Source organism: Caulobacter sp. CCUG 60055, assembly GCF_022750545.1.
GTDB lineage: Bacteria > Pseudomonadota > Alphaproteobacteria > Caulobacterales > Caulobacteraceae > PUIC01.
Genome location: NZ_PUIC01000012.1, coordinates 1 through 57,671, shown reverse-complemented (window position 1 = coordinate 57,671; position 57,671 = coordinate 1). Strand labels below are relative to the sequence as shown.

Here is a 57,671-nt window from a genome sequence, read left to right as displayed (position 1 = left end):
CCCTGATGGTCTCGCCGGCGGCCAAGGGCCTGTTCCACAAGGCCATCTCCCAGTCCGGCGGCGGTCGCGACAAGTGGCGGCCCCTGCGCGAGGACAAGCCGGACGCGCCGTCGGCCGAGGCCGTGGGCAAGGCCTTCGCGGTCAGGGCCGGCGTCGCCGGCGACGACGTCGCCGCCCTGCGCGCCATCCCCGCGTCCAAGGTGCTGGGCGGCCTCAACATGCTGGACAACGAGGCCAAGACCTATTCCGGCGCGATCATCGACGGCAAGATCGTGACGGCCGACATCGGCGCGGGCTTCGCCGCCGGCCGTCAGGCCAAGATTCCCTATATCGTCGGGGCCAACAGCGACGAGTTGGGCTTCATCCCCGGCTTCCTGCTCGGGCCGATGACCGCCAAGGTCGCCGCGGTGCTCGGGGCGGACAAGGACGCCGTCGTCGCCGCCTACGGCTCCAAGGCGGCCTACGAGGCCAAGCTGGCCAGCGACCTGAACTTCGTCGAACCGGCGCGCTTCATGGCCGGTTCGGCCGCCGCCGCCGGCCAGCCGGCCTGGCTCTACAATTTCGGCTACGTCGCCGAGGCCAAGCGCAAGTCGACCAAGGGCGCGTCGCACGCCTCGGAGCTGGCCTACGTCTTCGACAACCTTCAGGTCTCCGGCGATCCGGTCAGCGACGCCGACCGCGCCGCGGCCAAGCTGATCGGCGACTACTGGACCGAGTTCGCCAGGGGCGGCGATCCGAACGGCGCGGGACGGCCCGCCTGGCCGAAATACGTCAAGACCGAGGACCAGCAACTGGTCTTCACGCTCGACGGCGCCGCGCCGGCCAAGCGCGCGCGCTTCCTGCGCCTGGAGGCTGGCGACGCGGTCTACGCCGTCGGGAGCGGCGATTTCACCTTCAGATGCGGCGTGCGCCGATGACCAACCTGCAAAGGAGCGGGCGAATGGCCCTTTCGACGAGTTTGCGCTGGTTCGCCCCGTTGGCGGCGGGCGTGGGGCTGTTGCTGTCCCCGGTGATGACGGCGGCGCAGAGCGCCACGATCCCGCTCTGGCCGGCGGGGGGGCAGGGGGGCAAGGCCGACTATCCGGCCGAGGTCGTCGGCAAGGCGGCGCCCTTCAAGGGAACCATCGTGCGCAACGTGTCCCGGCCCGTCCTCGAAGTGTTTCCCGCCGATCCGGCCAAGGCCAACGGGATGGCGGTGATCGTCGCGCCCGGCGGCGGCTTCCACATGCTGTCCTACGAGAACGAGGGCGTCGAGGTGGCGCGGTGGCTCAACTCGCTGGGCGTCACCGCTTTCGTGCTCAAGTATCGCCTGCTGGCGACCGGCGGCGATTTCGTCCCGGTGTTCATGGCGCGGCTGATGAACATGGACGCCATGGTCGCGGCGACGGCGCCGTTGAAGCCGGACGTCACGGCCGACGGCGTCCAGGCGGTGAAATTGGTCCGCCAGCGCGCCGCCGAATGGAAGGTCTCGCCCGACCGCATCGGCATGATGGGCTTTTCCGCCGGCGGCGCGGTGACGGCGTGGGCGACCCTGAAGGCCGAGCCGGCCTCGCGGCCCGATTTCGTCGCCGCCATCTATCCCGGCCTGCTGGGGACGCTGTCGGTTCCTGGCGATGCGCCGCCGATGTTCATCTTGGCCGCGAACGACGACCCCATCGGCGCGCCGGACAGTCTCAAGCTGTACGCCGCGTGGCGGGCGGCCGAGCGGCCGGTCGAGCTGCACCTCTACGAGAAGGGCGGCCACGGCTTCGGCATGGCGCCCCAGAACCTGCCCGTCGACGGCTGGAAGGCCCTGTTCGAGGCGTGGCTGGCGCGGCGTTGACCGGGACGTTCCCGTCGCCGAGGGCGCTGGTCTCGCGACGATCCCCCGATCCGCGCAGGTAGGGTCGGGCGCGCGACGAGCGTCTCCAGAACCGGGCGCGCGACAAGACGACGCCCGTCGCCGGAGGAGCGTCGCCATGTGGATATCTCGTCACCTCGCCGTGGGGCGGCTGGGGCGTGCTGCTCTGGCCTTCGCCGCGCTCGCCGTTCTGGCGGCCGCGCCGGCCGTTTCCGCCGCCGAGCAGCGCAAGGCCGGCGAGGTCGTCAGCGAGACCAAGGTGCTGACCGCAGCCGACGGACGCCAGGTGCGCTACGAGATCGGCGCCGTCTTCGTGCCCGAGAACCGCGACGCCAAGACCAGCCGGATCATCGCCGTCGGCTTCGCCCGCCTGCGTCCGGCCGAGCCGACCGGGGCCCCGCCGATGTTCGTCCTGCCGGGCGGGCCGGGCGACAGCTATCTCGGCGCCTTCTCCGAGACCACCGACCGCGCCCGCCGCCAGCAGGCGCAACTGCTCCAGCTCAGCCGGGCCGGCGACGTCGTCGTCATCGACCAGCGCGGCTATTCGCGGCGGGGCGAGGTGCTGGGCTTCGTCGGCCGGCCCCGCGACCTGCCCCTGGACCGGCCGGCCTCCCTGGCCGCCGACACGGCCGAGAACCTGAAGATCTTCAAGGCCGCCGTCGCGGCCAACGCCGACAAGGACCTGTCGGGCTACACCGTGCTGCAATGCGTCGAGGACGTGAACGACCTCAGGCAGGCGCTGGGATACGGCCAGATCACACTGGTGGGCCAGAGCTTCGGCTCGCAATGGAGCTTCGCCGTCATGCGGCGGCGGCCGGAGATCGTCGCGCGGGCGCTGCTCTCGGGCGTGGAGCCGCTGGACTACGCCTACGACATGCCCTCGCACATCTACGCCGCGCTCCAGCGGATCGCTTGGGACGCCGACCATGATCCCGGCCTGCGGCCCTACCTGCCCAACGGCGGGGTGATGGCCGCCGTCGGCGCGGTCCAGCGCCGGCTGGCCAAGGCTCCGGTCAGGGTGCGGATCAAGGACGACAAGACCGGGCGGATGTCGACCGTGGCGCTCGGCCGCGAGGATTTCCAGCGCGCCATGCTGACCCCGGCCGCCGACTGGCCGGCCCTGGTGCTGTCGGCCTATCACGGCCGCTACGACGACTGGGCCCGCGCGGTGGCGGCCCAGCGCCGGGCCAGCGACGAGCGCGACGCGCTGATCGGGCCGCTGATCGACACCAGCCTGGGCGTGACCCCCGCGCGCGAGCACCTGCTGCGGACCGACGCCGGCGTGGCGGCGATGGGATGGTGGGACTTCGACGCCTACATCGCCTCGCGCAAGGCCGGCGTCTGGCCGAGCCCGGACGTCGGCGACGCCTTCCGCACGCCGGTCCTGAACCGGACGCCTGTGCTGTTCGTCAACGGCGACTGGGACACCTCGACCCCGGTCGAGAACACGCTGAACATGCTGCCCTATTTCCCCAACAGCCGGACGGTCCTGGTGCACCGGGGCGGCCATGGCGCGCGGGCGGCGCTGCTGGAGCAGCAGCCGGCCGTCACCGACGCCGTCGTCGCCTTCCTCAAGACCGGGGACGTCCAGGCGCTGCCGGTGAACGCCTCGCTGCCGGCGCCGGCGTTCAAGCGGCCGTCGTTTCCGCCGCCGCCGTCGTCGGGCCTATGAGAGTTCGGTCTGACTTGCGCCGATCTCAGCATTGGGCGCCTCCGCGCCGCCTGCGTAGGGTCGCCGCTTAGTCCGGAACCCGACAGCAAGAGTTCGCCGATGACCTGGAAGAGCTGGCCGTTTATCGCCCCGGCGACCATCGCCGCGGGTCCGCGGCCGGGACTGGTCTTGGCGGCCCGCCGGGCGTGTCGAGGTCCGTCCCGATGATGGGGCGGGGGCAGGCGCGCCAGCTCGCGCCGGCCGGGCTCGACCGGGAGACCCTCGGCGCCGACCGGGTCGGCGCGGACGACGAGCACGGCGCGGTTCGTCGCCACGCCCCGGCCGGGGAGCGCGGTTCGCTGTCGAGCCGGCTGGACGAGGTCTATCGCGACCGCAGGGAGAAGCTGCTCAAGTTGGCCGGCTGCGGCGGCGCCGACGAGGCCGCCGACCTGATGCACGACGCCGTGGTCAAGACCCTGCAGGCGGGGCTGAGGGTCGAGATCCTCGACCCGACCTGTTTCCTGCTTCAGGCGACGCGAAACACCCTGACCGACCGCTTCAGATCGAGAGCCCGCCGCAAGCGCGTTCTGGACTACGGCCTGGAGGACGCCGACGCGCCCGATCCGACGCCGGGCGCAGAGCGGGCTCTGATCGCCGCGCAGCAACTGCGGGCGGCCTTGGCGATCATCGCGCGGATGCCGCCGCGCCGGCGCGAGGCCCTCATGCTCTGCCGGTTCGAGAAGCTCTCCCACGCCGAAGCCGGCCGGCGCATGGGCGTGACGGTGCACGCCATCGAAAAGCACCTCGCGGCCGGCAAGGCGCAACTCGCCGCCGAGTTCGAGCATGGGCCCGGACAAGCCGCCGCGCCGCCGCGCCGCCGGCTCGCCAGACCCTGACCTTGGTCCCGATCCACAGGAGCAGCCCCTTTTGAGTGAGAATGTCAGGCGGCCTGTCCGCCTTGAGGTCGGGGTCGAGAACTGGCCGTTCACCAAGCCGTTCCGGATATCCGGCTACACCTTCGTCGACATCGACGTGGTCGTGGTCGCCCTGAGCGACGGCGCCCATGTGGGGCGCGGCGAGGCGGCCGGGGTCTATTACCGAGGGGACGACCCGGCGGCCATGGTCGCCCAGATCGAGGCCCTGCGCGAGCGGATCGAGGCGGGCCTCGACCGCGAGGACCTTCGCGGCCTGCTGCCGCCGGGCGGCGCCCGCAACGCCTTGGACTGCGCCCTGTGGGACCTGGAGGCCAAGCGCGTCGGTCGTCCGGTCTGGGCGCTCGCCGGCCTGGAGGCGTCCCGGCCGCTTCTGACCACCTACACCGTCGGCGCCGATGATCCGGAGGTGATGGCGGCCAAGGCGCGGCGTTTCGCCGGCGCGCGGGCCTTGAAGCTGAAGCTGACCGGCGACGCCGTCGACGGCGAACGCGTGCGGCGGGTGAGGGCGGCGCGCCCCGACGTCTGGCTCGGCGTCGACGCCAACCAGGGCCTGGATCGCGACAGCTTCGCGCGGCTGGCGCCCTGTCTGGTCGAAACCGGGGTCAAGCTGCTGGAGCAGCCGTTTCCCCTCGACCGCGACGACTGGCTCGACGGCCTGGCCTCGCCGATCCCGATCGCCGCCGACGAGAGCGTCCAGGACGGCGGCGACATCGCCGGCTTGGTCGGGCGGGTCGACGTCATCAACATCAAGCTCGACAAGTGCGGCGGGCTCACCGAGGCGCTGGACATGGTCCGCGAGTCCCGCCGCCTCGGCCTCAAGGTCATGGTCGGCAACATGTGCGGCACCGTGCTGGCCATGGCCCCGGCCTTCGTGGTCGGCCAGCTCTGCGACATCGTCGATCTCGACGGGCCGATGGAGCTGTCTTCGGACCGGACCCCGGCGACGATCTACGAGGACGGCTGCGTCCGCTGCCCGCCCGAGGCCTGGGGCGACCCGGCCGTCGCGGATCGCTGACCCGTGACCGGCCGCCCCTCGCGACGCGCCATGGTCGGCCTGGGCGTGGCCGGGGCCGCCGCGCTCGGCGCGTCTCCGGCGATCGCGGCCGGATCGGGACGGATCGGCCTGCCGCCGCCGCTCCGCCGCGCCGTCCAGGCTCGGATGGAGGCCGGCCGGCTGCCCGCCGTCGCTGTCGCCGTCGTCCGCAACGGGGTTCCAGCGGCGGTCGAGGGGCTGGGGCTCGCCTCGCCGCCGTTCGGCGTCGCCGCCACGCCGAGGACCCTGTTCCACCTGGGGTCGGCGTCGAAACACTTCACCGCCGCGCTGGTGCTGAGGCTGGCGGCGGCCGGGCGCATCCGGCTGGGCGACGCGGTCGGGGACTATGCGCGCGGCCTGCCGCCGTCGCTGGCCGGTCTGCCGATCAGCGCCCTGTTGTCCCATACCGCCGGCGCGCCGGAATACGAGGCGCTCGCGGGCTTCGAGGGCGACAAGCCGGTCTGCCGCGAGATGTTCCTGGCGCGGATGGGAGGCCTGGCGGTCGATTTCGCGCCGGGCGAGGCGTGGTCCTATTCCAACACCGGCTATGTCCTGCTCGGCTATCTGATCGCCGACGTCTGCGGGCGGCCCTATCGCGAGGTGGTCGCCCAGGAGTTGCTGGCGCCGGCCCGGCTGCGCGAGGCGCGCGTCGACGACGCCTCGGCGATCATACCGGGCCGGGCCGAACCGCATGTGCTGGCCGACGGCGTGCTGCGGCGGGCGATGACGATGGATTCCGATTTCTCGGGCTGGCCCGACGGCGGGATGCTGATCTCGGCCCGGGACGCGGCCCGCTGGGAGGCGGGCCTGCAGAGGGGCGAGGCGGCGCCGGCCGTTCCCCTGCGGACGATGACCACGCCGGTGCTGCTGAAGACCGGGCGCAACTGCGCCTACGGCTTCGGGTGGCGGCTCGATCGGGTGCGGGGGCGCGAGGTCCACTATCACGCCGGCAGCGTTCCAGGGTTCATGGCCTTCTATCTGCGCATCCCGTCCGAGCGCCTTGGGGTGGTGGTGACGGCCAATGTTCAGAGCGAGCGCGCCCGGGCGGCCGTGGCGCGGATCGCCCACGAGGCGGCCGAAGGCTTCGCGCCGGGCTCGACGGCGATCTCGCTGGTCCCCATGCGCGATCCGGACCCGGCGCTCGCCGCCGAGGCCAGGGCCATGCTGCTGCGCGGCGGCCGGCCGCTCGATCCCGGCCGGTTCGCGCCCGAGATCGCCTGCTTGCTGGGGCGGCCGGCGGGCGAAAAGGCGGCTCCGCCCGACCGGACCGCCGCCGGCCTGCTCGACCTGAACCTGGTGGAGGCGTTCGACGAGGACGGCGGCGGCCATGTCCGGCGCTATCGCTGCGTCTACGCCGACCGCGTGGAGCACATGGCCTTCGCCTATGCGCGGGACGGGAGGATTTATCGTGTCCGGGCGATCTGACCCCTCCCGGCGGGGCGCCCGCAAGGCCCGCCCGGGGGGCGAAGCGCCAGAATTGCGGCGCGGCGCGGGTAGGGGCGGGCCGTCGCGGATCGTCTCTAAGGGCTATGGCCCGACGGTTTCGTCCGCGGTTCCGGCCGGACCATTCCATCGCGACAAATCGACAGAAGTGAGCCTCGCCCGTGCGTGATCTGAGCAGCCTTCCCGTCACCTTCGCCGATATCGAAGCCGCCGCCGCGCGCATCGCGCCGTTCGTGCATCGCACCCCGGTGCTGACCTCGCACCGGCTGAACGCGATCCTGGGCTGCGAGGTGTTCTTCAAGTGCGAGAACCTGCAGCGCATCGGCGCCTTCAAGGCGCGGGGCGCGCACAACGCGGTGTTCTCGCTGAGCGACGAGGAGGCCGCGCGCGGGGTGGTCACGCATTCGTCGGGCAACCACGCCGCCGCCCTCAGCTTGGCCGCCGGCAACCGCGGCGCGCGCGCCTACATCGTCATGCCGTCCAACGCGCCCAAGGCCAAGGTGGAGTCCGTCCGTCGCCTGGGCGGCGAGATCGAGTTCTGCGCGCCGACCACCGCCGCGCGCGAGGCCGCCGCCGCCGCCATCGTGGCCGAGCGCGGCGCCACCCTGGTCCATCCCTATGACGACCTCAAGGTCATCGCCGGGCAGGGGACGGCGGCGCTGGAGCTGCTGGCCGAGGTCCCGGATCTCGACGCCGTCGTCGCGCCGGTCGGCGGCGGCGGGCTGATGTCGGGAACCTCGGTGGCGGTGCGGGGCTCGGGCGCCCAGGCTCGGCTCTGGGCCAGCGAGCCCGAGCAGGCCGACGACGCCTGGCGCTCCTGGCGCAGCGGCGTGCGCACGGCCGGCGACCCGCCGAACACCATCGCCGACGGGCTGCGCACCACGCTGGGCGAGAACGGCTTCGTCATCCTGAGGGCCCTGCTCGACGACTTCGCCACGGTTCCGGAGACCGCGATCGTGTCGGCGATGCGGCTGGTCTGGGAGGTGCTGAAGGTGGTCATCGAGCCCAGCAGCGCGGTGCCGGTCGCCGCCCTGCTCGAAGGCCGCTTCGAGGCCCGGGGCCGCAAGGTCGGGGTCATCCTCACCGGCGGCAACGTCGATCTCGACCAACTGCCCTGGCAGGACGCGGCGCGATGAGCCCGCGCGTCCCGGCCCAGCCCGGCCCCGGCGAGGGGCCTGTCCCGTCGAGAGTTCGTGGAGCGACGTCGTGAGCCTGGTCCTGCCGTATCCTTATCTGCTCTTCCTGGCCGACGCGCAGACGCCGTCGGACGCCAAGACGGCGTTCGGCCTGCGCGACTGGGCTGCGGACCGCGTGCTCGGCGAATTCGCCTTGCCCGACTGCAAGGTGACCCTGGGCCTGCCGGTCCTGTCGCCCGAAGAGGCCCAGGCCCAGGGCGCGCGCGCCCTGGTGATCGGCGTCGCCGTGGATGGCGGCGGTCTTTCGGACGCCTGGATTCCGGCGCTGGTCCAGGCGCTGGAGGCCGGGCTGGACATCGTCAGCGGCATGCACGCCGCCCTCGGCGACATTCCCGTGCTGCGCAGCGCGGCGGCCCGGCTCGGGCGCCGGCTGATCGACGTGCGCCGGCCGCCGGCGGGCCTGCCGGTCGGCACCGGCCGCAAGCGGTCCGGCAAGCGCCTGTTGACCGTCGGCACCGATTGCGCCCTCGGCAAGAAGTATACGGCCCTGGCCCTGGCGCGGGCCTTCGCCGCGCGCGGCCTCGACGCCGACTTCAGGGCGACGGGACAGACGGGCATACTGATCGCCGGCTCGGGCCTGCCGATGGACGCGGTGGTCGCCGATTTCGTCGCCGGCGCCGCCGAGAGCCTCTCGCCCGACGCCGCCGCCGACCATTGGGACGTCATCGAGGGGCAGGGGTCGCTTTTCCATCCGGCCTACGCCGGGGTGTCGCTGGGCCTGCTGCACGGCAGCCAGCCGGACGTCATCGTCGTCTGCCACAAGGTCGGCCGCGACCGGATGTCGGGCTATCCGGACTTCGCCGTCCCCAGCCTCGCCGAGGCGATCGAGACCCATCTGCTGATGGCGCGCCGCACCAATCCGGCGGTTCGCTGCGCGGGGATCAGCCTCAACACCGCCCGGCTGTCGCCGACCGAGGCCGCCGCCGTGCTTCATGACGAGGGCGTCCGCCTCGGCCTGCCCTGCGCCGACCCGATCCGCGGCGGGGCCGAGTTCGAGCGCCTGGTGGATGCATGTCTGAGCGCCTAGCCGCCCGGTCGGGCGATAGGGCCTGGTTCGGTCATCCGAAAGGACTGATGGTCCTTTTCCTGACCGAGATGTGGGAGATCTTCTCGTTCTACGGGATGCGGGCGCTGCTGGTCTATTACATGACCAAGCAGCTGCTGATGAGCCAGCAGCAAGCGTCCATGGTCTACGGCCTCTATACGGCGTTCGTCTATTTCACGCCCATCTTCGGCGGCGCGATTTCGGACCGCTGGCTGGGCCGGCGCAAGGCGGTGATCCTCGGCGGGTCGATCATGGCGGTCGGCCATTTCATGATGGCGTCCGAGGCGCTGCTCTATCCGGCGCTGGCGGTGATCGCGCTGGGCAACGGCTTCTTCCTGCCCAGCCTGCCGAGCCAGATCAAAGGGCTCTATCCGCCGGGCGATCCCCGCACCGGCTCGGCCTACAGCGTCTACTATGTCGGCATAAACCTGGGCGCGTTCCTGGCGCCGCTGATCTGCGGCACGCTCGGTGAGCTCTATGGCTGGCACTGGGGGTTCGGCGCGGCCGGGATCGGCATGATGATCGGCCTCGGCGTCTACATCCTGGGCCGCCGGCACCTTCCTCCCGAGCCGTCCAGGGCCGAGCGCCTGGGGGCCGGCGCCGGAGGCGACCGTCCGCCCGAGGGGCTGCTGCGCCGGTTCCTGCTGCTGGGCGGCATCGCGGCGGCGGTGGTGGTGTTCCGCATCCCCTACGGCCAGGGCGGCAACACCCTGGCCCTGTGGATCGACCAGGCGGTCGACCGCCGCGTCGGCCTGGGCGAGCTGGCCATTCCGGCGACCTGGTTCCAGTCGTTCGACCCGCTGCTGGTGCTGCTGCTGACGCCGATCCTGGTGACGTGGTGGACGCGCGCGGCCGCGCGCAAGCGCGACCTGTCGCCGTTGACGAAGATGGTGACCGGCGCCGCCCTGATGGCCGTGGCCTTCCTGCTGCTGGCCGGCATCTGCGCCCTGGCCGACGGCGCCCGCGTCAGCTGGATATGGGCGGCGCTGTTCATCCTGGTGTTCACCACGGCCGAGCTGTTCATCCTGCCGGTGGGGCTCGGCCTGTTCGGGCGGCTGGCGCCGGCCGGGATGGGGGCGACGACCATCGCCCTCTGGTTCTTCGCCTCCTTCCTCGGCAACCTGCTCGCCGGGGTCATCGGCACGCTGTGGGGCGTGATCGGCCACGAGCTGTTCTTCCTGCTGCTGGCCATCCTGGCCGGCGGGGCCTCGTCGATCCTGTTGCTGTTCGACCGGCCCGCGCGGCTGATCGACCATTCCTTCTGCCGGGACGCCGGTCCCGATCCCGTCACGATCCAACAAGAGGCGTCTGCATGATCCTGGCCGTCAGTGAAACCGTCGCCGCGCGGCTGGTCACGCTCAAGGACGCCATCGCCCTGATGGAATCCGCGTTCGCTTCGCTGGACCGCGGCGAGTCGCGTCTGTTTCCGTTCGTCGCCGGGCATGGCAGCGATCCCGCCACCCGGTTCGGCGCCAAGCTCGGCTATGACGGCGAGCGCCGGACGCCGGGACTGAAGGTCGGGTCCTACTGGCCCCGCAACGTCGAAAGGGGACTGGGCAACCACGCCTCGACGACCCTGCTGCTCGACGACGACACCGGCGCGCCGCGCGCCCTGGTCGCGGCGACGCACCTGACCGCTCTGCGCACGGCCGCCTCGGACGCGGTGGCGGTGAAGCATCTGGCCCGGAAGGACGCCTCCGTCCTGGCGGTGGTCGGCGCTGGGCATCAGGCCTATTGGGACGCCCTGGCCGTCGCCGAAGTGCGCAAGCTGGAGCAGGTGCTGGTCTGGGCGCGCGAGGCGAGCGCGGCCGAGGCTCTGGCCGCCCGCCTGCGGACGGCGGGACTGCCCGCCCAGGCGTCGGACCTGCGGCCGGCCCTGGCCCGCGCCGACATCGTCTCGACAGCGACCGCTTCGCGGAGCGCCCTGTTCGCGGCCGGGGACGTGCGTCCCGGGACGCACCTCTCGGCGATGGGCGCCGACGGCGTCGGCAAGCAGGAACTCGACCCGGCCCTGCTGCTCGGCGCGTCGCTGTGGGCCGACCTGCCGACCCAGTCGATCGTCATCGGGGAATTCCAGCGGCTGCCCGCCGCGCTGGCCGGCGGCGTCCAGCCCATCGGCGGTCTGATCTCGGGACGGCTGCCCGGGCGCTGCGGCGATGAAGAGATCACCATCTACGACAGTTCCGGCGTCGCGCTGCAGGACCTGGCGATCTGCGCCCTGGCGCTGGAGCGGGCGCAGGCCGAAGGGTCGGTCCAGACGCTCGATCTGTCCTGAGGCCGCCGGGATGGTCGTCGCATGACGATACAAGAATGTATTTTCGCATTGGGCGGATCTAGAACTTGACCACTGACCTTCGGTTTTTGGGGAATGGATCCATGGATGCTCTTGATCGCGCGAGCCGGACGGGCCCCGCCGACCTTCACGCGAACGCGCTGGTCTGGGACAATCACGGATGCCTGCCGATGGAGGCGCCGGACCGCTGGCTCGACGACCTCGACCGCTACCGGCGCGCCGGGGTCGACGTGGCGGGCGTCAACATCGGCGACAGCCACGTTCCGCTGGAAGAGCTGATCCACAACGTCGCCAGGCTGCGCGCGCACGTGAAGCAGCATCCCGACCGCTACGTCCTGGTCGGGACGGCCGCGGCGATCCTGGAGGCCAAGGCCGCCGGCAAGCTGGCCATCTTCTTCGACGTCGAGGGGGCGTTCTCCATCGGCGACAACCTCAGCCTGATCGAACTCTACTACGAGCTCGGCGTCCGCTGGATGGCGATGGTCTACAACATCGCCAACAATGTGGGTTCGGGTTGCCATGACGCGGTCGACGGCGGCCTGACCCCCTTCGGCCGCCGCGTGGTCGAGGAGATGGACCGGGTCGGCATGCTCAAGTGCTGCACCCACACCGGCTATCGCACGGCGATGGACGTGATGAACAACACCGACAAGCCGGTGGTGTTCTCGCATTCGAACCCAAGGGCGCTGAGGGACCATCCGCGCAACATCCCCGACGAGCTCGTCGACGCGTGCGCGCGTATCGGCGGCGTGGTCTGCATCAACGGCATCGGCATCTTCCTGGGTGCCAACGACGCCAGCGTGAAGACCTTCGTCGACCATATCGACCATGTGGTCCAGCGTGTCGGCGCCGCGCACGTCGGCGTGGGGCTGGACTACGTGTTCGACCAGGAAGGCCTGGGCGGGATCATCGCCCAGAGCGCGGCGCTGTGGCCGCCCGAGGGGGGGTACCAGCAGGACATCGCGTTCATGGCGCCCGAGCGCCTGCCCGAGGTGACCGAAGAGCTGCTGCGTCGCGGCTACGCCGAGGACGATGTGCGCGGCGTCCTCGGCGGCAATCTTTGGCGCGTGGCGCGCCAAGTCTGGGTGTGAGCGGCTGGGGCCGCCGTCTCAAGGGAGTCTCCAGCCGTGTCTGACTCGGTTTTCGATTTCGTCGTCATCGGCGGCGGCGTGGCCGGCGCGTCGATCGCCTGGTCGCTGTCCGCCCACGGCAGGGTGGCCTTGCTGGAGCGCGAGGCGCACGCCGGCTATCACAGCACCGGCCGGTCGGCGGCGAGCTATATCGAGGGTTACGGCGACGCCTCCGCCCGGGCGCTGACCCGGGCGAGCTTCGATTTCTACACCAACCCGCCGGAGGGCTTCGCGCCGACGCCGCTGGTCAGCGACCGGGGCATCCTGTTCATCGCCGCCCCCGGCCGGGCCGAGGCTGTCGACGCCCTGGCCGCCACGCTCTCGGAGCAGGGCACGGCCTATGTCCGCGACGACGCCGAGACGGCGATGGCGCGGGCGCCGGTGCTGCGTCCCGAGTTCGCCTCCGGCAGCCTCTACGATCCGAAAGCGTTGGAGATCGACGTCGACGCGCTGCTCCAGGGCTATCTTCGCGGGCTGCGGCGGCGGGGCGGCGAGATCTATTTCGAGGCCGAGCTGCAGGCCGCGCAACGCGTCGGGTCGGCCTGGCGGCTGCGGGCGGCGGACAGGACGCTGTCCTGCGGCTGGCTGATCAACGCCGCCGGAGCCTGGGGCGACCTGGTCGCCGCCCGCTGCGGCGCGCGGCCGGTCGGCCTCAATCCGTTGCGGCGCACCGCGATCATCGTCGATGCGCCCGAAGGGCGGGACGTCTCCCGCTGGCCGATCGTGATGGACATCGACGAGAGCTTCTATTTCAAGCCGGAGGCCGGGCGGCTGCTGTGCTCGCCGGCCGACGAAACCCCGGTGGCGCCGCACGACGCCTACGCCGACGAATACGACATCGCTGTCGCCGCCGACCGCCTGCAGACCGCGACAACCATCGAGGTGTCGCGGGTCAGGCGCAGCTGGGCCGGCCTCAGGACCTTCGCGCCCGACCGGACCATCGTGGCCGGACCCGATCCGGACGTCGCGGGCCTGTTCTGGTCGGTGGGGCAGGGCGGCTATGGCGTGCAGACCGCGCCGGCGCTGGGCCGGTTCGTGGCCATGTCGATCCTCAACGCCGGCCCGCCCAGCGAGATGGACGCCTTCGGCCTCGACCCGGCGGCGCTGAGCCCGAGCCGGTTCGGCTGAGGAACCCCTGGGCGACCTGCGCGGTCGCCGCCCGGTATTTCCCGCCGGTCGCCAAGCAGCGCATCCAGGCCCTGGCCGACGATCTGAAGGCGGCGTTCAAGGCCCGCATCGAGCGGCTGGACTGGATGTCGCCGACCACCAAGGCGCGGGCCCTGGAGAAGCTGTCCAAGACGGCGGTCTATGTCGGCTATCCGGACCGCCCGCGCGATTATCGGTCCCTGGTCATCCGCCGAGACGACCTCTATGGCGACGTCAGGCGGGCGGCGGCGTTCGAATGGCGGTTCGCCGTGGGGCTGCTCGACAAGCCGGTGGACCGCGGCGAGTGGACCCTGACGCCGCAGACCTTCAACGCCTATAGCGACCCGATCCTCAACGAGGTGGTGTTCCCGGCCGGCATCCTGCAGCCGCCGCTGTTCGACCCGGAGGCCGACCCGGCGGTCAATTACGGCGCGATCGGCGCGGTCATCGGCCACGAGCTCACCCACGGCTTCGACGACGAGGGGCGCAAGTACGACGGCGACGGGCGGCTGGCCGACTGGTGGACCGCCGAGGACGCGGCCGCTTTCGAGGCCCGCGCCGCCAGGCTGTCCAAGCAGTATTCGTCCTACGTGGCGCTGCCGGGCGTGCGCCTGAACGGTCAACTGACCCTGGGCGAGAACATCGCCGACCTTGGCGGGGTGCTGCTGGCGCTCGACGCCTACCACGTCTCGCTGAAGGGGGCGCCCGCGCCGGTGGTGGACGGCCTGACCGGCGACCAGCGTTTCTTCCTGGGCTACGCCCAGGCCTGGCGGGGCAAGCAGCGCGAGGATTCGCTGCGCCGCCGGATCGTCAGCGACCCGCATTCCCCGCGACAGTTCCGGGTGAACGGCGTCGTGCCCAATGTCGACGCCTGGTACGACAGCTTCGACGTCAAGTCGGGGCGGTCGCTGTTCCTCGATCCGGGCGAACGGGTGCGGATCTGGTGAGCCTCGGCGAAAGCCGGGGAGGGGCTCAGGCCCGCCGCTCGTCCCCTTGGCCGAGACTGAGGGCGACGGCGGCGTTCCAGACCTCTTCGCCGACCCGCGAGATCGGCTTGCGCGGGCGGAACAGCCGGATTTCGAGCGGGATGTCCCAGTCGGCCGGTCCAGCCCGGACCAGTTCGCCGGCCTGGACTTCGGCCCGGGTCTCGTTCTCCAGCAGCCACGCGAAGCCGTACCCGTGAAGCACCATCGATCTCAGGATGTTGGCGTAGGGCGAGGTGAAGGTCGGCGGCGATTCCACCTCGATCTCGTCATGGGCGTCGAGCAGCGCCTGGACCGCGCCGCTGAACCGCGAGGTCGCCGCATAGCCCAGGAACGGCGCGGGCCGAAGGGCGTCCGCCCGGTGGCGAGGGCCGCCGCCCTCGGCGGGAGCGCTCAGCGGGACCAGGGCGTCGGCGCCGATCAGGCAGCTGGCGTAGTCGCCTGGACCGAGATCGACCAAGGCGTCGTCCTTGCAATAGGTCAGCATGAATTCGCAGCCGCGGTCGGTCATCAGGGCCACGCCTTCGGGAAAGCTGCACGGCAGCAGCCGGGTGTTCACCGGCCCGATCTTCTCGCTGATCCGCTTGAGCCAGGGGGGGAAGAATTCGGTGGCCAGGCTGTGCGGCGCGGTGATCGACACCGTGCCCTGTTGCAGGGACGACTGCCGCATCACGGTTTCGCGGGTGGTCCGCAGCCGGCGCATCAGATCCTCGGCGTGGTCGCGGAACACCTCGCCGGCCTCGGTGAGGGCCACGGGCTGGAGGCTGCGGTCGAACAGCTGGGCGCCGGCCCAGGTCTCCAGGGCCTTGATGCGGCGGCTGAACGCCGACTGGGTCGTGAAGCGCAGTTCCGACGACCGCGTGAAGCTCTTGGTCTCGGCGAGGCTCAGGAAGTCCTCGATCCATTTTGTATCCATTGCGCTTCTCCCCCGCACCCGTAGGTTCCGATAATTTTTTTCATGATTTTCCAAATTTGCAATATTTTTGTCTCTTACGGCGCGCCTTTCGCGGGGCGCTGTCTCAGCTGAACACTATGGTGCGCTGGCCGTTGACCGCCAGCCGATGCTCGATGTGCCAGGAGACGGCGCGGGCCAGCACCGTGCATTCGATGTCGCGGCCGATGCCGACGAGGTTGGCCGGCGTGTGGGCGTGGCTCACCCGTTCGACCCCCTGTTCGATGATCGGGCCCTCGTCGAGATCGGTGGTCACGTAATGGGCGGTGGCCCCGATGATCTTCACCCCGCGGGCGTGAGCCTGGTGATAGGGCGTCGCGCCCTTGAAGCTGGGCAGGAAGGAGTGGTGGATGTTGATGCACCGTCCCGACAGCGCCTCGCACAGGGCCGGCGACAGGATCTGCATGTAGCGGGCGAGGACGACCAGTTCGATGTCGAGCCGCTCGACCAGTTCGAGCAGGCGCGCCTCCTGGGCCGCCTTGTCGGCCTTGTCGACGGGCAGGTGATGATAGGGCACGCCGCTCCACTCGACGAACGAGCGCATGTCGTCGTGGTTCGACACCACGGCCATGATGTCGACCGGCAACAAGCCCGAGCGCCAGCGATGCAGCAGGTCGAACAGGCAATGCCCGAACTTGGAGACCGCGATCAGCACGCGCGGACGGACCGACAGGTCGTGCAGCGACCATTGGATGTCGAAGCGGTCCGCCACCGCCGCGAAGCCGGCCTTGAACGGCTCCAGCGCCAGCAGCGGCTCGGCGCCCTCGCGCACGAACACGGTGCGCATGAAGAAGCGCCCGGTGGCGGCGTCGTTGTAATGGCTGGATTCGGTGATCGAGCAGCCCTGGTCCGCCAGATAGCCGGACACCGCCGCGACCACGCCCCTGGTGTCGGGGCAGCGGACGATCAGCACGTAGGAGGGCGCGGCGGGCGAGGGCGGTGCGGCGAGGGTCATGCGATGAATTCCTGTACGGCCTCGGCGAACCAGAGCCGCAGGTGGGCGGCCAGGGTGGCGTCGGCGATGATCGAGAAGGCTCCGTCGCCGCCGGGCGCGATCAGCAGGATCGCGACCTGGGCCAGCACGGTCTGGGCGCAACTGCCGGGCGGGAAGCTCCGCGGGTGAATGTCGAGGCCGCAGCCCTTGGCCAGCAGCTCGCGCGCCCGCTCGCCTTCGACCCGCCACAGCCGGCGGCCGGCCGACACGTCGGAAAGGTGATGCAGCCGCTCGCCGAGCGCCGCCGTCACGGGCGCCGCCAGGACCTCGGCGGCGTCGAACAGCGCCCACTCGCCGGGCGCGAGCCAGGCCGCGCGGACGCGCCCCTCGCCGACGGTGTTGGGCCGCGTCGGCCATTCCAGGCCGAAGGCGTCGCCGAGCGCGGTCGTCAGGCCCGTATCGGGCGAGCGCACGCGCAGCAGGCTGACCGCGACCGGGCTTTCGGCGATCGACAGTCCAGGGGCGTGCGCCACGGCGCTAGGGTCAGCCATTCAGACGCTCTCCCGTCGGATCGTAGGCGCCCGGTGCGGTGACGCGGACGCGCGCGCCCCGCTCAGGGCCGGACGCCACCATAAGTTCCTCGCCCAGGCGGTCGCGTCCGCCGCGGACCATGCCCAGCGCCACCCCCCGGCCCAGAACGGGGCTGAAGCCGGACGAGGTGACATAGCCGTCGCTCGGCTCGTCGCCGCCCGCGCCCTTGAGGTGGCCGCCGATGGTCAGGGGCGCGCTTGAGCCCACCACCTCCAGCCCGACGAACTGCAATCGGTCCTCGCGCAGGTTGGCCGGCCGGGTCAGCGAGCGGCGGCCGATGAAATCGTGCGTCCGCTTGAGCACGTGGCCCCAGCCCACGTCGCCGGGGGCGGTGCCGCCGTCGGTGTCCGCGCCGACGTGCAGATAGCCCTTCTCGGTGCGCAGCAGCATCCAGGCGTCGATCCCAACCGGACGAACGCCGTGGGGCCGCCCGGCGGCGAGCAGGCGGTCCCAGAGCTCGCCCGCGCGGTCGGCCGCAACGTTGATCTCGTAAGAGACCTCGCCGGTGAAGCTGACGCGGAAGATGCGCGCCGGCGTCCCCGCGACCCGCCCGTCGCGGAACGCCATGTGGGGGAAGGCCGCCGCGTCGACGGGGATGTCGACGCCGGCCGCCTCGAGCACGGCGCGGGCCTTCGGGCCGCTGAGCGTCAGGACGGCCAGGCTGGTGGTGACCGGGGCGACCAGCACGTCGAGATGCGGCCACTCGCATTGCAGCCACTCCTCCAGCCAGGCGGCGATGCGGGCGGCCCCCGCGCCGGTGGCGCCCACCAGGAAGCGGTCCTCGGCAAGCCGCGCCGTGACGCCGTCGTCGATGACCACGCCGAGTTCGTTGAGCATCAGCCCGTAGCGCGCCCGGCCGACCTTCAGCGTCGACATGGCGTTGGCGTAGACGCGGTCGAGGAACTCGGCGGCGTCGGGGCCCGCCACCTCGATCTTACCGAGCGGGGAGGCGTCGAACAGGCCGACCCCGCGCCGCACGGCCAGGGCTTCCTCCCGCACGGCCTCGGACGGGGTCGCGCCGGCGTGGGCGTAGCAGGCCGGGCGCAGCCAGCCGCCGTATTCCTCGAACACGGCCCCGGCCTCGATGTGGCGGTCGTGGGCCGGCAGGCGGCGGCGCGGCCGGAAGAGCTCGCCGCGCATCCGGCCGCCGAACGCGCCGAAGGCCGCCGGAGTGTACGGCGGGCGAAACCGCGTGGTCCCGGTCTGGGCCACGCCGCGCCCGGTCAGCTCCGCCATCAGCGCCAGGGCGTTGACGTTCGAGGTCTTGCCCTGGTCGGGGGCCATGCCCAGCGTGGTGTAGCGTTTCAGGTGCTCGACCGAGACGAAGGACTCGCGCCGGGCCAGGGCGAGGTCGTCGACGGTGACGTCGTTCTGGAAATCGAGGAACGCCTTGCCGGGGGCGGCCACGCGGCCGATGGCGGAGAAGGTCCAGGGACGGGCCTCGCCGGATGCGGCCGGCGGGGCGCCGTGGCCCCCGCCGGCCCGCCATCCCTGTTCGAGCGCGCCGCCGAGGTCGAACCTGGCGTCGGCCGCGCCGACGACATCGTATCCCCGGACCATGGCGGAGGGCTTGAACAGGGCTTGTGCGGCGTCCCAGGCCAGCGCGCCGCCGGTCTGGGAGAACAGGTGGACGGCGGGGTTCCAGCCGCCGGACATCGCCAGCAGGTCGGCCTGGAGTTTGAAGGTCGCGCCGTCCCGCGTCCGCGCCGTCACCGCCGACAGCGCCGGGGCGCCGTGCGTCGCGGTCACCTCGGTCCCCGGCAGGACCCTGACGCCGCGCGCTTCGGCGGCCTCGACCAGCGGCTTGGGCGGGGCCGGGCGGCGGTCGAGCAGGGCGACCACCTGGGCGCCGGCCCCGACCAGGGCGTGGGCGGCGGCGTAGGCGCTGTCGTTGTCGGTGAAGATCACCGCCGCCTCGCCGGCCAGCGCCGCCCAACGCTCGAGATTCTGTTGGACGGCCGAGGCCAGCATCACGCCCGGGCGGTCGTTGCCGGGAAACACCAGCGGCCGCTCGATGGCGCCGGTCGCCAGCACGATCCGACGGGCGCGCACGCGCCACAGCCGCAGCCTCGGGCGGCGCGCATCCCGGTCGCGCCGGTCGACGAGGCGCTCCAGGACCGCGACGCTGTTGTGGTCGAAACAGCCGATCGCCGTGGCCCGGACGAGGGCCGTGGTCTCGGGGGCGGCGTCCAGCTCGGCCTGCGCCCGGGCGACCCAGGCCGCGCCTTCCAGGCCGTCGATCGTCGCCGCGCGCCATAGCGCCGCGCCGCCCAGCGCCGGGTCCTGCTCGGCCAGGACCACCCGCTCGCCGCGACGGCTGGCGGCGAGCGCGGCGGCCAGTCCCGCCGGCCCGCCGCCGACCACAAGAAGGTCGCAATGGGCGTGCCGTTCGTCATAGCGGTCGGGATCGGGCGAGGTCGATATGCGCCCCAGGCCGGCCGCCCGCCGGATCGGCGGCTCGAACCAGCGCCAGTCCGGCCACATGAAGGTCTTGTAGTAGAAGCCGGCCGGGATGAAGCGGCTGATCGCGGCGTTGATCGCGCCGACGTCGAAGCGGGCGCTGGGCCAGCAATTCACGGGCGCGGCGGCCAGGCCGTCGTACAGCTCGATCTCGGTGGCGCGCAGGTTGACGTCCGTACGCGGTCCGTCTTCCAGCCGGACCAGGGCGTTGGGCTCCTCGACCCCGGCGGCGAGCAGGCCGCGCGGCCGGTGGTATTTGAACGACCGGCCGACGACGGAGACGCCGGCGGCCAGCAGCGCCGAGGCCAGGGTGTCGCCGGCGAAGCCCGTATGGGCGCGCCCGTCGAAAGTGAAGCGCAGCGGCCGGCTCCGGTCGATGGCCGAGCCGCCCTCGGCGAGCCTGCTCCCGCTCATCGGCCGGTCTCCGCCGCGATCTCGGCGGGGGGCGCTCCCATCGGATAGACCGCCGCGATCTCGTGGGTGCGGGTGTCGCGGACGAGGTTGAACCATTGGCGGCAGCCGAAGGCGTGCACCCAGCGCTCGCGCCCGGCCCCCTTGGGATTGGCGCGGGTGAACAGGTAGTCGGACCAGGCCTGGTCTCCGACCGCGCCATAGGGTTCGGGGCGCTGGATGTGGCTCTGGCCGCCGCAGCGGAACTCGGTCTCGTCGCGGGGGCCGCACCAGGGGCAGGGGATCAGCAGCATGAAGGACGGGCCTTAGTGAGCGATGCCCGAGGCCGCGGCCTCGTCGATCAGGGCGCCGGCGGCGAACCGCTCCAGCGAGAAGGGTTCGGCGAGAGGGTGGGGGCGCCCCGTCGCCAGGTGATGGGCGAACAGGGTTCCGCCGGCCGGTATGGCCTTGAAGCCGCCGGTTCCCCAGCCGCAGTTGACCAGCACGCCCGGCGTCGGGGTCTCGCCGAGGATGGGGCTGGAATCCGGGGCGACGTCGACGATTCCGGCCCATTGGCGCAGCAGGCGGACCCGGCCGAGCGCCGGCATCTGTTCGGCCACGGCGCCGAGGGTGTGGGCCCAGACCGGAAGGTTCCCGCGCTGCCCGTACGAGGCGTAGGGGTCCAGCGGGCCGCCGACGACCAGGCCGCCCTTGTTGGACTGGCTCAGATAGACCCCTGTGGCCAGCGACAGCATCACCGTGTCGAGCACGGGCTTCAGCGGTTCGGAGACGAAGGCCTGCAGGGCGTAGCTGGTGATCGGCAGGCTGAAGCCGGCGAGGTCGGCCAGCACCGTCGAATGGCCGGCGGCGGCCAGCCCCACGCGGTTGGCGGCGATGTCGCCGCGGCTGGTGCGGACGCCCGTCACCCGGCCGCGTTCGTTCTTGAGGAAGCCGACGACCTCGCAGTTCTGGATGATGTCGACGCCGAGGCCGCTCGCCGCCCGCGCGTAGCCCCAGGCGACGGCGTCGTGCCGCGCCGTGCCGGCCCTGGGCTGCACGAACCCGCCCCAGACCGGGAATCGGGCGCCGGCCGAGATGTCGAGCAGGGGGACGCGCCGCTTGATCTCCTGCGGCGAGATCATCTCGGCGTCGACGCCGTTCAGCCGCACGGCGCCGGCCCAGCGTTCGGCGATCTCCAGATCGTGCCGGCTGTGGGCGACGGTGATCATGCCGCGCTGGCTGAACATGATGTTGTAGTTCAGCTCCCGCGACAGGCCCTCGTAGAGCTTGAGCGAGAAGTCGTAGAGCCGCGCGCTCTGCGGATAGTAGTAGTTCGAGCGGATCACCGTGGTGTTGCGGCCGGTGTTGCCGCCGCCCAGCCAGCCGCGCTCCAGCACCGCCACCTCGGTGAGGCCGTGGTTCTTGGCCAGGTAGTAGGCCGTGGCCAGCCCGTGCCCGCCGCCGCCGACGATCACCGCGTCGTAACGCTTCTTCGGTTCGGGCGAACGCCACGCCGGACGCCATCCGGTCTGCCCGCGCAGCCCCTCGATGAACAGCCGTCCGGCGGAATATTGGGTCATCGGGAACTCGCTGGAACGGAGGAATACAGTACTGTATCGTGCTGGCTCCGATCCTCGTCAAGCGGCTTTCTTCGGCGTGGCCGGCCGCGTATCACATCGAGTTAACGCGCAGCGGCCGCGGCGCGGCCGTCACGTCAGGGACCGCCATGACCGAAACCTCCAACTCCAGCTCGGAACGCCGCCGCCGCTTCGCCGAGCGCGCCGAGGGCGGCGGTCTCGAACGCGGCGAGTGGGTGGCGGCCGCGCGCCGCCTGCTGGTCGCGGAGGGAATCCAGGCCGTGAAGATCGACCGCCTCGCCAAGGCTTTAGGCGTCACGCGCGGCGGGTTCTACTGGCGGTTCGAGGATCACAAGGCGCTGCTCGACGCCCTGGTCGAGGATTGGCGCGAGCGCAACGGCCTGGCCATGGTCGCGCCCCTGGCCGGCGAAGGCCCGCCGATCGAGCGGTTCCGCGCGTTCATGCGGGTGCTGATCGACGAGGTCGACTTCTCGCCCGCCTACGACATGGCCGTGCGCGCCTGGGCGCGGACCGAGCCCGAGGTCGCGGCGGTGGTCAAGGCGGTCGACGCCGAGCGGCTGGCGGTCCTGGCCGCCCTGTTCCGCGACGCCGGCTGGCGGCCCGAGGAGGCCGACGTCCGGGCCCGCATCACCTACTACCACCAGGTCGGCTACTACGCGCTCGACGAGCAGGTGCCGAGGGCCGAGCGCTACGCCGCCAGCGAGCTCTACATGCAGGCGCTGACCGGTTTCGCGACGGGGAGCGGCGAGGCCTCCTAGCGGCCGGTCCCGTCGGCGCCGTCGCGCCATTTCAGGATCAGCCTGCGCTGGCGGACCTCGAAGGATTCGAGCCGGTTGAGAAAGCTGAGGCCGAGAAGCGAGCCGCTCATCGGCGCCTGGTTCACCACCATGCCGAAATCGGCGAACCGCAGCGGCCCGACCTCCAGGCTGCGGGCGACGTAGGGCGCGCCGTAGCCCTTGCCGTTGGCGGTCTCGGCCTCGTGCACGTAGCGCAGGCTCTCCGGCGCCAGCCCCAGCCGGCGGGCGTCGTCGGGGCTGAGCACGGTGTCGGTGGCGCCGGTGTCGACCAGGAAGCGGACCGGCTGACCGTTCACCCTGGCGGTCAACACGAAGGCTCCGTCGTCGTCCTGCGGGACGACCAGTTCGTGTTCGCCGACGGCCACGGGCTCGCCAGGATTGAAGGCGAACTGCAGGCGGCGGGGCGCCTCGGCCAGCACGTCCCTGTAGGCGTAGCCCAGCGCCAGGACGGCCGCGACGGCGACCCAGACGGCGATGTGGAGCAGGTGTCGCCCCAGCGCGCCGCGGACCCTCAGAAGGCCCGCCGAGACCAGGGCGATGAATCCCAGGCGGTAGACCAGCATCGCCCAGTCGTCCTGGGTGCGCAGGGCCTGCGGAAAGGCGACGATCAGGGCGACGACCAGCCCGGCGAGCGCGGCGAGCAGCAGCAGCCAGAGGCCGACCCGCGGCCGCGCCGCGCGCGGCGCCGGCTTCGGCTCCGAGGGCTCGCGTCCCCACGGCCCGCCTTGGTCAGACATGCGATCCCCCTCGGCGGAGCCCGGACGTCGGGGCTCCGACCGCTGCTGTACAACTTGCGGTTCCCCGTGTCAGCCAGGGCGCCTGCCGCCGCCGGCCCGTGAGCGGATCGACGCCGCGTCGCGGACGATCCGCCGCCAGCCCAGCCACGCCCCCAACGCGCAGACCGCCGTGACCCCAGCCAGCAGGGGCAGGACGACGATGTCCCACAGCACCCCCTTCTTCAACGCCGGGAAGTCCCAGTCGTGTAGCGCCGTGCGGGTCCAGCGCGACAGGCGCTCGGTCCTGTCGACCGCCCGCACCACCGCGCCGGAGGCCGGGTCGAGATAGAGCGTCGTCGCCTGGGGATCGCGCAGCGCGACCCGATAGGCCGGCAGGTCGGCCGGACGGTCGTAGCCGTCATAGTTGTAGTCGTCCGGGGCGGTCATCAGCACGATGGCGCCGGCCTGCGGGTCGATGCGGGCGCGAATGGCCTGGTCCAGCTCGGCGGCGGCGAGGGGCGCGGGGCGGCCGAGGCCGTCCAGTCGGACAGCCGGGCGGCGGCCGTCATGCGCCGTCACGAACAGCCGGCCGTCGAGCGGCGCGGCCTTGAGCGCCACGGCCGGTCCCGCCGGCAGTCCGGGAAGGGCGGCGATCAGGCCGGCCGCCGCCGCCGGATCGATCCGGCCGGCCAGCGCCGCCCGCTCGTTCAGGCCGGCCTCGCTGTCCAGCAGGCCCCAGGGCCCCATGGTCAGCAGGCCGGACGTCACCCAGGCCAGGGTCAGGACGCCGAAGGCCAGCCCGGTCATGTGGTGCCAGAAGAACCAGCCCCGATAGGGCGACCAGCGTCCGCTGCGATAGCGCTTCAGCCTCGCCGCGCCGACATAGAGGCCGGTGGCGGTGAGGAACACCCCGACGGTCGAGGTCCAGATCACCACCTCGCTCCACAGCGCGCCGTCCTGCCTGAGCAGGGTGGGATAGAGCCAGTGCGGCACCGCGCCGAGCCAGCCCCAGAAACGCTTCGACCGCGTCGTCCACTGCACCACCTCGCCGGTGGCGCGGGCCACATAGACCTGTCGCGCCGCCGGATCGTCGAAGGCCACGCGCCACACCGGGCCCCGGCGGGCGGCGCCTTGCACGGTCCACTGATCCTGGTCGATCAGCCGGGGCGGGCCGGCCGCCGCCGCGACCCCCTGGCCCCGCACGAAGGCCTCGGCGACGGCCCGCGCCTCGGGGGCGGAAACGCCCGTGACCGGCGTTCCGGCGCGCAGGTCGACGACGGTGCGGCCGCCGACCCCGTCCTGCCGCAGCACCGGCCGTCCCGCCAGCATCTCGACGCGGAAGTCGCGCGGGGGCGCGGCCAGCGTCGGAACGGCGGCGCAGCAGCCGTCGAACCGCAGGGGCGAAAGGCCGCGCAGGCGCTCGGCCTCGGTCAGGCGCGGATAGCCGCTGTACATCATCACGAAGCCTGACAGGCACCAGACCGTCATGACGAGACCGACCGCGACGCCGAGGTAGCGATGCAGCACGATCAGGCCGCGCCACGCCCCGGCGCGCGCCGAGCTCCAGGAGAAACCGCCCCCCATGCGACGCCCCTAGAAGCGTCGGGTGAAGCTGGCCCGCAGCGTGCGCGGCAGGCCGAGATTGACGTAGATGTAGGGCGAGCTGCAGCTGTACGGCCCGTCGGTCGACACGTCGGCGCAGCCGCGCGCCGGCTTGCCGTACTCGACGTCGAACAGGTTCTGGATGCTCACGCTGATCTCGTTGCGCCGGGCGGCGTCGAGGAAGTAGCGGCCCGACAGGTCGACCAGGGTGTAGTCGCCGTAGGGACGCGGCGCGCCGGCCACCGAGACGAAGGTCTCGCCCGTGTGGGTCAGGCTCAGCGTCGCCCCGAACGGCCGGTCGGCCGGGTGGTAGTCGAGCCCGGCCTTCAGCAGCTGCTTGGGCGTGCGCTGCAGCTGGCCGCCGCCGTCCTGGCGGGCGCGGTTGTAGGTGTAGTTGAAATTGGCCGACAGGGACGGCGTCAGCGCCGCGTCGATCAGGAACTCGCCGCCGCGCGTCTTCACCACGCCCGGCACGTTGCCGAACACGTCCTGCTGGGTCACGGGGTCGTAGGTCTTGAGGTCGATCAGGTCCTCGATGTCGCGCGCGAAGGCGACCAGCTCCCAACGCACCGGGACGGCGGCCAGGGTCAGGCGGCCGCCCAGCGACAGGTTGGCCGAGGTGCTACGCTCGGGCTTGAGGTTGGGGTTGCCGCGCTCGTCGAGCGGGTCGTTGGCGAACAGCTCCTCGGCGGTGGGCAGGCGGAAGTTGGCGCCGACCTCGCCCTTGAGCGTCAGGCTGTCGGTCAGGTCGTAACGGCCGCTGACGTTCCAGACGCCGGCCGACTTGCCGACGCTGGGGCTGTTGTAGCGATAGCCGAAGGCGAGGCGGGTCCGCGGGATCAGGTCCGGCGTGATGCGGACCTGGCCGAACACCGCCTGGGTCTCTTCGTCATGCTGGTCGATGACCAGCACCTCGTCCCGGCCGCCATAGCGTTGGAAGTCGTAGCCGAAATAGGTCTCGACCCCGCGCGCGGTGTCGAACTTGACCAGGGCGTTGACCCCGTCGTCCTTGTAGCCCCAGAAGGCGTTGCGGTGCAGGACGTTGATGACCCCGGGGCGGCCGAGGTCGTTGTAGTCGGTGTCGTAGCGGGTCCGCCATTCGTGGTGGTAGCCCTTGACGTAGAACGCCAGGCGCTCGGTCGGCTGGTAGTCGACCTTGACGACGGCGAGGTCTTCCTTGCGGGCGTTGACGTTGCGGGCCACGCGATAGGGCTGGGCGTAGTCGAGGTCGGCGTCGGTGTGCTGGTAGGAGGCGGTCAGGCTCAGCTGGTCGCTGACGTCGAACCGGTACTTGCCGCCGAGCGTATAGACCGCATAGCCGCGCTTACGGTCGGTGGCGCTGGGCTGGTAGTCCTGGTCGCGGAAGGCCTTGAAGCCGTCGGACTTGTCGGCCGAGCCGTAGGCGACGAAATGGTGCCGGCCGACGCCGTCGCGGAAATAGGCGTCGATGTGTCGCCCGCCGTTGGTGTCCGCCGCCAGGCTGACCGCGCCGTCGGGAGAGTCCGAGAAGGGCCGGGTGACGATGTTGACGGCCCCGGCCACCGCCGAGGTGCCGTAGAATAGCGCCTGGCCGCCCTCCAGCACCTCGATGCGGTCGACCATGGCCGAGGGCAGGGTGTCGAGCGGCGGGGTGCCGGCGTAGAGCCGGTTGTTGATGCGCACGCCGTCGACCAGCCACAACACGTCGCCGGTGCGCGAACCCTGCAGCGAGATGTCGACATAGTCGAACGGGCCGTTCTTGGGCGTGATCGACAGGCCCGGCGCCAGTTGCTGCAGGGCCTGGGCGACGTCGATATAGCCGCCGTTGCGGATGGCGGCGTCGGTGATGATCTCCACCCGCACGCCCGACCGGGCCAGCGCTTCGGGCAGGGAGTCCTCCAGCTTGGGCGCGGTGACCTTGAGCTCGTCGACGGCGTCGGCGGCCAGGGCCGGCCCGGCGAGGCCGAGCGACGCGGCCGCCAGGCCCGCGGCGAGCGCATGGGCGTGAAGTCTGCGGTTCATGGAAGCGCCCCCCGTTTGTACAGGGTCGGCTTCTTGACCGGGCGCGGCCGCGAAGGCGTATGATTTGATCGCATATGCATATGCGCCGGCGTCCCCCTGGCGGCTGGAGGACGAGGTCCGCGCCGACTGGGCGCGCGTGAGGATCGGGGGCATGCAGCCCTCCCGCATGGCGTCGCTGAAACCAGCGAAAGCTTCCGCCCGCGCAAGCGCGGTCGGCGGCCGTCGGGCGTGCGGACGCCGTCGCGCCAGCCCGGTCGGCTCGTTCGGCTCTCGCCGCTCGTCGTCGCTCAGACGGGTTTCCGCGCCTCGACCATCCCCTGGGCCAGGGCAAGAGCGACCCGCGCCGGCCGGTCTCCTGGCTTGCGGGTCATCGCGCGGCCGTCGCCTTCCCAGAGCCGGGGCTCCAGTGGCTGCGACCCGGAAACCGGGCCACGGTGTCGGCCGCGCTCGCCGCTCACAGTTGCAGGGACAGCCTCGGATTCGACGCCTGTCGGCGTCTCACCGTGTTCCCGTTCAGCCCTCTCGGGCGCCAGCGCGAAATCGTCGCTTCGGGAGCGCAGGGCTCCTCGGCGATGTGCTCGCCCTACGCGAACCCGCCCCGGCGTGCAACGCATTTGACAGCCGTCCGGCCCTGCACTACCCCAGGCCGCGATGGTCCTTCCGAGAGGAAGGTGAATAGGGAATGCGGTGCGGGCGGCGACGCCCAAGGCCGCGGCTGCCCCCGCAACTGTAAGCGGAGAGCGCCCTTCGAACGCCACTGGGACGCCATGTCCTGGGAAGGCGAGGGGCGCGTTCGATCCGTGAGCCAGGAGACCTGCCATCCCCATAGATCGCGCGATCGGGCGGGGCGCTCCGATGGCGGCGGCGCCCGCGGGCGTCCGGCGTCGGGCGCCAGCCTGATGCGATCCTCATGCGCCCCGTCCGCCGTCGTGCGGCGAGGGAGCGACGCGATGGCCGGCCTTGCGAAACCGGGCGAACCCGGCGGCCTGAAGCGCCGCATCCTCGGCCTCTACGCCATCCTCATCCCCGCCAACGTCGCCGTATGGATCTGGGCCTTCGTCGCCCTTCAGGGAAAGCCCGTCCTGCTGGGCACGGCCTTCCTAGCCTACAGTTTCGGCCTGAGGCACGCCGTCGACGCCGACCACATCGCCGCCATCGACAACGTCACCCGCAAGCTGATGCAGGACGGCCGCCGGCCGACGACCGTCGGCTTCTATTTCGCGCTCGGCCATTCGGCGGTGGTGCTGATCGCCGCGATCCTGATCGCCTGGACAGCCAGCGCCCTGTCGAGCTTCGAGGCGTTCAAGGCGGTGGGCGGGGTGGTGTCGACGGCGGTGTCGGCCGCGTTCCTGTTCGTCATCGCGGCGATGAACCTGATGATCCTGCATTCGGTCCACCGGACCTACCGCCGCGTGCGTGCGGGCGGGGTCTATGTCGAGGAGGACCTGGACATGCTGCTCAACGGGCGGGGCCTGTTCGCCCGCCTGCTACGGCCGCTGTTCGGGCTGGTCAGCCGCAGCTGGCACATGGCCCCGCTCGGCTTCCTGTTCGGCCTCGGCTTCGACACCGCCACCGAGGTCAGCCTCCTGGGCCTGTCGGCGGCGCAGGCCGCTGACGGGGTGTCGATCGGCGTGGTGCTGGTGTTCCCGGCGCTGTTCGCGGCGGGGATGTCCCTGGTCGACACCACCGACGGGGTGCTGATGCTGGGGGCCTACGAGTGGGCCTTCGTCAAGCCGATCCGCAAGCTTTACTACAACATGACCATCACCCTGGTCTCGGCCCTGACCGCCATCGTCATCGGCGGCATCGAGACCCTGGCGCTGCTGGCCGACAAGCTGTCCCTGCCGGGGCCGTTCTGGGACATGTTCCGCAGGCTCGGCCAGCATTTCAACCTGCTCGGCTTCCTGATCATCGGCGTGTTCGCGGCCGCCTGGCTGGGCTCGTGGCTGATCTACCGCGCCCGCGGCCTCGACGAGGTCGAGGTCGTCCGTCCTTCCTGATCCTCCGCCGCACGGAAAGTCCCCTCATGGCCAAGATACCCACCACCGTCGTCACTGGCTTCCTGGGCTCGGGCAAGACCACCTTGATCCGCAGCCTGCTCGAGAACGCCGCCGGCCGCCGGCTGGCGGTGATCGTCAACGAGTTCGGCGACGTCGGCGTCGACGGCGAGATACTGCGCGGCTGCGGCGTCGAAGGCTGCTCGGACGACGACATCATCGAACTGGCCAACGGCTGCATCTGCTGCACCGTCGCCGACGACTTCCTGCCGACCATGAAGAAGCTGCTCGACCGGCCGCTGCCGCCCGAGCACATCCTGGTCGAGACCAGCGGTCTGGCCCTGCCCAAGCCGCTGCTTAAGGCCTTTGCCTGGCCCGAGGTCCGCACGCGGGCGACGGTGGACGGCGTGGTGGCCGTGGTCGACGCCCACGCCGTGGCCCAGGGGCGGTTCGCGCCCGACGAGGCGGCGGTGGCGGCGGCGCGCGCCGAGGACCCCAACCTCGACCACGAGACGCCGCTGGAGGAGCTGTTCGAGGAGCAGCTCGGCTGCGCCGACCTGGTGGTGCTCGGCAAGGTCGACCTGCTCGACGCCGAGACCCTGGCTGCGGTCGAGCAGGAGGTGCGCCGCCAGATGCGGCCGGCGGCCGGCGCGGTGCGCGCCGCGCACGGGCGGCTGGACCCCGCCGTGCTCCTGGGCCTCGGGCTGGCCGCCGAGGACGATCTCGACAGCCGGCCCTCGCACCACGAGACCGAGGGCGACCACGACCACGACGATTTCGAGAGCTTCGTGATGTCGGCCGGCGAGGTCGCCGCCGCCGACCGCCTGGCCGATCGCCTGGCCGAGGGGCTCGGCCGCCACGAGGTGCTGCGCCTCAAGGGCGTGGTGGCCGTCGCCGGACGCCCCGCGCGCCTGATCGTCCAGGCGGTCGGTCCGCGCATCGACGCCTATTTCGACCGGCCGTGGGCGGCGGGCGAGGCGCGCCTCACCCGGCTGGTGGTCATCGGCGAGAAGGGACTGGATCGGGCCGCCATCGAGCGGGACCTGCAGGCGGCCCTGGCCTGATGCACCTGCTCGCCGTCCAGCCGGGGCAGATGGTCGAAGGCGACGAGGCCGTCGATCTCGGCCAGAGCCCTGGCGACGTCGTGATCCTGTCGGCGGCCGACAGCGACCTGTCCTGCCTGTCGCGGGCCCTGGAGGAATTGGACGAGGCCGGGCCGTCCGTGCGCCTGGCCAACCTGCTGCGCCTTGGGCATCCGTTGTCGGTCGACATCTATGTCGAGCGGGTGGTCGCCGGGGCGCGGTTCGTGTGCGTGCGGCTGCTCGGCGGGCGCAGCTACTGGGCCTACGGGCTCGAGCAGATCGCCGAGACCTGTCGGGCGAAAGGGATCGCGTTCGCCGCCCTGCTGTCCGACGACCCCCTCGACCCGGACGCCGAGGCGCTGTCGACCCTGGACGCCGCCGCCCGCCGCCGCCTGCTCGGCTATCTGCTGGCGGGCGGCGTCGACAACGCTCGCAACCTGCTGCGCTTCGCCGCCGGCCTGACGGGCCGCGACGGCTGGGGCGCGGCCGAGGCGGCCAGGCCGGTGACCGAGGCCGGGTTCTACCGCGCCGGCGGCCCCGCCGACTGGGCGGGCGCGACCGCGGCCTGGCGGCCGGGCGCGCCGGTGGTCGCGCTGGTCTTCTATCGCCATCTGGTCGCGGCGGCGACGACGCGGGCGGTGGACGCCCTGATCGCCGGCCTGGAGGCGGCGGGGCTCAATCCGCTGCCGATCTTCGCGCCCAGCCTCAAGAACCCCGAGGCCCAGGCCTTCATCGCCGAGGCTTTCGACCGGGCCCGCCCGGACGTCGTCGTCAACGCCACCGCCTTCGCGGCCTCGACGCCGGGGGACGACCGCACGCCCAGCGTGCTGGAGCGCGCCGACGCGCCGGTGCTGCAGGCGGTGATGGCCGGCCTGGGCGAGGCGGCCTGGCGGGAGGACCCCCGGGGGCTGGGGGCGCGCGACCTGGCCATGAACGTCGCCCTGCCGGAGGTCGACGGCCGGCTGACCGCCGGGATCGCCGGCTTCAAGGCCGAGGCGCGGTTCGACCCGCGCACCGAATGCGGCCTGGTCGAGCACGCGCCGCTGGACGAGCAGACCCGACGCATCGTCGCGATGGCGGCGGGCTGGGCGCGGCTGCGGCGCACGCCGGCCTCGCGGCGGCGGATCGGCCTGATCCTGGCCAACTATCCCAACCGCGACGGGCGGCTGGGCAACGGCGTCGGCCTGGACACGCCGGAGAGCGCCGTCGCCGTGCTTCAGGCCCTGGAGGACGAAGGCTACGACGCGTCCGGCCGGCCGCGGGCGGCGGCCGAGCTGATGCGCGATCTCCAGCGCGGCCCGACCAACGCCGGCTGGGCCGGGCGCGAACGCGGCGACGCGACCTTGTCCCTGGCGGCCTACGCCGAGGCCTTCGCCGCCCTGGCCGAGCCGGTCCGCGCGGCGGTGACGGCGCGATGGGGCGCTCCCGAGCAGGACCCGCTCTTCGACGCCGAAAGCGGCGGCTTCCGCCTGGCGGTCCGGATGTTCGGAAACCTCGCCGTCGGGGTGCAGCCGGCGCGCGGCTACAACATCGATCCCAAGGCCAGCTATCACGACCCGGCCCTGCCGCCGCCGCACGGCTATGTCGCCTTCTATGCGTGGCTGCGCGGCGCCTTCGACGCCCACGCTCTCGTGCACCTCGGCAAGCACGGGAACCTGGAGTGGTTGCCCGGCAAGGCGCTGGCGCTCTCCGAAGCCTGTTTCCCAGCCGCGATCGCCGGCACGACGCCCCAACTCTATCCGTTCATCGTCAACGATCCCGGCGAGGGCTCCCAGGCCAAGCGCAGGATCGGCGCGGTCATCGTCGACCACCTGACCCCGCCGTTGACCCGCGCCGAGAGCTACGGGCCGCTCAAGGCGCTGGAGGCCCTGGTCGACGAGTACTACGCCGCCGCCGGCATGGACCCGCGCCGCCTGCCGCCGCTGAAGGCCGAGATCCTCGACCTCGCCCGCGCCCAGGGCCTGGACAAGGACGCCGGGCTGGGCGGGCGCGACGACGAGGGCGATCTCGCCGCCCTCGACAACTATCTGTGCGAGCTCAAGGAGATGCAGATCCGCGACGGGCTGCATGTCTTCACGCGCGCCCCGCAGGGGCGGTTGGAGACCGACCTGCTGGCGGCCCTGGTCCGCACGCCCCGGCGAGGCGGCCAGGGCGCGGACGCCTCGCTGATCCGCTGCCTGGCCGACGATCTCGGACTCGGCTTCGATCCCCTGGTCGAGGGCCTGGGCCAGCCTTGGCCGGGGCCGCGGCCGGCGGTGCTGGCGTCGTTGGGCGACGACGCCTGGCGGACGCGCGGCGACACGGTCGAGCGGCTGGAGCGTCTGGCGGCCGACCTGATTTCCGGGGATCGGCCGCCCGAGGATGACTGGGCCGCGACCCGGGCGGTGCTGGACGGCGTCCGCGCCGACCTCGCCCTCCGCGTGCGGGCCTGCGGCGAGGCCGAACGCCAGGGCCTGCTGCGCGGGCTGGCTGGGCGCTTCGTGGCGCCGGGGCCGTCGGGCGCGCCGACACGGGGGCGGCCGGACGTGCTGCCCACCGGCCGCAACTTCTATTCCGTCGACACCCGGACGGCGCCGACGCCGACGGCCTGGAGCCTGGGGTTCGCGTCGGCCCAGCGGCTGGTCGAGGAGCACTGGCAGAGGACGGGCGACCACCTGCGGGCGGTGGTCCTGTCGGCCTGGGGCACGGCCAACATGCGCACGGGCGGCGACGACGTCGCCCAGGCCCTGGCCCTGATGGGCGCACGGCCGTGCTGGGACCACGGCACGGGCCGGGTGACGGGCTTCGAGGTCCTGCCGCTGGCCATGCTCGGGCGACCGCGCGTCGATGTCAGCCTGCGCATATCCGGCTTCTTCCGCGACGCCTTCATCGAGCAGGTCGAGCTTCTCGACGCCGCCGGCCGGGCGGTGATGGCGCTGGACGAACCCGAGGAGGACAATCCCGCCGCCGCCCGCTTCCGCCGCGAGGTCGCCGCCGGCGTCGCCGCGCGCGAGGCCGGGACCCGCATCTTCGGATCGCGGCCCGGAGCCTACGGCGCCGGCCTGCAGGCGTTGATCGACGAGCGCCTCTGGCGCACCCGCGCCGACCTCGCCGAGTCGTTCCTGACCTGGGGGGCCTACGCCTATGGCGGCGGGCGGGAGGGGGCGCCGGCGAGGGCCGCGTTCGAGGCACGGCTGGGCCAGGTCGACGCCGTCGTGCACAACCAGGACAACCGCGAGCACGACCTGCTGGATTCCGACGACTATTATCAGTTCGAGGGCGGGCTCGCGGCGGCGGTCGAGACCATCCGCGGCGCGGCTCCGGCGATCTATCACAACGATCATTCGCGGCCGGAGCGGCCGGTGATCCGCACGCTGGAGGAGGAGATCGGCCGGGTGGTGCGGGCGCGGCTGGTCAATCCGAAATGGATCGCCGGCGTCATGCGCCACGGCTACAAGGGGGCGTTCGAGATCGCCGCCTCGGTCGACTATCTGTTCGCGTTCGCGGCGACCACCGACGCCGTGAAGGACCATCATTTCGAACTGGCGCACCGCGCGTTCATCGAGGACGAGGCCGTGCGCGCCTTCATGGCCGAGGCCAATCCGGCCGCCCTGCGCGAGACCGCCTCTCGTCTGCTCGAGGCGATCGAACGCGGGCTCTGGCGGCCCAGATCAAACAGCGCCGGCGACCTGCTGGCCCGACTGGCGGGAGAAGCCTCATGACCGACGCGACGGACCAGGAACGCGACGCCTACCACAACGACAAGATGCGCAAGAAGCAGCAGGCCCGCGAAAAGATCATGGCCGGCAAGACGGTCGAGCGCGGGCTGGTCATCGTCCACACCGGCAAGGGCAAGGGCAAGACCACGGCGGCCCTGGGCATGGTCTGCCGCATGATCGGCCATGGCAAGCGCGTCGCCGTCGTCCAGTTCATCAAGGGGGCCATGCATTCGGGCGAGAAGGCGGTGTTCGACGCCTTTCCCGACCAGGTCGAGTTCCGCGCCATGGGCGAGGGTTTCACCTGGGACACCCAGGACCGCGCCCGCGACGTCGCCAAGGCGCGCGAGGCGTGGGAAGTGGCGCGGGCGCGCATCGCCGACCCCTCGGTGGACATGGTGGTCTGCGACGAACTGAACGTCGTGCTGCGCTACGACTACCTGCCCCTGGAGGAGGTGCTGGAGGTCCTGCGCGGCAAGCCCGAGGGCAAGCACGTGGTGGTGACGGGCCGCAACGCCCCGGACGGCCTGATCGAGCTCGCCGACCTGGCCACCGAGATGGAGCTGCTCAAGCACCCGTTCCGCAGCGGGGTGAAGGCCCAGGCGGGCATCGAGTTCTAGCGTCGCGGCGGCGCCGCCGCGCGGGCGCGGTCGGCCTCGGCCTGCAGCCGCTCCAGGGCGGCGGGATAGGACGGGCCGCCGCAGACGGTCAGGGCCTTGGGCACCAGCAGCCTACGGGCGGGCGGCACGGCGCGGGCCAGGGCCGGATGGTCGAGGCTGAGGCCGGCTTCGTCCTGGCCGGCGTGGGTCTCGGCGTCCAGCACCAGGAAGTCCGGGCGCGCGTAGACGATCTCCTCCAGCGAGACCCGGCCGATCGCGCCCCGGTTCATGCGCCGGGCCAGGTTCTCCAGGCCGGCGCGCTGCATCAGGTCGTCCATCAGCGAGCCTGGACCGGTGACGAAGCCGGCGCGTTCGTAGTGGGCCGCCACGCCGCTGGCCGGCCGGCGGCCGGCGGCGTCGACGCGGGCCTGCATCTCGCGCACCAGGGCCTCGCCCCGCGCCGGGCGGCCGACGGCGGCGGCGATCTGCCGGGTCTGCCGCACGACGTCCTTGAACGAGCGCGCCGGCTTCACCTCCAGGATGCGGACCCGGCCCTTGAGCAGCGCCAGCGATTCGGCGCGGCGATAGGGACTGGCGATCACCAGGTCGGGTTTCAGCGCCAGCACGGCCTCGGCCTGGCCCTGGGTGAAGGGGTAGGCGCGCGCCTCGCGGGCGTAGAACGACAGGTCCGGATCGCGGGCGAACTGGGTCAGGGCGGCGACCTGGGCGCGGTCGGCGAGGGCGATCAGGTACTGGTCGGCGCAGGCGTTCAGCGAGACGATGCGGCGGGGGGCGGGAGCGTCGTCCGGCGTCGCCGCCAGGGCCGTCGCGCCGCACAGGACGGCCAGGACGAACCCCGCGGCCGCGCGTCCGAAAACTCTTTGCACGCAACGCCTTTCCAAACCAAACCTCATCTTCTACGAATGCCCGCGCCGGCCTCGGGACACAAGCGTGACGGGGCGCTTTTCGGACCGATCGAACCCGAGGTCTGCCGTGGTCGCCATTCCAGCCGACAAGGTCGGCCGCCTGAGGACGCCCGCCGTCCTGTTCCTGCTCGTCCTGGCGGCGGCGACCCTGGCCGCCTCGTTCGTGATCGGGCCGGCGCCGCTGCGGCCGGACGAGGTGTTCGCGGCGCTGAACGGCCGCGGCGACCCGGTGATCGCCGACATCGTCACTCAGATCCGCGCGCCCCGGGCGCTGCTGGCCGTGCTGGTCGGCGGCGTGCTCGGGCTGACCGGCGCGGCCTTGCAGGGGCTGCTGCGCAACCCGTTGGCCGACCCCACCGTCATCGGCGTCTCGAACAGCGCCGCCCTGGGCGCGGTGGTGGCGCTCTATTTCGGGCTGGCCAAGACCGCGCCCCTGGCCTTGCCGGCGCTGGCGGTGACCGGCGCGGCGCTCGGGCTGGCCGCCCTGGCGCCGGCGGCGCGGCGGGGAGAGGGGCCCCTGGCGCTGATCCTGACCGGCGTGGCGATCTCGACCCTGGCCGGGGCGGCGATATCCCTGGCGCTGAACCTGGCGCCCAACCCCTACGCCGTCTCCGAGATGGCTTTCTGGCTGCTGGGTTCGCTGACCGACCGCTCGTTGCAGCACCTCGCCCTGGCCGCGCCGCTGATCCTGGCCGGCGGCGCGCTGATCCTGTCCTGCGGGCGGGCGCTGGACGCCCTGGCCCTGGGCGAGGACGCGGCCCGTTCGCTGGGCTTCGACCTCGACCGGGTCCGCCTGCTGGTGGTCGCCGGGGCCGCCCTCGGCGTCGGCGCGGCGGTGGCGGTGTGCGGGTCGGTCGGCTTCGTCGGCCTGGTGGCCCCGCATCTGGTGCGCCCGTTCACCGACGGCCGGCCCAGCCACGCCCTGGCGCCGTCGGCCCTGGTCGGCGCGGTGCTGCTCGGCCTCGCCGACCTGCTGGTCCGGCTGATCCCGACCCAGACCGAACTGCGCCTGGGCGTGGTCACCGCCTTCCTCGGCGCGCCGGTGTTCATCGCCGTGCTGCTGCGCATGCGGCGGCTGTCGTGAGCGGCCGCGCGGGCGCGGCGGCGGGGCCGGACGAGGGCCTGCGTGTCGAGGGACTCGACGTCGCGCTGGGCCGGACGGCGGTGGTGCGCGGGGCGAGCTTCACGGCGCGGTGCGGCGAGGTCGTCGGGCTCATCGGTCCGAACGGCGCCGGCAAGAGCACCCTGCTGCGGGCCCTGGCGGGACTGGTCCCCGCGGGTGCGGGCGCGGCGGCCTGGAACGGCCGGTCCCTGCTGGACCTCGCCCCCAAGGCGCGGGCCAGGGTGCTGGCCTATCTGCCGCAGGGGCGGCTCATCCATTGGCCGATGGCGGTCCAGCGCCTGGTCGAACTCGGCCGGTTGCCCAGGCTCGGGCCGCTCGGCCGGCCGGGCCCGGCCGACGCCGAGGCGGTGCGCGCGGCCATGGCCGCGACGGACACGCTGCATCTCGCCTGGCGGACGACCGACGCCCTGTCCGGCGGCGAGCAGGCGCGGGTGTTGCTGGCGCGCGCCCTGGCCGTGGAGGCGCCGCTGCTGCTGGCGGACGAGCCGACCGCGTCGCTGGATCCCTATCACGTGCTGGAGGTGATGGCCGCCCTGCGCCGCGTCGCCGGCCGTGGTCGGGCCGTGGTCGCCGTGCTGCACGACCTGACGGCCGCGGCCCAGAGCTGCGACCGCCTGGTCCTGATGGACGGCGGATGCGTCGTGGCCGAGGGGCCGCCCGAGGCGGTGCTGACCCCCGGACGGCTGCGCGTCGTCTATCGCGTGGACGGCGGGCTGCTGGCGGGGGAGCGGATGGTCAGGGTCCGCGCCCTGACCTGACCGCCGTTCAGGCGGGCTCGGCCGGGGGCATGCGGCCCTTGACCATGGTCGCCAGGCTGGCCGGGCGACGCGAGGGCAGGACCAGGCCGGTGCGCGACGCCGCATAGGCGGCGGCGTAGGTCATCAGGTCGTCGGCCATGGCGGCGTCGAGCCCGCCCAGCAGGTAGCTCCATTTCCCCGGCATCGAGATCGCCGCCGAGCAGCCGTCGTCACATAGGGACAGGCACTCCACCGGCAGGAGGGTCGCCGGCGCGTCGTCGCCGGCGCACAGATGGCCGACGGCCTCGTACAGCAGGGCGCCGGGGCGGGTCTCGTCCTCGCCAAGCTCTCGCCCCGCCCGGCAGGTGACGCAGATGGCGAGGCGAGGGCGGGGGCCGGGGCTCGCGGGTTGGTCGGACATGCGCGGGGAATCCAGGTTGGCAACGAGGCGGGAAATCTAGGCGAGGCGCCGCGATGCGCAAGCGGCCTCATGTCAGATATTGCGAGGCATTCTCAATTGCATTAGTGAGCTGCAAATCATTGTCAAAAGCGTCGGAGCCTCCGTCTTGCAGTCCTTCACCCCTCAGCTCCGACGTGGGTTCGCCGGTTCGGCGGCCCTTTCCGCCCTGTTGCTCGCCGCCGCGCCGGCGCAGGCGGCCGAGGCCGATTCCGGCCCCATCGTCAGCGAGCTGCTGGTGACCGGGCAGAAGCAGGCGGAAACCACCTCGGGCGCCAAGCTCGACCTGCCGGCGGCCCAGACGCCGCAGTCGATCTCGGTGATCACCCGCGACGAACTGGACCTGCGCGGCGTGGGTTCGCTGAACCAGGCGGTCCGCTTCACGGCCGGGGTCGCGCCTGAGACGCGGGGCAACACCGCCGGCCGCTACGACCAGCTCAATCTGCGCGGCTTCTCGCCGGACCGCTACCTGGACGGCCTGCGCCTGATCGACAGCTCCAACGGCTACAACCAGTCGCAGATCGACATCGCCCTGATCGACCGGATCGAGGTGGTCAAGGGACCGGCCTCGGCGCTCTACGGCCTGTCCAGCCCCGGCGGCCTGATCGCCATGTCCAGCAAGCTGCCGCGCTTCGAGACCCTGGGCGAGGCGGCGTTGACCGTCGGCGACTACGGATACTGGAACGGCGCCTTCGACCTGGGCGGCGTGCTCGACAAGGACGGCCGGTTCGCGGCGCGGGTGGCCGGCGTGGTCAGCCGCAGCGACACCCAGATCCGCCTGACTGAGGCCGAGCGCTACGCCATCACCCCGTCGATCACCTGGAAGATCGACGACAAGACCAGCTGGACCCTGGCCTACGCCTATCAGGACGACCCCAAGACTGGCGCCTACGGGGCCGTGCCGCTGCGCGGCTCGGTGCTGCCCAACCCCAACGGGCGGATCGCGCGCGACTTCTTCGACAGCGAGCCGGCGTTCGACCGCTTCTCGCGCACGCAGCAAGCGGTCTCGTCGTTCTTCACCCGCGAACTGGGCGCGGGCTGGAGCTTCCGGCAGAACGCCCGGTTCATGCGAGTGGAGAGCGAATATCGCAGCGTCTACATCCAGGGCCTGGCGCCGGACCTGCGCACGCTGAACCGGGGCGCGGCCGCCAGCGTCGAGGGGGTCGACGGCTTCACCCTCGACAACCAGGTCAGCGGCAAGTTCCAAACCGGGGCGGCGGCCCATGCGGCGGTGTTCGGCCTCGACTACCAGCATACCGGCCAGACCGAGGCGGCGGGCTTCGGCGACGCGCCGCCGCTGGACGCCTTCAAGCCCGTCTACGGCGCGCCCGTGGCCTTCCCGGCGACGACGTTCAGTGTTCGGATGAATCTGAACCAGACCGGCGTCTACGCCCAGGACCAGGTGTCGCTGGGCGGTTGGCGGGTGCTGCTCAGCGGCCGCTTCGACTGGGTGGACATCAGCCAGTACGACCGCCTGGCCCAATCGACCTCGGCCCTGTCCCAGGACAAGTTCACCGGCCGCGCCGGCCTGCTCTACGTGTTCGACAACGGCCTGGCGCCCTATGCCTCGTACGCCACTTCGTTCCAGCCGCAGACCACGGTCGACGCCAAGGGCCAGCTGCTGCCGCCGACCGAGGGCGAACAGGTCGAGATCGGCCTGAAATACCAGCCCAGGATCTGGAACGCGCTGGTCACCCTGTCGCTCTACGATCTTCGCCAGACCAACGTCGCCACACAGGACCCGAAGGGCGCGCCCGGCATATCGATCGCCGCCGGCGAGATCCGTTCGCGCGGGGTCGAGCTGGAGGGAAGGGCGACGCCCGTCCGGGGGCTGCAGCTCAACGGCGCCTACACCTATCTCGACAATCTGGTGACCAAGGACAATTCCGGCCTCCAGGGCGCGCGGCCCTACGGCGTGCCCCAGCAGACCGCCAGCGCCTTCGGCGTCTACACCTTCCAGGAGGGCGCGGCGGCTGGCCTCGGCCTGGGCGGCGGCGTGCGCTACCTCGGCCACGGCTTCAACGGCGTCGTCGGCGACGGCAAGGTCAAGATTCCCGAGGCGACGCTGTTCGACCTGATCGCCAATTACGACCTGGGCCGGCTGGACGGCCGCTGGCGGGGCCTGACCCTGTCGGCCAACGTCAACAACCTGTTCGACAAGCGCTACATCACCTCCTGCTATGCGACCATGTGGTGCTGGTACGGCTCGGGCCGCACCGCCCAGGCGACGCTGCGCTACCGGTGGTAGACGCGGCGGGAATGCTGGCGGGCGTCGGCGGGGTCGGGGCCTTGGGCCTGGGCGTCGCCGGGCTGCGCCGGGCCTGGAGCCACGCCGACAGGGCGCGGCCGTGGTTCATCTCGGCCGGTTGGCTCCTGGCGGCGTTGGGGCTTGCCGCCTGGTGCGCCGGTCCCTGGCGGGCCGACAAGGCCATCGCCCTCGGGGTGCTCGGCTTCTCGTGCCTGGGCGGCGCGGCGGCGGCGGCGGGCTTCGAGCGGCGCACGCGCAAGGCGGCGCGGGTGCGCGCCGAGCCGGCCGAGGCCGAGCGCCCGGCCGGCCGGCTGTGGCGGACGACGGCCAGGACGCTGCTGGCCGGGCCGTTGTCGGGCGGGCTGGCGGTAGGGGTCTGCCTGCTGATCGTCCTGCGCGCGCCGATCCCGCCCATAGACCGGCTGGTCCTCGGCGGCCTGGCCGCGCCGGCGGCGTGGGCGGCGGCGGGGGTCTGGTCGTTGACCGGACGACGCCTCGGCCGCATCGCGCTCGGCCTCGGCGCGGCCTCGACGCTCGTCGTCGGCCTGGCGTTGCTGCCATGAGCCGGCATCCGGGACGCCCGATCTGGCCCAAGGTCCGGCCGGGCTTCGTCAAGGAGGCGCTGGCGGGGCACTCCGCCCTCGGCCTGTTCGCCGGGGCGATGATCTATCTGGTCTGCCTGTCGGGAACCGTGGCGGTGTTCGTCGCCGACCTGCGGGCCTGGGAAGCGCCGCAGGCGCCGCGCATCGAGACGGTCGGGGCGGCGGCGATCGACCGCGCCGTCGCCCGCGCGACGGCGGACGACGCGGTCTCCGCGGTCTATGTCATGCTGCCGCGCATGGTCGCCGGGCGCATGACCGTCGCGGCCTACGGCGGCAAGGCCGAGGCGACGCAGTGGGTCGGGCCGGGCGGCGCGAGCTTCGGCGAACTGAAGACCCCGTGGACCGATTTCGTCGACGGCCTGCACATGTACCTGACCCTGCCGCGCACCATCGGCATGATCGCGGTGGGGCTGGTCGGCGTCATGCTGCTGACCCTGCTGATCTCCGGGGTCCTGGCCCATCCCCGGGCCTTCCGCGACGCCTTCACCCTGCGCCTGGGCGGCTCGAAACGCATCCAGGAGGCCGACCTCCACAACCGGCTCAGCATCTGGGGGCTGCCGTTCCACCTGACGGTCACCCTGACCGGGACGTTCTTCGGCCTGGCCAACCTGCTGGCCCTGGCCCTGGCGACGGCGGCTTATGACGGAGACGTCGCCAAGGTCTATGCGCCGCTGGAGGGGCCGGCCGCGAGGGCCGCCGCGTCGCCGCCGCCGCCGATGGGGCCGATCTTCGCCCAGCTGGGCGTCGTCGATCCGGCGCGGCAGGTGAACTATGTCGGGATCGAACAGCCGGGCAAGGCCGGGCAGAGGATCGCCGTCGAACTGGCGGCGCCCGACCGCCTGCCCCGCGGCGACCGCTGGTTCTTCGACGGCGCCGGCAAGCTGATCGGACGTGACGGCGGTGCGACGGGGTCGGTCGGCGCCCAGACCTACGCCGCCGTGGCGACCTTGCATTTCGGCTCGTTCGGCGGCTGGCCGGTGCGGCTGGTCTACGGCGTGCTGGGGCTGGCCCTGACGGCGATCGCGGCGGGGGGCCTGTCGATCTGGTTCGCGCGCCGCCGCGACGCCGGCCGTCCGGCCCCGAGGCTCGAAAGCGCCTGGCTCGGCTGGGTGTGGGGCGTTCCCGCCGCCATGACCGTGTCGGCGCTGGCGACCGGCGCGGCGGCTCCGACCTTGGTGTTCTGGCCGCTGGCGATCCTGCTGGCGGCGGGAGCGGCGGTCCTGGGACGGCCCAAGGCGGCGGCGCGGTCGGGACGGTTCGCCCTCGGGGTCTCGCTGATGGCGTTGTCCGTCGCCTATGCGTCGCGGCATCCGGGGCCGGCCCAGACGGTCTCGGCCGGGGCGGTCCAGGCCCTGTGCCTGCTGCTCGGCTTGGGCCTGGTGGCGGGCGTGATGCGCGGTCTGCGCGGCCGCTGGATCGGCGGCTAGCCGGACCTGGCGGCGGGGAGGGGGCTCAGCGGTCCGCGTCCCACCAGCCGCCGCCCAGGGCCTGGAACAGCGCCGTCGTGTCGGCGTAGCGCGCCGCCCGCGCGGCGGCCAGGGCGACGACGGCCTGGCTGTGGGCCTGCTGGGCGTTGAGCACGGCGAGGGTCCCGACCTGGCCCAGCTCCAGTTGCCGCTTCTGCAGGGCCAGGCTGCGGCCGGAGGCCGCCTCCGCCGCCTGGGCCGCCTTGAGGCCGTCGGCGTCGAAGCGCAGGGCGTCGAGGGTGTTGGAGACGTCCTTGAACGCGTTGAGCACGGCGCTGCGGTACTGGGCCTTGGCCTGGTCGAGGCCGGCCTCGGCGGCGCGCTGGCGGCGCAGCAGGGCCCCGCCCTGGAACAGCGGCTGGGCGAGGCCGGCGCTGATGCTCCAGAAATCGTCGCCGTGGGCCAGGAGGGCGCCGGGCTGGGCGGCCGCGCCGCCGGCCGAGCCGTTCAGGGTGATCGACGGCAGGCGCGCGGCGATGGCGATCCCGACGCCGGCGCTGGCGGCGTGCAGGTTGGCTTCGGCCGCCCGCACGTCCGGCCGCTGGCGCACCAGCTGCGAGGGCAGGGTCAGCGGCAGGTCGGCGGGCAGGCCGACGGCGTCGAGGTCGAGGGTCTGCGGCAGGCCGCGCGACGGCTCGCGCCCCAGCAGCACCGCCAGGGCCGCCCGCTGCTGGGCCAGGCTCTTCTCCAGCGGGGGCAGGGTCTGCTCGGCCTGGGCCAGCTGGGCCTCCTGGGCCGCCACGTCGGCGACGCCGAGGGCGCCGAGAGCGGCCTGCCGCCGGACCAGGGCCAGGACGTCGCGCGCGGCGGCGACCTGATCGCGGGCGGCCTCGACCTGCCGGCGCAGCGAGGCCTCCTGCACGGCGGCCTGGACGACGTTGGCGGCGAGGCTGACGCGGGCGGCCTCGTACTGGAAGCGCTGGGCCTCGGTCTGGGCCTTGCCCTGTTCGATCTGCCGGCGGACCCCGCCGAACAGGTCGAGGGGATAGGCCACTGTCACCTGGGCGGTGTGGAGCGAATAGAGCGAGCTGTTGTCCGCCAGCGGCGGCGACAGGGCCGCGCCGTTCTTGGCGCGCTGGGCCTGGTAGGTCAGCTCGACCGACGGCAGCAGGGCGCCGCGCTGGGCGGAGAGCAGGGCCTGGGATTGGCGCAGGGCGGCCTCGGCCGACTTCAGGTCCGGACTGGCGGCCAGCGCCTCGTCGACCATGGCGTCGAGGGCGGGCGAGCCGAACGCGGTCCACCACCGGGCCGGCACCGGCGCGCCCTGGACGAAGCGCTGCGCCTCGCCGCCAGGGCCAGGAGCCGAGGCGGTGACGGCGGGCGGCGGCTCGGGCGCATAGGTCGCGGCGGTCGGCGCGGGCGGGCTGTGGAAGTTCGGCCCGACGGCGCAGCCGCCGAGCTGGGCCAGGGCCAGGACGGTCAGCCAGGGCCTGGCCCTGGCGAAGGCGCGCGCGGCGTCGGTCATGACGCTTCCTCCGGCCGGACCGGGGTCACGCGGTCGCGGCTGACGTGATGCGAGAACAGGTCGATCAACACCGGCAGCACGATGAGGATCAGCACGGGGGCCAGCAGGATGCCGCTGACCACCACCAGGGCCAGCGGCTTTTGCACCTGGGAGCCGATGCCGGTGGACAGGGCGGCCGGCAGCAGGCCGACGCAGGCGGCGACGCAGGTCATGACCACCGGCCGCAGGCAGGCGCTGCAGGCGCGGCGCAGGGCGGCCGTCCGCTCCAGGCCTTCGTCCACGGCGTGGTTGAAGGCGTTGAGCACGATGATGCCGTCCATCACCGAGATGCCGAACAGGGCCACGAAGCCGATGGCGGCCGAGATGCTGAACGGCGTGCCGGTGACGAACAGGCCGAGGACGCCGCCGATCATGGCCATGGGCATGACGCTGGCGGCCAGCAGCATGTCGCGCGCCGAGGCGAAGTTGATGAACAGCAGCAGCAGGATCAGGGCGAGGCTGATCGGCACCACGATCTCCAGGCGCTGCACCGCGGCGTTGAGGTTGCCCAGCTCGCCCGCCCATTCGATGCGGTAGCCGGGCGGCAGCTTGACCTCGCGCGCCACCCTGGCCTGCGCCTCGCGGACGGCCCCGCCCAGGTCGCGGTCGCGGACGCTGAACTTGATCGGGATGTAGCGTTCCTGCCCCTCGCGGTAGATGAACGAGGCGCCGGAGACCAGCTTGACCTCGGCGACCTCGCCCAGCGGAACCTGGACCGTGGCGCCCGTCGGCGAAGTCCCGGCCATGGTCAGCCGGCCGATGGCGGCCAGGTCGGCGCGCTGGTCGGGTTGCAGCCGCACGATGATCGGGAAGTTGCGGTCGCTGCCCTGCTCGAACAGGGCGCCGGCCTGGGCGCCGCCGACGGCGGCCTGGACCACGGCGTTGACGTCGCCGGTGTTGAGGCCGTAGCGGGCGGCCCTGGCGCGGTCGATGTCGATGCGCACCGTCGGCTGGCCGAGCGAGTTGAACACGCCCAGGTCGGCGACGCCCGGAACCTTGCTCATCGTCGACTGGATCTGGGCGGCGGTCTTCTCCAGCGTCTCCAGGTCGGGACCGAACAGCTTGACCGAGTTCGACCCCTTCACGCCGGAGGCGGCCTCCTCGACGTTGTCCTGGATGTACTGCGAGAAGTTGAACTCGACGCCGGGGAAGCGGGCCTCCAGCGCCTTGTTGATCTGTTCGGTCAGCTTCTCCTTGGTCACCCCGGCCGGCCACTGGCCGGAGGGCTTGAGGGGCACGAAGAACTCGGCGTTGAAGAAGCCGGTGGCGTCGGTGCCGTCGTCTGGGCGGCCGTGCTGGGAGACCACGGTCTGGGCCTCGGGGAACGACTTGATGATCCGCCGCATCTCGTTGACGTAGCCGTTGCCTTCCTCGAGCGAGATCGAGGCGGGCATGGTGGCGCGGATCCAGAAATTGCCCTCTTCGAGATGGGGCAGGAACTCCAGGCCCAGCGTGCCGCCGGCGAGGGCGGCGAGGGCGGCGAAGATGCCGGCGGCGCCCAGCACCAGGGTGCGGTTGGCCAGGGCGAACGCCGCCGCCGGCTCGTAGAGCCTGCGCAGGAAGCGGACCACGAAGGTCTCGGTCTCGTCGACCCGCTGGGGCAGCAGCAGGGCGCTCAGCGCCGGCGTCACGGTGAAGGTGGCCAGCAGGCCGCCGCCGATGGCGTAGGCGTAGGTCTTGGCCATCGGCCCGAAGATGTGGCCCTCGACGCCGGTCAGGGTGAACAGCGGCAGGAAGCTGGCGATGATGATGGCGGCGGCGAAGAAGATCGCCCGGTTCACCTCGCTCGCCGCGCCCATGATCGTCGAGGTCTTGGCCGCGCCGACCGCCGGGCCGGCGTGCGACCGCTCGGCCATGTGGCGATAGATATTCTCCATCATGATCACCGTGGCGTCGACGATCAGGCCGAAGTCCAGCGCCCCCACCGACAGCAGGTTCGCCGACTCCCCGCGTATGGTCATGATCAGCACGGCGAAGCACAGGGCGAACGGAATGGTCGCCGACACGATCAGGGCGCTGCGCAGATTGCCGAGGAAGGCCCATTGCACCACGAAGATCAGCAGCACGCCGACGATGAGGTTGTGCAGCACCGTCGTGGTGGTCAGGGCGATCAGGTCGCTGCGGTCGTAGATGCGCTCGATATGCACGCCGGGAGGCAGGATGTTCGAGGCGTTGATCGCCTTGATCTCGGCCTCGACGGCCTTGATCGCCGGCATGCTCTTCTCGCCGCGGTGCATCAGCACGATGCCCTGGACGATGTCGTCGCTGTTGTCCTGGCCGGCGACGCCGAGCCGGGGCTGGAAGCCGACCTTCACCTGCGCCACGTCGCCCAGCGTCACCGGCGCGCCGTGGTTGGGCGACAGCACGACGTTGCGGATCTGGTCGACCGACTGGATCAGGCCGACGCCGCGCACGATGGCCGCCTGGGGCCCGAAATTGACCGTCTGGCCGCCGACATTGACGTTGCTGTTGTTCAGCGCGGCCAGCACCTGCGGCAGGGCCAGCCCGTGGGCGACCAGGCGCTGGTTGTCGACCGCCACCTCGTAGATCTTGGTCTTGCCGCCCCAGCCGGTGACGTCGATGACGCCGGGCACGGCCTTCAGCCGGCGGTTCAGCACCCAGTCCTGCAGGGTCTTGAGGTCCATCACCGAATAGCCGGGCGGGCCGACCAGCCGGTAGCGGTAGATCTCGCCGATCGGGCTGGTGGGCGAGACCTGCGGCTGGGCGCCGCCGGGCAGCGACGGCAGCTGGCTCAGCCGGTTGATGATCTTCTGCTGCGCTTCCTCGTGGGTGAAGTCGTAGGTGAACTGGATCTTCACGTCCGACAGGCCGAACAGCGAGATGGTCCGCACGCTGGTCACGTGCGGCACGCCCGACATCTGCACCTCGATCGGGATGGTGATGTTGCGCTCGATCTCCTCGGCCGACAGGCCGGGGCTCTGGGTGACCACCTCGACCATCGGCGGCACCGGGTCGGGATAGGCCTCGATGTTGAGCCTGGAGAAGGCCGCCGCGCCGGCGGCCAGCAGCGCGATCAGCATGATCACGATCAGGGCGCGCTGGTGCAGGGAAAACGCGACGACGCGGTTCATGGGAGGGGCCTGTCCGCCTGGGCGTGAAAACGGGAAGGGAGCGGGGGCGCGGTCAGTCCGGCTTGCCGGCCCGGTCGATGAACAGGGTGCCGCGCGTCACCACGCGCTCGCCGGGGGCCAGGCCCGCCAGCACCTGCACCATGCCGCGATTGGTCACGCCGGTCTTGATCTGGCGCAGCCGGAGGGTGCGGTCGGGGGCGGCGGTCCAGACCCGCGCGGCGTCGCCTTCGCGGACGATGGCGCTTTCCGGCACGCCGGGGCTGGTCATGGCCTCGCCGGCGACGATGCTGAAATGGGCGAACATCTCCGGCTTGAGCGCCCCGTCCGGGTTGGCGATGGTCGCGCGCACCGTCAGGCGGTGGGAGTCGGGGTCAAGGGCCGCGGCGACATAGGTGACCTTGGCCGCGAAGGCCCGGCCCGGATAGGCCGGCGTGCTGACCTCGACAGGCTCGCCCAGCCGCATCTTGGCCGCGTCGCTCTCGCGCACCTGGGCGACCAGCCACAGCGACGACGGGTCGGTGATCAGGAACTGCGGATCGCCGGCCCCGGCGGTGATGTACTGGCCCAGGGCGAGGTTGCGCTTGACCACCACGCCGGCGACGGGGGCGGGGACGCCGGTTTCCGGGCGGACGGCCTGGCTGGGGGCGGCCGCCTCCAGGGCGCGGATGCGGTCGGGGGTCTGGCCGAGGATGGCCAGCCGGCTGCGCGCCGCGCCCAGGGCGTTCTCGGCGGTCCGCTCGGCCCCCTGGGCGGCGATCAGGTCGCTCTGCGACTGCCGCCAGTCCTTCAGGGCGCCGCCGCCGCTCTTGTACAGCTCGGACTGGCGCGCCTCGGTCTCCTGGGCGAGCTTGAGCTGGGCGCGCGCGGTGGCCAGCCCGGCCTTGGCCGTCGACAGGTCGTTGCGCCCCTGGACGAACTCGACGGCGTCGACCTCGAACAGCGTCTGGCCGCGCCGCACATGGTCGCCGGCCTCGACGGCCAGGCGGGTGACGCGGCCGGAATAGGGCGACAGCACCGGCGTGGTCAGGTCGTCGTTCACCGCGATCTTGCCGTCGGCCTGGACGCCGTCGTGGAAGGTCATGGCCGCGGCCGGGGCGAGGGCCAGGGCCGCCCACTGGTCGTCAGCCGGGCGGAACGCGCCGTTGGCTGGCGGCGGGGCGGCGGCGGCGGGGCGCGAGGCCACGGCGCCGACGGCGGCGGCCGTCGCGGCGACGGCGACGCATCCGGCGGCCGCGCCGGCGAGGATGATGATCTGGGTTCGGCGCGACAGTCGGCGGGCCGGCGAAGAAGAGGGGCGTCCGTCCTGCATGCGCACCGACCTTTAAGCAAGACGTGACCGACGCGGATTGGCGCGCCGGTCACGTTCAGGGCTCGACTATAAGCGTCCGCTCTCGAGATGGGGGGAGGTCGAGGCGGCCACCGCTGTATAAACGCGCTGGCTTACACCCAGCTTACGGCGAGCCTGCGCGCGGCGCGGTTCTGCTATAGCGTCGCGACTCGATCCCGAGGGGAGCAGGGACCCGTGCGGCTGCTGGTCGTAGAAGACAACGAGGACGTGGCGGGCCTGCTGGGCCAGGCCCTGGCCATGGCGGGCTTCGCCTTCGACCGGGTCGGCGGCGGCGAGGACGCCCGCGTCATGCTGGCCGCCGCCCGCTACGCCGCGGTGGTGCTGGACCTCGGCCTGCCGGACGGCGACGGGCTGGAGGTGTTGCGCTGGATGCGGCTGCGGCAGGACGCCACGCCCGTGCTGGTGCTGACCGCGCGCGGCGGGGTCAACGACCGCGTCGCCGGGCTCCAGGCCGGCGCCGACGACTATCTGGTCAAGCCGTTCGCCGTCGAGGAGCTGGTCGCCCGGCTGCAGGCGCTGCTGCGCCGGCCGGGGGCCCTGCTCGGGCGGCGCCTGCAGGTCGGCAACCTCGCCTTCGACACCGAGACGCGGGAGGCTTTCGTCGACGACCAGCCGCAGAGGCTGTCGGCGCGCGAACTGGAGGTGCTGGAGCTGCTGATGCGACGAAGCGGCCGGGTTGTCCCCAAGAAGCACGTCGAGGACCAGTTGTTCGGCGTCGCCGGCGACATCGGCTCCAACGCCGTCGAGGTCTATGTGCACCGCCTGCGCAAGCGGCTGGAGCGCAAGGGCGCCACGGCCGACATCCACACCGTGCGCGGGGTCGGCTACATCTTGGCGGTGGTGACGCCGTGAAGCCGCTGTTCGGCTCGCTGCTGTCGCGGATTCTGTGGCTGCACGTCCTGGCCCTGGCCGCCACGGCGGTGGCGGCGCCCCTGGCCGCCTATCTGCTGCTCAGCTCGACCACTACAGGCTTCCAGCACCGGGTGCTGCTGAACCACGCCGAGCGGATCGCCCGGGCGCTGACGCCGGACCAGGCGGGGTGGCGGCTCGACCTCGCACCAGACCTGCGCGCCCTCTACGCCCAGCAGTACGGCGGTTTCGCCTTCGCCGTGGTGGACGCCGGCGGCCGGCCGTTGTTCACCTCGCTGCCCGGCGCGGCCGCCCCCTACGCCGAGGCCCGCCGCGCGCCGGGGCCGACCTATTTCCAGACCCGCCTGGGACAGGCCGACTATTACGGCGCGAGCGTGCCGGAGGTCCGGGACGGCCGGAGGGTCTGGGTGGTGGTCATGCAGAACCTGCGCCACCCCGACGTGGTCGTCGACGACATCGTCGCCGGTTTCCTGCCGCGCATCGCCCTGCTGATCGCGCCGGTGCTGCTGGCCCTGCTGGCGGTCGACATCCTCATCGTCCGCCGGGCGCTGCGGCCGGTGGTGCACGCTTCGGAGATGGCCCGCGACATCGATCCGGCACGCATGGACCGCCGATTGCCGGTCTCAGACCTGCCGACCGAGATCGCGCCCCTGGCCACTGCGGTGAACCAGGCCCTCGACCGGCTGGAGGCCGGGTTCCGGGTGCAGCGGGCCTTCACCGCCGACGCCGCCCACGAGCTGCGCACGCCGCTGACCGTGCTGCGGATGCGCATCGACGCCCTGTTGGACGACGACGCGGCGGCGGTGCTGCGGGCGGACGTGGAATCCATGGCCCGGGTGGTCGGCCAACTGCTCGAGATCGCCGAGTTGGACGACGCCGGGGCGGGCGGCGACGAGGTCGCCGACCTCCGCGCGGCGGCGCTGGAGGTGGTCAGCCAGATCGCGCCCCTGGCCGTCGGGCGCGGCAAGTCGATGGCGCTCACCGGCGTCGAGGCGCCGGTCTGGGTGCGGGCGCGGGCCTCGGCCGTGCACCAGGCGGTGCGCAACCTGGCCGAAAACGCCGTCCACCACACCGGGCCGGGCGGCGTGGTCGAGGTCGAGATCTCGGCGGACGGCGTGGTGCGCGTCCTCGACGACGGACCGGGGATCGCCGAGGACCAGGCGCCGCACCTCTTTCAACGGTTCTGGCGGGCCGACCGCCGCAAGCCGGGCGGGTCGGGGCTGGGGCTGTCCATCGTCGCCCGGGTGGCCGCCGCCCACGGCGGCGCGGTCTCGTTCGAGAACCGCCAGGGCGGCGGCGCGGCCTTCACCCTGACCCTGCCGCTGGCCCCGGCCGCCGACTAGCGCCGATCCCGATCCTCGTTCCGGGCGCGGGCGCTAAAAGGCGTAGCTGATCCGCGCCGACCAGAAGCCGCCGCCCACCCCCAGCGGGCCGAAGCTGTTGTAGGCGGCCGTCTGGTACGGCGACAGCAAGGGCTGCGGCGTCTTGCTCGGCCGGGCGTTGAACAGGTTGTTGACGTCCAGCGCCAGCTTTAGGCGCTCGCTGACCGAGTACGACACGCCAAGGTCGGTGACCCAGGCCGCCTCCACGCGGTTGTCGATCGAGGTCAGGCCGGCGTAGGGGCCGGACACGGCCACCGTGGCGGGCGTGCCCGGCCGCTTGACCTCGCCGAAGTGGGTCTGGCGCAGGGTGGCGCGCCAGGGCCCCCGCAGCCAGGTCAGGCTGAACACTTCCTTGTCGCGCGGGGCCAGATAGGTGACGGCGTACTGGTTGGGGACGCTGAACACCGGGATGTTGAACGCCTTGAGCACCGAGGGGGTGTCGGCGATGCGGGTGATCTCGGTCTTGTTGAAGTTCAGGGCCGCCGACCACAGCAGCCGGCCCCAGACGCCCAGGTCCTGGGCCCCGTCCAGGGTGACGTCGACGCCGCGCGTGCGGGTGTCGGCGGCGTTGACGAAGTAGTTGACGCCGTCGTCGGGCGCGAAGCCCGCAGCCTGCACCAGGGCCCCGGCCCCTGGATAGATGGCGTCGCGGATGGTGGTGGAAAGCGCGATGCGGTCGGTGACCTCGATCTGGTAGGCGTCGACAGCCAGATGCACGCCGGGCAGCGGCTGGGCGACGAAGCCCAGGCTGTAGTTGACCGACTTCTCCGGCTTCAGCGGGACCGCGCCCAGGGCGGCGGCCTGGCGAGAGTTCACCTGCACGGTGTGCTGCTGATAGGTGTTGATGTTGGCGGTGTTCTTGTAGAACTCGGCCGCCAGGGGCGGGGCGTGGAAGCCGTTGCTGATCGTGGCGCGGAAGGCGAGGCGCGGATTGACGTCGTAGCGGGTGGTCAGCCGGCCCGTGACCGTGTCGCCGAAGTCCGAATAGTTCTCGTAGCGCGCCGCCACGTCGATCAGCCAGGCCGGCGTCACGTGCGCCGCCAGGCCGGCATAGGCCGAGAAGCCGTCGCGCGAGGCGTGGACCTCGTCCTCCGGCCGGAAGCCGGGAAGCCCCTGGGCGCCGCCGGCCCCGATCAGCGGCTTGCCTTTGTTCGGCCCATCGAGGATGGGCGAGCCGCCGTCGACATAGGAGGCGACCTCGCCGGGCTCGATGGCGTAGGTCTCGCGCCGGTATTCCGCGCCCGCCGAGGCGTCCAGCGGAATGCTGGTCTGGAAGGCGCGGCGGAGGTCGAGGTTGGTGGTCCAGGCCGAATAGTCGAGGCGGCCGTCATAGAAGCTGGTCGGGCTGGCCGCGCCCAGGGTGGGATTGAGCGAGTTGCGCGTATAGGCGTCGACCTGGTCGCGGCCGTAGCTGCTGCTGAAATCCCAATCCCAGCCCAGCAGGTCCTGGCCCTTCAGGCCGCCGGTCAGGGCGAAGTCGTTCTCGCGGATCTGCTCGACCGGGGCGAAGCCGTCCGGATAGATGGCGCGGACATTGGTGTCGCGGGTCGGGGTGCGGAAGTTCTGCGGCGCGTCGGCGCGCCGGTGCGAATAGGTGGCGAAGACGTAGGCCTCGACCTTGTCGTTGATCGGCGCGCCGGCGTCGAGGGCCAGGGACTGGGTGGTGAACGGCTGCACGCCGATGTTCTTCCAGGCGACGCGGTCGCGGCCGGCCTCGCGCGGGTCGGGGGTGGCGCCGGGAGGCAGCGAGGCGCCGGGGCCGGGCGACACCGGCTGGCCGGCGGCGTTGGTCGGGAAATAGTAGAGATAGGACGAGGGGACGGCGAAGTTGCGGACGGCGCCGTCCTGGTCGACCACCTCGCCGGAGACGTTGACGTAGCCGGTCTGGCCCAGCTTGGCCCCGACGTTGAAGCGGGCCTGCTGGGAGGCGCCGTCGTTGTCGTAGTAGCGGCCGCTGCTGAACGAGACCTCGCCGCCGTGGTCGGCGTGCTTGGTGATGATGTTGATCACCCCGGCGATGGCGTCGGAGCCGTAGATGGCCGAGGCGCCGTCGCGCAGGATCTCGATGCGGTCGATGGCGGCGGTGGGGATCAGCGACAGGTCGGCGGGGGCCGAGCCGCCGAAGCCGCCCGCGCCCAGGAAGGCGACGCCGTGCCGGCGCTTGCCGTTGACCAGCACCAGGGTCTGGTCGGGGCTGAGGCCGCGCAGTTGTCCGGCGCGGACCATGCTGCCGATGTCCGGCGTGGCCACGGACGGCAGGTTGAACGACGGCGTCAGGGTGTTGAGCACGTCGAGGAGGTTGGTCTGGTTGGCGGCGCGGATGTCCGTCGCCGACAGCACGTCGATGGGCGCGGGGCTATTCTCGACGGTGCGTCCCCGGGCGCGTGATCCCGTCACGATCAGGGTGTCGACGGCGTCGGCCGTCGCGGCGTCGAGAGATGAGGCGCCGGCGGCTTCGGCGGCCGGCGCCGTGGTCGACCAGCTGGCGGCGACGCCCAGGGCGAGGGCGCTGGCGGCCAGGCTGATCGCCTTCCTGTATTCGGATGTATGTTTCATGTTATCCCCTCCGGTTCTGAATTTTCAGCGGATCGGGGATATTTATATTTATTCAGAACTGTTTGATCGGTATGGCGTTATTATATGTTTTCATATGAATATGGTTGTGCTGTGGGGTCATGCTTTACAGCAGGCCGATCAACCGGCCGGCCAGGCCGACGCCGAGCCACAGGACCAGGGTGAGGGCCGCCGCCAGCCGGGCGTCCAGGGGCGTCGCCTCGGCCGAGCCGGTCCGGCGGATCACGAAGGCCGTGCCCAGCGCGGCCGCCGCCAGCAGGGCGATCTTGGTGCGGAAGGCGGCGTTGAAATAGTATTTCATCGGGTTGGAGCCGACGAGCAGCACGCCCGAGGCGACCAGGGCCGCCAGCGCGATCCACAACACCGGCCCGAGGCTCCGCGCCGTGGTCGAGGGCGGCAACCGACGAAAGCCGATCCCGAGCGCGGCGAAATCGATGACGAGGACGGCGCCGCCGAACACCGCCAAGCCCAGGAGATGGACCGCCTCGACCACGGCGAATCCCCAGGTGGAGCCGCGCATGGCGGCGCTGAGCGGCGTTTCGGCGAAGGCGTGGAAGAGGGCGTGCAGGATCATCTCGCGCCTGGCCTAGTGGAAGTAAGCGATCATGCGGCCGGCGACGATGATCGCCGCCCACAGGGCGAGCGAGACGCCGGCGGCGGCCTTGGCGGCCGGCGGCGGGCTGGGCGCGAGATCCCAGTCGGCCAGCCGGCGATAGACGCCGAAGTGGAAGGCCAGCATGTTCAGCCCGGCCAGGACCAGCAGCAGCAGCTTCACTCGAAACGCGGGATTGCCATACATCTTGGCCGCTTCCGCGCAGAACAGCAGGCCGCCGGTGACGGCCATCACCGCAAAGCCGCTCCAGGTGGCGGGCAGCAGCTGCGCGGCCACCACGCCGACCGGCGAGCGGCGCCAGACCAGCCCGAGCAGGCGGAAATCGACCAGGGCGATGGCCCCCGCCATCAAGGCGAGGCCCAGAACATGCGCGGTCTCCAGCGCCGGAAAGGTGATTTCCGACTCCCGGATCGAGGTGGCCAGGGCCGTGTCGTAGAGCCCCTGGCTCACGTTCAGGAGGAAGGACATCCGTCGGGTCGGCGCCGGTTCACTTGTTCTGGGGCTGGCCGTCGCCGGGGCCGCCGTCGCCCGGGGTGCCGCCATAGATCGAGCGGCCGTCCGGCAAGGTGATGCGCCGCGCGTCTATGGTGCGCGATCCGTCCTTGGCCAGATAGCCGTCGACGATCAGGGTGTCGCCGATCTTGACGTCGCCCTTCTTCCAGCCGCGTCGCGACAGGGCGCCGGGGCCGCCGCCCTCGCAGGCCCAGTTGGCCGTCTCGCCCTTGGCGTTCTTGACGTCCAGATAGAAGTACGAGTGGGGGTTGGTCCATTCGATCTTGGTGATCTTGCCGACCAGGCGCACGGGCTTGGCGCCGTCGAACTCGGCCGAGAACGAATGGTGCGCCAGGGCCGGGCTGGCGACGGCGGCGAGCAGGGCGAGGCTGGCGGCGATCAGCGGGACTTTGGCCTTCATGGCGGCGCTCCAGGTCGGGTCTGGAGCCGAGCTATAGGCGTCGCAGCCGCCCGCGCCTTATGGCGGTTCGTCATATGGACATGACCAGAGATTTTGAGGGGCGGCGGGCGGCGGCGCCTATGCTCGCGTCGAGCCGGAGGGGCCGTCCGCGCCATCCGAACAGGACTCAAAATCCCGAACACGAACCGATCCGGGGACATCATGGTGAAGAGTGCATCCCTCGCGCGGCTGCGCGCCGTCGCAGCCGTGGCGCTGCTGGCCTCGGCCTCCGCCGCCTGGGCCCAGAAGCCGCCGCCCGCCGTCCAGCCCGAGGCGCCGGGCGAGAACGGCGGCATACTGGGCGTCGAGCCCAAGGGACCGCCGCGGCCGACCCCGCGCCTGCCGGACGGAAAGCCCGACCTCACCGGGTTCTGGAAGCCGCTGCGCGATCCGTCCAAGCCGGGCGGCAACATCGGCAAGGACCTGCCAGGCTTCAAGCTGCCGCTGACGCCGGCGGGGGAGGCGGCCCTGCAGCACAACCTTACCCAGACCCGCGACCCGGAGGCCCTGTGCATCCTGGGCGGCATTCCGCGCCACGACGCCAGCGGCCTGCCGTTCGAGATCCTGCATACGCCCCAGCGCCTGGGCGTGCTCTATCTCTACACCACCTATCGCCTGATCCCGATCGACGGCCGCAAGCACGAAGAGGACCCCGAGCCGGGCTTCTTCGGCAATCCGGTCGGCTGGTGGGAGGGCGACGTGCTGGTGGTCGACTCGATCGGCTTCAAGGACAAGCAGATCTGGATCGACGAGAACGCCAATCCGCAGAGCGACGCCATGCACGTGGTCGAGCGGTGGTCGCGTCCCGACGCGGACCACCTGCATCTCGACCTGACCGTCGACGACAGCAAGTTCTACACCCGGCCCTTCACGTTCGCGCGGACCTGGGTGCTGGGCAAGCCGCGCGAGGGGCTGCGCGAGTTCGCCTGCAATGAGAACAACGTCGACAAGGAGCACCTGGGCTTCGGTCCCGGCCCCATCCGGCCGGACGGCAATCGCGGCTATCTGACGGACAAGCTGCCCGACAATCCTCCGCCTCCCGAGTTCTACGAGACCAAGAAGTAGGCGGCGCGGATGTCCGTCGGTCCAGGCCTGGCGGCCTTGCTGCTGATGCTCGCCGCCGCCGTCGCGGCGGCGGACGTCGCCGACCGCAAGGCGCGCATGGACGCGGTCCAGGACCTGCAATACGACCTGCAGGACGGCCTCGACGCCAAGGACGCCGGCAAGGCCGGCAAGGCGGCGGCCGAGCTCGACCGCCTGCTGCGCCTGGAGGACGCGTCCTGGCGGAAGGCGGGGTTCGAGGATGTCGCGGCCCAGGCGGTCGGCGCGGCTTCGGCCGGCGGGCGCTGGGAGGCCGCGGCCGGGGCCTATGGCGAGCTGCAGGCGACCTGCCGCTCGTGCCATGACCTGCACCCGGAGAAGCGGCCGCCGCCGGCGACCTGAGGTCTTGCTCAGCCGCAGGAGACGGCCAGCCGCTCGGCGGCGCGGACGGGGGGCTGGGCGATTTCGAACGGCACGACGTTGCGGGCGGGATGGAGGTCGGAGCGGGGCTCGGCCTCCAGTTGGAAGCGGCCGCGGACCTCGCGCCAGTGCGGCGGTTCGATCCAGGGCTCGGCGCCGCCCTCCATGGCCGCGCGCAGGTCGCGTCGGCCGACGTGCGGGACCAGATCGGCCAGCCAGTCGTGGACATAGCCGCGCAGGACATGGCCGCGCCGCAACACCACCCAGGTCGTGTTCAGTGGAAACAGCCCGTCGACATCGAGGACAGCGAGGTCGGCCGCGTCGGCTTCGGCGACCGCCATCTCGGCCAGCAGGCCAAGGCCCATGCCGGCGCGCACGCAGGTCTTGATGACCTCGGCGTCGCGGGTGGCGCAGGCCAGGCGCGGCGCGCGGCCGGCGGCGCCGAAGGCGCGCGCGAGGCTGGAATCCGGCCTCTGTGCGGAGGCGTAGGTGACCAGGGGGTGGCCGGCGATCTCGCGCAGGGTCGGCGGCCGGGAGGCCGCCGCCAGCGGGTGGCGGCGCGGCGCCAGGGCGGCCAGACTCCAGCGATAGACAGGCACGGCGACGACGCCGGTCGCGGCGGGGCGGTCGGGGCTGCTGACCACCGCCGCGTCCACCGCCCCGGCGCCGAGCAGGGCCAGGGCCTCGGCCTCGCTGTGCGGGTTGAGCCGGACGTCGATGCCTGGATGCAGCGTGCGCAGCCGCGCCAGGGTGGCGGGCAGGACGAAGCGGGCCTGGGTGTAGGTGGTCGCCACCGCCAGCTCGCCGCGCGCCTCGTTGCGGTGGTCGGCGGCCAGGGCGCGGATGTTGGCGGTCTCGGACAGGATGACCCGGGCGCGTTCGACCACCTTGGCGCCGGCCGGGCTGAGCCCTTCGAGGCTCTTGCCCCGGCGCACGAAGATCTGGAAGCCGAGCTCGTCCTCCATCTGCTTCAGCTGTTTGGAGACGCCCGGCTGGGTGGCGTTCAGCCGGCTGGCGGCCTCGGTGATGTTGAAGCCGGCGTCGATGATCGCGGCCAGATAACGCAACTGAGTCAAGGTCATGACGCAACCCGCAGGACGGACGGCGCGCTTCCCCCGAGCCCGCCTGCGCTAAAACTCCTATTAAATGCATAGGGATTGAAAGTGAGAAATTCTCATCCGTCCCGAAGCTTCGCTCGGGCGGCGCGCGCGGCAGGGGTCAAGCGCCGATCCGGTCGAGGAACCCCAGCAGCGCGCCGTTGAACAGCGCCGGCCGTTGCAGGGGCGCGAAATGGCTGACGCCGGGCAACAGGACCAGCTCGGCGCCGGGGATGCTGCGGGCCAGATGCTCGGCGTGCTCGGGCTTGATGAACTCGTCGTGCTCGCTCTGCACGATCGCCGTCGGCGTCCGGACCTTGGCCAGGTCGGCGGCGGAATAGTTCGGCTGGGTGCTCATCATTTCGCCCACGGCGTCGGCGAAGGCCTTGAACTGGTCCGGGGTGGCCGACAGGCTGGCGTAGTCCTGGGCGTGGCGGTTCAGGCAACGGCGCAGGATCGGGGGCAGGTCGCCGATCGCCTTGGCCCCGCTCGGGTCCATGTTGCAGGCGAAGAAGAACACGCCGGAAACCCGCTCGGGCGCGCGCATGGCCAGGATCAGGGCGACGCAGGCGCCGTCGCTCCAGCCGGCGAGCGCCGCCCGGTCGATCGCCAGCGCGTCCATCGCCGCCAGGACGTCCAGGGCCATGCGCTCGTAGGCGTAGGGCTGCGCGTCCCGGGTGCTGCGGCCGTGGCCCCGGCTGTCGATCAGCACCACGCGGCGGCCGGAGGCGACCAGGGCGGGGACCTGCTTGCCCCAGTTGCCGCTGTGGCCGAGGCCGCCGTGCAGCAGGATCACCGGCGGCCCCGACCCGAAGCTGGCGAACCAGATCCTGGCGCCGTCGCGCTCGATGAAGTCCTGGCGCTCGGCGACGGGCAGGGGCGGGGCGCCGTGCGCCTCGAACGCGGTCAGGTCGTCGTCGTCAGCGATCATGGCGGTCGGGCTCGGGCGGCGGGGGCGATCCTCTTCATAGGCCGGTTCCGGCCGGCCGTTCAACGCGCGCGGACGCGGCGCCGGACGTTCTGCGAACTGTCGCAAAAGTTTGCGACAAGCGCGTCCAGGTTGAACCAGTCGGCGAGACGAGGATTTCCATGAACCGGTTGAAGGTCGCG

Annotated in this window: 47 protein-coding genes and 2 riboswitches (1 of these 49 running past the window's edge); of the genes, 27 read left to right on the top strand and 20 right to left on the bottom strand. The window is 72.1% G+C overall.

Translation table 11 applies throughout. From position 1 onward, the window contains the following. The 13 genes from C5708_RS15800 to C5708_RS15740 form a co-directional block, all read left to right on the top strand. Positions 1-917 carry the 3' portion of a carboxylesterase family protein gene (locus C5708_RS15800; protein ID WP_242922610.1) on the top strand. Its footprint begins 586 nt before the window's first position, so only the last 917 of its 1,503 coding nucleotides appear in the window; its start codon lies off the left edge, out of view; it ends in the stop codon at positions 915-917. Positions 918-940: 23 nt separating this feature from the next. Next, on the top strand, positions 941-1,822 hold the full coding sequence (locus C5708_RS15795) for an alpha/beta hydrolase (RefSeq protein ID WP_242922609.1): 882 nt from the start codon (positions 941-943) through the stop codon (positions 1,820-1,822). Positions 1,823-1,958: 136 nt separating this feature from the next. Beyond that, positions 1,959-3,512 (top strand): alpha/beta fold hydrolase, encoded by a 1,554-nt coding sequence (locus C5708_RS15790; RefSeq protein WP_242922608.1) that lies wholly within the window; start codon positions 1,959-1,961, stop codon positions 3,510-3,512. A 185-nt stretch (positions 3,513-3,697) separates the two neighbouring features. Further along, entirely contained in the window at positions 3,698-4,387 is a 690-nt protein-coding gene (locus tag C5708_RS15785; protein ID WP_242922607.1) for a sigma-70 family RNA polymerase sigma factor, read from the top strand. Positions 4,388-4,418: 31 nt separating this feature from the next. After that, positions 4,419-5,441, top strand: coding sequence for a dipeptide epimerase (locus C5708_RS15780; RefSeq protein WP_242922606.1), 1,023 nt, complete (start codon positions 4,419-4,421; stop codon positions 5,439-5,441). Positions 5,442-5,444: 3 nt separating this feature from the next. After that, positions 5,445-6,884 carry a serine hydrolase domain-containing protein gene (locus C5708_RS15775; RefSeq protein WP_242922605.1) on the top strand — a complete coding sequence of 480 codons (1,440 nt, stop codon included), beginning with the start codon at positions 5,445-5,447 and terminating at the stop codon, positions 6,882-6,884. A gap of 179 nt (positions 6,885-7,063) precedes the next feature. Then, on the top strand, positions 7,064-8,038 hold the full coding sequence (locus C5708_RS15770; protein WP_242922604.1) for a pyridoxal-phosphate dependent enzyme: 975 nt from the start codon (positions 7,064-7,066) through the stop codon (positions 8,036-8,038). 70 nt (positions 8,039-8,108) lie between these two features. Then, positions 8,109-9,125, top strand: coding sequence for a DUF1611 domain-containing protein (locus C5708_RS15765; RefSeq protein ID WP_242922603.1), 1,017 nt, complete (start codon positions 8,109-8,111; stop codon positions 9,123-9,125). Continuing rightward, positions 9,110-10,459, top strand: a complete 1,350-nt coding sequence (locus C5708_RS15760) for a peptide MFS transporter (RefSeq protein ID WP_278254005.1) — start codon at positions 9,110-9,112, stop codon at positions 10,457-10,459. Before C5708_RS15765 ends, C5708_RS15760 begins: the two co-directional genes overlap by 16 nt. Then, the gene (locus C5708_RS15755) at positions 10,456-11,418 is read left to right on the top strand and encodes an ornithine cyclodeaminase family protein (protein WP_242922600.1); all 963 of its coding nucleotides are present in this window, start codon (positions 10,456-10,458) and stop codon (positions 11,416-11,418) included. The genes C5708_RS15760 and C5708_RS15755 overlap by 4 nt, the downstream gene beginning before the upstream one ends. A gap of 101 nt (positions 11,419-11,519) precedes the next feature. After that, positions 11,520-12,527 carry a membrane dipeptidase gene (locus C5708_RS15750; RefSeq protein WP_278254004.1) on the top strand — a complete coding sequence of 336 codons (1,008 nt, stop codon included), beginning with the start codon at positions 11,520-11,522 and terminating at the stop codon, positions 12,525-12,527. Positions 12,528-12,563: 36 nt separating this feature from the next. Then, positions 12,564-13,694, top strand: a complete 1,131-nt coding sequence (locus C5708_RS15745) for an FAD-dependent oxidoreductase (protein ID WP_242922597.1) — start codon at positions 12,564-12,566, stop codon at positions 13,692-13,694. Further along, positions 13,691-14,659, top strand: a complete 969-nt coding sequence (locus C5708_RS15740; RefSeq protein WP_242922652.1) for a M13-type metalloendopeptidase — start codon at positions 13,691-13,693, stop codon at positions 14,657-14,659. Before C5708_RS15745 ends, C5708_RS15740 begins: the two co-directional genes overlap by 4 nt. A gap of 25 nt (positions 14,660-14,684) precedes the next feature. Here the strand turns inward: C5708_RS15740 and C5708_RS15735 are convergent, their stop codons facing one another. From C5708_RS15735 to C5708_RS15710, 6 genes are all read right to left on the bottom strand, one after another. Beyond that, positions 14,685-15,611, bottom strand: coding sequence for a LysR family transcriptional regulator (locus C5708_RS15735; protein ID WP_242922596.1), 927 nt, complete (start codon positions 15,609-15,611; stop codon positions 14,685-14,687). Between the two features lie 103 nt (positions 15,612-15,714). Beyond that, positions 15,715-16,602: a formyltetrahydrofolate deformylase gene (gene purU, locus C5708_RS15730; protein ID WP_242922595.1), complete on the bottom strand. Its 888-nt coding sequence runs from the start codon at positions 16,600-16,602 to the stop codon at positions 15,715-15,717. Further along, positions 16,599-17,132 (bottom strand): sarcosine oxidase subunit gamma family protein, encoded by a 534-nt coding sequence (locus C5708_RS15725; RefSeq protein ID WP_242922594.1) that lies wholly within the window; start codon positions 17,130-17,132, stop codon positions 16,599-16,601. The genes purU and C5708_RS15725 overlap by 4 nt, the downstream gene beginning before the upstream one ends. Further along, on the bottom strand, positions 17,125-20,046 hold the full coding sequence (locus C5708_RS15720; RefSeq protein WP_242922593.1) for a sarcosine oxidase subunit alpha family protein: 2,922 nt from the start codon (positions 20,044-20,046) through the stop codon (positions 17,125-17,127). The genes C5708_RS15725 and C5708_RS15720 overlap by 8 nt, the downstream gene beginning before the upstream one ends. Beyond that, complete coding sequence (locus C5708_RS15715; protein WP_242922592.1) at positions 20,043-20,336, bottom strand: sarcosine oxidase subunit delta; 294 nt, start codon at positions 20,334-20,336, stop codon at positions 20,043-20,045. The genes C5708_RS15720 and C5708_RS15715 overlap by 4 nt, the downstream gene beginning before the upstream one ends. 12 nt (positions 20,337-20,348) lie before the next feature. Continuing rightward, on the bottom strand, positions 20,349-21,602 hold the full coding sequence (locus tag C5708_RS15710; protein ID WP_242922591.1) for a sarcosine oxidase subunit beta family protein: 1,254 nt from the start codon (positions 21,600-21,602) through the stop codon (positions 20,349-20,351). A 146-nt stretch (positions 21,603-21,748) separates the two neighbouring features. Between C5708_RS15710 and C5708_RS15705 the strand changes: the two genes are divergently transcribed. After that, complete coding sequence (locus C5708_RS15705; RefSeq protein ID WP_242922589.1) at positions 21,749-22,378, top strand: TetR/AcrR family transcriptional regulator; 630 nt, start codon at positions 21,749-21,751, stop codon at positions 22,376-22,378. On the opposite strand, the gene C5708_RS15700 is transcribed toward C5708_RS15705, so the two are convergent. The 3 genes from C5708_RS15700 to C5708_RS15690 form a co-directional block, all read right to left on the bottom strand. Beyond that, positions 22,375-23,154, bottom strand: a complete 780-nt coding sequence (locus C5708_RS15700) for a TIGR02281 family clan AA aspartic protease (protein WP_242922587.1) — start codon at positions 23,152-23,154, stop codon at positions 22,375-22,377. The genes C5708_RS15705 and C5708_RS15700 overlap by 4 nt on opposite strands. Positions 23,155-23,223: 69 nt before the next feature. Continuing rightward, positions 23,224-24,717, bottom strand: coding sequence for a PepSY domain-containing protein (locus C5708_RS15695; RefSeq protein ID WP_242922585.1), 1,494 nt, complete (start codon positions 24,715-24,717; stop codon positions 23,224-23,226). A 9-nt stretch (positions 24,718-24,726) separates the two neighbouring features. After that, on the bottom strand, positions 24,727-26,736 hold the full coding sequence (locus C5708_RS15690; RefSeq protein ID WP_242922583.1) for a TonB-dependent receptor: 2,010 nt from the start codon (positions 26,734-26,736) through the stop codon (positions 24,727-24,729). 327 nt (positions 26,737-27,063) lie between these two features. Continuing rightward, positions 27,064-27,285, bottom strand: a riboswitch (cobalamin riboswitch). Positions 27,286-27,371: 86 nt separating this feature from the next. Further along, positions 27,372-27,573: riboswitch (cobalamin riboswitch) on the top strand. 113 nt (positions 27,574-27,686) lie between these two features. Here C5708_RS15690 and C5708_RS15685 point away from each other — a divergent pair. Genes C5708_RS15685 through cobO form a run of 4 tightly spaced genes read left to right on the top strand, consistent with a single transcriptional unit; the run spans position 27,687 to position 34,130 of the window. Beyond that, positions 27,687-28,736, top strand: a complete 1,050-nt coding sequence (locus tag C5708_RS15685) for a HoxN/HupN/NixA family nickel/cobalt transporter (protein ID WP_242922582.1) — start codon at positions 27,687-27,689, stop codon at positions 28,734-28,736. A 26-nt stretch (positions 28,737-28,762) separates the two neighbouring features. Further along, a complete protein-coding gene (cobW, locus tag C5708_RS15680) occupies positions 28,763-29,797 on the top strand; it encodes a cobalamin biosynthesis protein CobW (RefSeq protein WP_242922581.1) in 1,035 nt (344 codons plus the stop codon). Then, the gene (gene cobN, locus C5708_RS15675; protein ID WP_242922580.1) at positions 29,797-33,516 is read left to right on the top strand and encodes a cobaltochelatase subunit CobN; all 3,720 of its coding nucleotides are present in this window, start codon (positions 29,797-29,799) and stop codon (positions 33,514-33,516) included. Before cobW ends, cobN begins: the two co-directional genes overlap by 1 nt. Continuing rightward, positions 33,513-34,130: a cob(I)yrinic acid a,c-diamide adenosyltransferase gene (gene cobO, locus C5708_RS15670; protein WP_242922579.1), complete on the top strand. Its 618-nt coding sequence runs from the start codon at positions 33,513-33,515 to the stop codon at positions 34,128-34,130. Before cobN ends, cobO begins: the two co-directional genes overlap by 4 nt. Here cobO and C5708_RS15665 read toward each other — a convergent pair. Beyond that, a complete protein-coding gene (locus C5708_RS15665) occupies positions 34,127-34,996 on the bottom strand; it encodes an ABC transporter substrate-binding protein (RefSeq protein ID WP_242922578.1) in 870 nt (289 codons plus the stop codon). The genes cobO and C5708_RS15665 overlap by 4 nt on opposite strands. 106 nt (positions 34,997-35,102) lie before the next feature. Here C5708_RS15665 and C5708_RS15660 point away from each other — a divergent pair, with 106 nt between their 5' ends. Both C5708_RS15660 and C5708_RS15655 read left to right on the top strand, forming a co-directional pair. Beyond that, positions 35,103-36,119, top strand: a complete 1,017-nt coding sequence (locus C5708_RS15660) for an iron ABC transporter permease (protein ID WP_242922577.1) — start codon at positions 35,103-35,105, stop codon at positions 36,117-36,119. Continuing rightward, positions 36,116-36,916 carry an ABC transporter ATP-binding protein gene (locus tag C5708_RS15655; protein ID WP_242922575.1) on the top strand — a complete coding sequence of 267 codons (801 nt, stop codon included), beginning with the start codon at positions 36,116-36,118 and terminating at the stop codon, positions 36,914-36,916. The genes C5708_RS15660 and C5708_RS15655 overlap by 4 nt, the downstream gene beginning before the upstream one ends. 7 nt (positions 36,917-36,923) lie before the next feature. Here the strand turns inward: C5708_RS15655 and C5708_RS15650 are convergent, their stop codons facing one another. After that, entirely contained in the window at positions 36,924-37,316 is a 393-nt protein-coding gene (locus tag C5708_RS15650) for a DUF1636 domain-containing protein (RefSeq protein WP_242922573.1), read from the bottom strand. A 145-nt stretch (positions 37,317-37,461) separates the two neighbouring features. On the opposite strand from C5708_RS15650, the gene C5708_RS15645 reads away from it, so the two are divergent. The 3 genes from C5708_RS15645 to C5708_RS15635 are packed head-to-tail and all read left to right on the top strand — an operon-like array spanning position 37,462 to position 41,629. Continuing rightward, a complete protein-coding gene (locus C5708_RS15645) occupies positions 37,462-39,600 on the top strand; it encodes a TonB-dependent siderophore receptor (protein ID WP_242922571.1) in 2,139 nt (712 codons plus the stop codon). Between the two features lie 11 nt (positions 39,601-39,611). After that, positions 39,612-40,163 carry a hypothetical protein gene (locus C5708_RS15640; protein WP_242922570.1) on the top strand — a complete coding sequence of 184 codons (552 nt, stop codon included), beginning with the start codon at positions 39,612-39,614 and terminating at the stop codon, positions 40,161-40,163. Then, positions 40,160-41,629, top strand: a complete 1,470-nt coding sequence (locus C5708_RS15635) for a PepSY-associated TM helix domain-containing protein (protein ID WP_242922569.1) — start codon at positions 40,160-40,162, stop codon at positions 41,627-41,629. The genes C5708_RS15640 and C5708_RS15635 overlap by 4 nt, the downstream gene beginning before the upstream one ends. Before the next feature lie 25 nt (positions 41,630-41,654). Here the strand turns inward: C5708_RS15635 and C5708_RS15630 are convergent, their stop codons facing one another. Genes C5708_RS15630 through C5708_RS15620 form a run of 3 tightly spaced genes read right to left on the bottom strand, consistent with a single transcriptional unit; the run spans position 41,655 to position 47,573 of the window. Further along, positions 41,655-43,133: an efflux transporter outer membrane subunit gene (locus C5708_RS15630; protein WP_242922568.1), complete on the bottom strand. Its 1,479-nt coding sequence runs from the start codon at positions 43,131-43,133 to the stop codon at positions 41,655-41,657. Beyond that, positions 43,130-46,264 carry a CusA/CzcA family heavy metal efflux RND transporter gene (locus tag C5708_RS15625; RefSeq protein WP_242922567.1) on the bottom strand — a complete coding sequence of 1,045 codons (3,135 nt, stop codon included), beginning with the start codon at positions 46,262-46,264 and terminating at the stop codon, positions 43,130-43,132. The genes C5708_RS15630 and C5708_RS15625 overlap by 4 nt, the downstream gene beginning before the upstream one ends. A 52-nt stretch (positions 46,265-46,316) precedes the next feature. Then, positions 46,317-47,573 carry an efflux RND transporter periplasmic adaptor subunit gene (locus tag C5708_RS15620; RefSeq protein WP_242922566.1) on the bottom strand — a complete coding sequence of 419 codons (1,257 nt, stop codon included), beginning with the start codon at positions 47,571-47,573 and terminating at the stop codon, positions 46,317-46,319. Between the two features lie 213 nt (positions 47,574-47,786). Between C5708_RS15620 and C5708_RS15615 the strand changes: the two genes are divergently transcribed. Beyond that, positions 47,787-48,464, top strand: a complete 678-nt coding sequence (locus C5708_RS15615; protein WP_242922565.1) for a response regulator transcription factor — start codon at positions 47,787-47,789, stop codon at positions 48,462-48,464. Next, positions 48,461-49,825, top strand: a complete 1,365-nt coding sequence (locus C5708_RS15610; protein ID WP_242922564.1) for a HAMP domain-containing sensor histidine kinase — start codon at positions 48,461-48,463, stop codon at positions 49,823-49,825. The genes C5708_RS15615 and C5708_RS15610 overlap by 4 nt, the downstream gene beginning before the upstream one ends. Before the next feature lie 33 nt (positions 49,826-49,858). Here C5708_RS15610 and C5708_RS15605 read toward each other — a convergent pair whose 3' ends face one another. From C5708_RS15605 to C5708_RS15590, 4 genes are all read right to left on the bottom strand, one after another. Further along, positions 49,859-52,420, bottom strand: a complete 2,562-nt coding sequence (locus C5708_RS15605) for a TonB-dependent receptor (RefSeq protein ID WP_242922562.1) — start codon at positions 52,418-52,420, stop codon at positions 49,859-49,861. A 124-nt stretch (positions 52,421-52,544) separates the two neighbouring features. Beyond that, on the bottom strand, positions 52,545-53,012 hold the full coding sequence (locus tag C5708_RS15600) for a DUF6644 family protein (RefSeq protein ID WP_242922560.1): 468 nt from the start codon (positions 53,010-53,012) through the stop codon (positions 52,545-52,547). Between the two features lie 12 nt (positions 53,013-53,024). Beyond that, complete coding sequence (locus C5708_RS15595) at positions 53,025-53,519, bottom strand: DUF6644 family protein (protein ID WP_242922558.1); 495 nt, start codon at positions 53,517-53,519, stop codon at positions 53,025-53,027. Between the two features lie 19 nt (positions 53,520-53,538). Then, positions 53,539-53,964 carry a DUF6152 family protein gene (locus tag C5708_RS15590; RefSeq protein WP_242922557.1) on the bottom strand — a complete coding sequence of 142 codons (426 nt, stop codon included), beginning with the start codon at positions 53,962-53,964 and terminating at the stop codon, positions 53,539-53,541. A gap of 204 nt (positions 53,965-54,168) precedes the next feature. Between C5708_RS15590 and C5708_RS15585 the strand changes: the two genes are divergently transcribed. After that, complete coding sequence (locus C5708_RS15585; RefSeq protein ID WP_242922556.1) at positions 54,169-55,068, top strand: hypothetical protein; 900 nt, start codon at positions 54,169-54,171, stop codon at positions 55,066-55,068. Positions 55,069-55,077: 9 nt separating this feature from the next. Further along, positions 55,078-55,446: a hypothetical protein gene (locus C5708_RS15580; RefSeq protein WP_242922555.1), complete on the top strand. Its 369-nt coding sequence runs from the start codon at positions 55,078-55,080 to the stop codon at positions 55,444-55,446. Positions 55,447-55,454: 8 nt separating this feature from the next. Here C5708_RS15580 and C5708_RS15575 read toward each other — a convergent pair whose 3' ends face one another. Next, positions 55,455-56,546, bottom strand: a complete 1,092-nt coding sequence (locus C5708_RS15575; RefSeq protein WP_242922554.1) for a LysR substrate-binding domain-containing protein — start codon at positions 56,544-56,546, stop codon at positions 55,455-55,457. 136 nt (positions 56,547-56,682) lie between these two features. Next, positions 56,683-57,492, bottom strand: a complete 810-nt coding sequence (locus C5708_RS15570) for an alpha/beta hydrolase (RefSeq protein WP_242922553.1) — start codon at positions 57,490-57,492, stop codon at positions 56,683-56,685. Positions 57,493-57,671 lie beyond the last annotated feature (179 nt).

Coding starts and splice junctions, on each gene's coding strand:
- cobW (WP_242922581.1), top strand. CDS start 28,763: ATGGCCAAGATACCCACCACCGTCGTCACTGGCTTCCTGGGCTCGGGC.
- purU (WP_242922595.1), bottom strand. CDS start 16,602: ATGACCCTCGCCGCACCGCCCTCGCCCGCCGCGCCCTCCTACGTGCTG.
- C5708_RS15625 (WP_242922567.1), bottom strand. CDS start 46,264: ATGAACCGCGTCGTCGCGTTTTCCCTGCACCAGCGCGCCCTGATCGTG.
- C5708_RS15630 (WP_242922568.1), bottom strand. CDS start 43,133: ATGACCGACGCCGCGCGCGCCTTCGCCAGGGCCAGGCCCTGGCTGACC.
- C5708_RS15790 (WP_242922608.1), top strand. CDS start 1,959: ATGTGGATATCTCGTCACCTCGCCGTGGGGCGGCTGGGGCGTGCTGCT.
- C5708_RS15705 (WP_242922589.1), top strand. CDS start 21,749: ATGACCGAAACCTCCAACTCCAGCTCGGAACGCCGCCGCCGCTTCGCC.
- C5708_RS15695 (WP_242922585.1), bottom strand. CDS start 24,717: ATGGGGGGCGGTTTCTCCTGGAGCTCGGCGCGCGCCGGGGCGTGGCGC.
- C5708_RS15735 (WP_242922596.1), bottom strand. CDS start 15,611: ATGGATACAAAATGGATCGAGGACTTCCTGAGCCTCGCCGAGACCAAG.
- C5708_RS15600 (WP_242922560.1), bottom strand. CDS start 53,012: ATGATCCTGCACGCCCTCTTCCACGCCTTCGCCGAAACGCCGCTCAGC.
- C5708_RS15640 (WP_242922570.1), top strand. CDS start 39,612: ATGCTGGCGGGCGTCGGCGGGGTCGGGGCCTTGGGCCTGGGCGTCGCC.
- C5708_RS15725 (WP_242922594.1), bottom strand. CDS start 17,132: ATGGCTGACCCTAGCGCCGTGGCGCACGCCCCTGGACTGTCGATCGCC.
- C5708_RS15650 (WP_242922573.1), bottom strand. CDS start 37,316: ATGTCCGACCAACCCGCGAGCCCCGGCCCCCGCCCTCGCCTCGCCATC.
- C5708_RS15590 (WP_242922557.1), bottom strand. CDS start 53,964: ATGAAGGCCAAAGTCCCGCTGATCGCCGCCAGCCTCGCCCTGCTCGCC.
- C5708_RS15720 (WP_242922593.1), bottom strand. CDS start 20,046: ATGAGCGGGAGCAGGCTCGCCGAGGGCGGCTCGGCCATCGACCGGAGC.
- C5708_RS15580 (WP_242922555.1), top strand. CDS start 55,078: ATGTCCGTCGGTCCAGGCCTGGCGGCCTTGCTGCTGATGCTCGCCGCC.
- C5708_RS15750 (WP_278254004.1), top strand. CDS start 11,520: ATGGATGCTCTTGATCGCGCGAGCCGGACGGGCCCCGCCGACCTTCAC.
- C5708_RS15575 (WP_242922554.1), bottom strand. CDS start 56,546: ATGACCTTGACTCAGTTGCGTTATCTGGCCGCGATCATCGACGCCGGC.
- C5708_RS15620 (WP_242922566.1), bottom strand. CDS start 47,573: ATGCAGGACGGACGCCCCTCTTCTTCGCCGGCCCGCCGACTGTCGCGC.
- C5708_RS15715 (WP_242922592.1), bottom strand. CDS start 20,336: ATGCTGCTGATCCCCTGCCCCTGGTGCGGCCCCCGCGACGAGACCGAG.
- C5708_RS15690 (WP_242922583.1), bottom strand. CDS start 26,736: ATGAACCGCAGACTTCACGCCCATGCGCTCGCCGCGGGCCTGGCGGCC.
- C5708_RS15635 (WP_242922569.1), top strand. CDS start 40,160: ATGAGCCGGCATCCGGGACGCCCGATCTGGCCCAAGGTCCGGCCGGGC.
- C5708_RS15795 (WP_242922609.1), top strand. CDS start 941: ATGGCCCTTTCGACGAGTTTGCGCTGGTTCGCCCCGTTGGCGGCGGGC.
- cobO (WP_242922579.1), top strand. CDS start 33,513: ATGACCGACGCGACGGACCAGGAACGCGACGCCTACCACAACGACAAG.
- C5708_RS15710 (WP_242922591.1), bottom strand. CDS start 21,602: ATGACCCAATATTCCGCCGGACGGCTGTTCATCGAGGGGCTGCGCGGG.
- C5708_RS15700 (WP_242922587.1), bottom strand. CDS start 23,154: ATGTCTGACCAAGGCGGGCCGTGGGGACGCGAGCCCTCGGAGCCGAAG.
- C5708_RS15685 (WP_242922582.1), top strand. CDS start 27,687: ATGGCCGGCCTTGCGAAACCGGGCGAACCCGGCGGCCTGAAGCGCCGC.
- C5708_RS15595 (WP_242922558.1), bottom strand. CDS start 53,519: ATGTCCTTCCTCCTGAACGTGAGCCAGGGGCTCTACGACACGGCCCTG.
- C5708_RS15760 (WP_278254005.1), top strand. CDS start 9,110: ATGTCTGAGCGCCTAGCCGCCCGGTCGGGCGATAGGGCCTGGTTCGGT.
- C5708_RS15570 (WP_242922553.1), bottom strand. CDS start 57,492: ATGATCGCTGACGACGACGACCTGACCGCGTTCGAGGCGCACGGCGCC.
- cobN (WP_242922580.1), top strand. CDS start 29,797: ATGCACCTGCTCGCCGTCCAGCCGGGGCAGATGGTCGAAGGCGACGAG.
- C5708_RS15605 (WP_242922562.1), bottom strand. CDS start 52,420: ATGAAACATACATCCGAATACAGGAAGGCGATCAGCCTGGCCGCCAGC.
- C5708_RS15755 (WP_242922600.1), top strand. CDS start 10,456: ATGATCCTGGCCGTCAGTGAAACCGTCGCCGCGCGGCTGGTCACGCTC.